At 50.7% G+C, this 57671-nt stretch carries 50 protein-coding genes and 1 pseudogene (2 of these 51 running past the window's edge); 30 read left to right on the top strand and 21 right to left on the bottom strand.

The features are described 5' to 3' along the window. From M1D61_RS00775 to M1D61_RS00740, 8 genes are all read left to right on the top strand, one after another. A protein-coding gene (locus M1D61_RS00775) for a hypothetical protein (RefSeq protein ID WP_458120736.1) crosses the window boundary here: on the top strand, positions 1–242 show its final stretch. The gene continues 658 nt to the left of window position 1, outside the view; the window shows 242 of its 900 coding nt (coding positions 659–900); its start codon lies beyond the left edge, outside the window; its stop codon occupies positions 240–242. Between the two features lie 3 nt (positions 243–245). Continuing rightward, positions 246–2096: a DUF2194 domain-containing protein gene (locus M1D61_RS00770; RefSeq protein ID WP_458120735.1), complete on the top strand. Its 1851-nt coding sequence runs from the start codon at positions 246–248 to the stop codon at positions 2094–2096. Further along, the gene (pelF, locus tag M1D61_RS00765) at positions 2096–3535 is read left to right on the top strand and encodes a GT4 family glycosyltransferase PelF (RefSeq protein WP_458120734.1); all 1440 of its coding nucleotides are present in this window, start codon (positions 2096–2098) and stop codon (positions 3533–3535) included. Before M1D61_RS00770 ends, pelF begins: the two co-directional genes overlap by 1 nt. Continuing rightward, positions 3511–4932 carry an exopolysaccharide Pel transporter PelG gene (gene pelG / locus M1D61_RS00760; protein ID WP_458120733.1) on the top strand — a complete coding sequence of 474 codons (1422 nt, stop codon included), beginning with the start codon at positions 3511–3513 and terminating at the stop codon, positions 4930–4932. The genes pelF and pelG overlap by 25 nt, the downstream gene beginning before the upstream one ends. Before the next feature lie 116 nt (positions 4933–5048). After that, complete coding sequence (locus tag M1D61_RS00755) at positions 5049–6752, top strand: CotH kinase family protein (protein ID WP_458120732.1); 1704 nt, start codon at positions 5049–5051, stop codon at positions 6750–6752. Further along, a complete protein-coding gene (locus M1D61_RS00750) occupies positions 6742–8523 on the top strand; it encodes a CotH kinase family protein (protein WP_458120731.1) in 1782 nt (593 codons plus the stop codon). Before M1D61_RS00755 ends, M1D61_RS00750 begins: the two co-directional genes overlap by 11 nt. Positions 8524–8551: 28 nt before the next feature. Continuing rightward, positions 8552–9259, top strand: coding sequence for a polyphosphate polymerase domain-containing protein (locus M1D61_RS00745; protein ID WP_458120730.1), 708 nt, complete (start codon positions 8552–8554; stop codon positions 9257–9259). Between the two features lie 26 nt (positions 9260–9285). After that, on the top strand, positions 9286–9969 hold the full coding sequence (locus M1D61_RS00740) for a DUF4956 domain-containing protein (RefSeq protein WP_458120729.1): 684 nt from the start codon (positions 9286–9288) through the stop codon (positions 9967–9969). A gap of 257 nt (positions 9970–10226) precedes the next feature. Here M1D61_RS00740 and M1D61_RS00735 read toward each other — a convergent pair whose 3' ends face one another. From M1D61_RS00735 to M1D61_RS00720, 4 genes are all read right to left on the bottom strand, one after another. Further along, positions 10227–11348, bottom strand: coding sequence for a DUF4179 domain-containing protein (locus M1D61_RS00735; RefSeq protein ID WP_458120728.1), 1122 nt, complete (start codon positions 11346–11348; stop codon positions 10227–10229). After that, positions 11332–11886 carry an RNA polymerase sigma factor gene (locus tag M1D61_RS00730; protein ID WP_458120727.1) on the bottom strand — a complete coding sequence of 185 codons (555 nt, stop codon included), beginning with the start codon at positions 11884–11886 and terminating at the stop codon, positions 11332–11334. Before M1D61_RS00730 ends, M1D61_RS00735 begins: the two co-directional genes overlap by 17 nt. A 360-nt stretch (positions 11887–12246) precedes the next feature. Beyond that, positions 12247–13800 (bottom strand): histidine kinase N-terminal 7TM domain-containing diguanylate cyclase, encoded by a 1554-nt coding sequence (locus tag M1D61_RS00725; protein WP_458120726.1) that lies wholly within the window; start codon positions 13798–13800, stop codon positions 12247–12249. A gap of 130 nt (positions 13801–13930) precedes the next feature. Beyond that, positions 13931–14521: an NAD(P)H-dependent oxidoreductase gene (locus M1D61_RS00720; RefSeq protein ID WP_458120725.1), complete on the bottom strand. Its 591-nt coding sequence runs from the start codon at positions 14519–14521 to the stop codon at positions 13931–13933. A 121-nt stretch (positions 14522–14642) separates the two neighbouring features. On the opposite strand from M1D61_RS00720, the gene M1D61_RS00715 reads away from it, so the two are divergent. Then, positions 14643–15071 carry a MarR family winged helix-turn-helix transcriptional regulator gene (locus M1D61_RS00715; RefSeq protein ID WP_458120724.1) on the top strand — a complete coding sequence of 143 codons (429 nt, stop codon included), beginning with the start codon at positions 14643–14645 and terminating at the stop codon, positions 15069–15071. An 81-nt stretch (positions 15072–15152) separates the two neighbouring features. Beyond that, the gene (locus M1D61_RS00710; protein WP_458120723.1) at positions 15153–16082 is read left to right on the top strand and encodes a phosphotransferase enzyme family protein; all 930 of its coding nucleotides are present in this window, start codon (positions 15153–15155) and stop codon (positions 16080–16082) included. A gap of 81 nt (positions 16083–16163) precedes the next feature. Here M1D61_RS00710 and M1D61_RS00705 read toward each other — a convergent pair whose 3' ends face one another. Then, positions 16164–17186: an SDR family oxidoreductase gene (locus tag M1D61_RS00705; protein ID WP_458120722.1), complete on the bottom strand. Its 1023-nt coding sequence runs from the start codon at positions 17184–17186 to the stop codon at positions 16164–16166. 207 nt (positions 17187–17393) lie between these two features. On the opposite strand from M1D61_RS00705, the gene M1D61_RS00700 reads away from it, so the two are divergent. Both M1D61_RS00700 and M1D61_RS00695 read left to right on the top strand, forming a co-directional pair. Continuing rightward, a complete protein-coding gene (locus tag M1D61_RS00700) occupies positions 17394–18227 on the top strand; it encodes an undecaprenyl-diphosphate phosphatase (protein WP_458120721.1) in 834 nt (277 codons plus the stop codon). Between the two features lie 242 nt (positions 18228–18469). After that, positions 18470–19657, top strand: coding sequence for a hypothetical protein (locus tag M1D61_RS00695; protein ID WP_458120720.1), 1188 nt, complete (start codon positions 18470–18472; stop codon positions 19655–19657). Positions 19658–19920: 263 nt separating this feature from the next. On the opposite strand, the gene M1D61_RS00690 is transcribed toward M1D61_RS00695, so the two are convergent. Both M1D61_RS00690 and M1D61_RS00685 read right to left on the bottom strand, forming a co-directional pair. Continuing rightward, positions 19921–20982 (bottom strand): LLM class flavin-dependent oxidoreductase, encoded by a 1062-nt coding sequence (locus M1D61_RS00690; protein ID WP_458120719.1) that lies wholly within the window; start codon positions 20980–20982, stop codon positions 19921–19923. A gap of 358 nt (positions 20983–21340) precedes the next feature. Next, the gene (locus M1D61_RS00685) at positions 21341–21682 is read right to left on the bottom strand and encodes a zinc ribbon domain-containing protein YjdM (protein WP_458120718.1); all 342 of its coding nucleotides are present in this window, start codon (positions 21680–21682) and stop codon (positions 21341–21343) included. Between the two features lie 217 nt (positions 21683–21899). Here M1D61_RS00685 and M1D61_RS00680 point away from each other — a divergent pair, with 217 nt between their 5' ends. Continuing rightward, positions 21900–22835, top strand: a complete 936-nt coding sequence (locus M1D61_RS00680) for a prenyltransferase (RefSeq protein ID WP_458120717.1) — start codon at positions 21900–21902, stop codon at positions 22833–22835. 398 nt (positions 22836–23233) lie between these two features. Here the strand turns inward: M1D61_RS00680 and M1D61_RS00675 are convergent, their stop codons facing one another. From M1D61_RS00675 to M1D61_RS00655, 5 genes are all read right to left on the bottom strand, one after another. After that, entirely contained in the window at positions 23234–24439 is a 1206-nt protein-coding gene (locus M1D61_RS00675; protein WP_458120716.1) for an amidohydrolase, read from the bottom strand. Next, positions 24432–25673 (bottom strand): allantoate amidohydrolase, encoded by a 1242-nt coding sequence (locus tag M1D61_RS00670; protein WP_458120715.1) that lies wholly within the window; start codon positions 25671–25673, stop codon positions 24432–24434. The genes M1D61_RS00675 and M1D61_RS00670 overlap by 8 nt, the downstream gene beginning before the upstream one ends. Positions 25674–25719: 46 nt before the next feature. Beyond that, complete coding sequence (locus tag M1D61_RS00665) at positions 25720–26958, bottom strand: hypothetical protein (RefSeq protein ID WP_458120714.1); 1239 nt, start codon at positions 26956–26958, stop codon at positions 25720–25722. Positions 26959–27251: 293 nt separating this feature from the next. Further along, a complete protein-coding gene (locus tag M1D61_RS00660) occupies positions 27252–27587 on the bottom strand; it encodes a darcynin family protein (protein WP_458120713.1) in 336 nt (111 codons plus the stop codon). A gap of 170 nt (positions 27588–27757) precedes the next feature. After that, the gene (locus tag M1D61_RS00655; protein ID WP_458120712.1) at positions 27758–28363 is read right to left on the bottom strand and encodes a Crp/Fnr family transcriptional regulator; all 606 of its coding nucleotides are present in this window, start codon (positions 28361–28363) and stop codon (positions 27758–27760) included. 267 nt (positions 28364–28630) lie between these two features. Here M1D61_RS00655 and M1D61_RS00650 point away from each other — a divergent pair, with 267 nt between their 5' ends. From M1D61_RS00650 to M1D61_RS00640, 3 genes are all read left to right on the top strand, one after another. Continuing rightward, complete coding sequence (locus M1D61_RS00650; protein ID WP_458120711.1) at positions 28631–30286, top strand: glycoside hydrolase; 1656 nt, start codon at positions 28631–28633, stop codon at positions 30284–30286. Between the two features lie 418 nt (positions 30287–30704). After that, positions 30705–31631 carry a copper amine oxidase N-terminal domain-containing protein gene (locus tag M1D61_RS00645; protein ID WP_458120710.1) on the top strand — a complete coding sequence of 309 codons (927 nt, stop codon included), beginning with the start codon at positions 30705–30707 and terminating at the stop codon, positions 31629–31631. A gap of 62 nt (positions 31632–31693) precedes the next feature. Then, positions 31694–31816: a DUF6199 family natural product biosynthesis protein gene (locus M1D61_RS00640; protein ID WP_458120709.1), complete on the top strand. Its 123-nt coding sequence runs from the start codon at positions 31694–31696 to the stop codon at positions 31814–31816. Between the two features lie 330 nt (positions 31817–32146). On the opposite strand, the gene M1D61_RS00635 is transcribed toward M1D61_RS00640, so the two are convergent. The 3 genes from M1D61_RS00635 to M1D61_RS00625 form a co-directional block, all read right to left on the bottom strand. Continuing rightward, positions 32147–34594, bottom strand: coding sequence for a carbohydrate-binding domain-containing protein (locus tag M1D61_RS00635; RefSeq protein ID WP_458120708.1), 2448 nt, complete (start codon positions 34592–34594; stop codon positions 32147–32149). Positions 34595–34946: 352 nt separating this feature from the next. Continuing rightward, a complete protein-coding gene (locus M1D61_RS00630) occupies positions 34947–35639 on the bottom strand; it encodes a DUF4956 domain-containing protein (RefSeq protein WP_458120707.1) in 693 nt (230 codons plus the stop codon). Next, on the bottom strand, positions 35632–36441 hold the full coding sequence (locus M1D61_RS00625; RefSeq protein ID WP_458120706.1) for a VTC domain-containing protein: 810 nt from the start codon (positions 36439–36441) through the stop codon (positions 35632–35634). The genes M1D61_RS00630 and M1D61_RS00625 overlap by 8 nt, the downstream gene beginning before the upstream one ends. Positions 36442–36677: 236 nt before the next feature. Between M1D61_RS00625 and M1D61_RS00620 the strand changes: the two genes are divergently transcribed. From M1D61_RS00620 to M1D61_RS00600, 5 genes are all read left to right on the top strand, one after another. Beyond that, positions 36678–36950 carry a hypothetical protein gene (locus M1D61_RS00620; RefSeq protein WP_458120705.1) on the top strand — a complete coding sequence of 91 codons (273 nt, stop codon included), beginning with the start codon at positions 36678–36680 and terminating at the stop codon, positions 36948–36950. Positions 36951–37081: 131 nt separating this feature from the next. Beyond that, positions 37082–37759, top strand: coding sequence for a response regulator transcription factor (locus M1D61_RS00615; protein WP_458120704.1), 678 nt, complete (start codon positions 37082–37084; stop codon positions 37757–37759). Next, complete coding sequence (locus M1D61_RS00610; RefSeq protein WP_458120703.1) at positions 37759–39036, top strand: sensor histidine kinase; 1278 nt, start codon at positions 37759–37761, stop codon at positions 39034–39036. Before M1D61_RS00615 ends, M1D61_RS00610 begins: the two co-directional genes overlap by 1 nt. Positions 39037–39176: 140 nt before the next feature. Continuing rightward, the gene (locus tag M1D61_RS00605; RefSeq protein WP_458120702.1) at positions 39177–39581 is read left to right on the top strand and encodes a hypothetical protein; all 405 of its coding nucleotides are present in this window, start codon (positions 39177–39179) and stop codon (positions 39579–39581) included. A 347-nt stretch (positions 39582–39928) separates the two neighbouring features. Then, positions 39929–40822: a diacylglycerol/lipid kinase family protein gene (locus M1D61_RS00600; RefSeq protein ID WP_046212461.1), complete on the top strand. Its 894-nt coding sequence runs from the start codon at positions 39929–39931 to the stop codon at positions 40820–40822. 180 nt (positions 40823–41002) lie between these two features. Here M1D61_RS00600 and M1D61_RS00595 read toward each other — a convergent pair whose 3' ends face one another. The 3 genes from M1D61_RS00595 to M1D61_RS00585 form a co-directional block, all read right to left on the bottom strand. After that, positions 41003–41749, bottom strand: coding sequence for a class I SAM-dependent methyltransferase (locus M1D61_RS00595; protein ID WP_458120701.1), 747 nt, complete (start codon positions 41747–41749; stop codon positions 41003–41005). 163 nt (positions 41750–41912) lie between these two features. After that, on the bottom strand, positions 41913–42413 hold the full coding sequence (locus tag M1D61_RS00590) for a hypothetical protein (protein ID WP_458120700.1): 501 nt from the start codon (positions 42411–42413) through the stop codon (positions 41913–41915). Positions 42414–42621: 208 nt separating this feature from the next. Then, positions 42622–43173 carry a hypothetical protein gene (locus tag M1D61_RS00585; RefSeq protein WP_458120699.1) on the bottom strand — a complete coding sequence of 184 codons (552 nt, stop codon included), beginning with the start codon at positions 43171–43173 and terminating at the stop codon, positions 42622–42624. Positions 43174–43270: 97 nt separating this feature from the next. Between M1D61_RS00585 and M1D61_RS00580 the strand changes: the two genes are divergently transcribed. The 4 genes from M1D61_RS00580 (at position 43271) to M1D61_RS00565 (ending at position 46852) form a co-directional block, all read left to right on the top strand. Beyond that, on the top strand, positions 43271–44185 hold the full coding sequence (locus tag M1D61_RS00580) for a phosphatidate cytidylyltransferase (RefSeq protein WP_458120698.1): 915 nt from the start codon (positions 43271–43273) through the stop codon (positions 44183–44185). 251 nt (positions 44186–44436) lie between these two features. Continuing rightward, complete coding sequence (locus M1D61_RS00575; protein WP_458120697.1) at positions 44437–45267, top strand: class I SAM-dependent methyltransferase; 831 nt, start codon at positions 44437–44439, stop codon at positions 45265–45267. Between the two features lie 323 nt (positions 45268–45590). After that, complete coding sequence (locus tag M1D61_RS00570) at positions 45591–46010, top strand: LysM peptidoglycan-binding domain-containing protein (protein WP_458120696.1); 420 nt, start codon at positions 45591–45593, stop codon at positions 46008–46010. A gap of 212 nt (positions 46011–46222) precedes the next feature. Continuing rightward, positions 46223–46852 (top strand): LysE family translocator, encoded by a 630-nt coding sequence (locus tag M1D61_RS00565; RefSeq protein ID WP_458120695.1) that lies wholly within the window; start codon positions 46223–46225, stop codon positions 46850–46852. Here M1D61_RS00565 and M1D61_RS00560 read toward each other — a convergent pair. Beyond that, positions 46852–47091, bottom strand: a pseudogene (locus M1D61_RS00560) (glycerate kinase); the annotation flags it as partial. The gene M1D61_RS00565 and the pseudogene M1D61_RS00560 overlap by 1 nt on opposite strands. 444 nt (positions 47092–47535) lie before the next feature. On the opposite strand from M1D61_RS00560, the gene M1D61_RS00555 reads away from it, so the two are divergent. Continuing rightward, positions 47536–48423 (top strand): alpha/beta hydrolase, encoded by an 888-nt coding sequence (locus M1D61_RS00555; protein WP_458120694.1) that lies wholly within the window; start codon positions 47536–47538, stop codon positions 48421–48423. A 197-nt stretch (positions 48424–48620) separates the two neighbouring features. Here M1D61_RS00555 and M1D61_RS00550 read toward each other — a convergent pair whose 3' ends face one another. Further along, complete coding sequence (locus M1D61_RS00550) at positions 48621–48977, bottom strand: hypothetical protein (RefSeq protein WP_458120693.1); 357 nt, start codon at positions 48975–48977, stop codon at positions 48621–48623. Between the two features lie 347 nt (positions 48978–49324). On the opposite strand from M1D61_RS00550, the gene M1D61_RS00545 reads away from it, so the two are divergent. From M1D61_RS00545 to mtnK, 4 genes are all read left to right on the top strand, one after another. After that, entirely contained in the window at positions 49325–50425 is a 1101-nt protein-coding gene (locus tag M1D61_RS00545) for a sugar ABC transporter substrate-binding protein (protein WP_458120692.1), read from the top strand. A gap of 167 nt (positions 50426–50592) precedes the next feature. After that, positions 50593–52122 carry a sugar ABC transporter ATP-binding protein gene (locus tag M1D61_RS00540; protein ID WP_458120691.1) on the top strand — a complete coding sequence of 510 codons (1530 nt, stop codon included), beginning with the start codon at positions 50593–50595 and terminating at the stop codon, positions 52120–52122. Further along, complete coding sequence (locus tag M1D61_RS00535) at positions 52119–53105, top strand: ABC transporter permease (RefSeq protein WP_458120690.1); 987 nt, start codon at positions 52119–52121, stop codon at positions 53103–53105. The genes M1D61_RS00540 and M1D61_RS00535 overlap by 4 nt, the downstream gene beginning before the upstream one ends. A gap of 128 nt (positions 53106–53233) precedes the next feature. Further along, the gene (gene mtnK / locus M1D61_RS00530; protein ID WP_458120689.1) at positions 53234–54445 is read left to right on the top strand and encodes an S-methyl-5-thioribose kinase; all 1212 of its coding nucleotides are present in this window, start codon (positions 53234–53236) and stop codon (positions 54443–54445) included. A 119-nt stretch (positions 54446–54564) separates the two neighbouring features. On the opposite strand, the gene M1D61_RS00525 is transcribed toward mtnK, so the two are convergent. Next, a protein-coding gene (locus M1D61_RS00525) for an S-layer homology domain-containing protein (RefSeq protein WP_458120688.1) crosses the window boundary here: on the bottom strand, positions 54565–57671 show its 3' portion. The gene runs 328 nt beyond the window's last position; only the last 3107 of its 3435 coding nucleotides appear in the window; its start codon lies off the right edge, out of view — the gene reads right to left on this strand; it ends in the stop codon at positions 54565–54567.

Raw genomic sequence — 57671 nt, 5'->3', positions numbered from 1 at the left:
AGGCCAAGATCAACAGCGAGATGCAGCTGGATCGCCCCGATACGGCGCTTCAGTATGAACAGAAGTTCCGCGAGGCGTATCCGGACAGTGAACAGCCGTATCTGGCTGCACTGCAGCTGTATTATACCCTGCAGATGAAGGAAGCCTTTTTCCGGACGCTGCATTCCCTCAAGCAATCCAATATCAAAGTATCCAATACGGGCCTGAATGTCATTCGGTACTGGTCGGAAAAAGGTGCGTAACCCATGAAATTTTCATTTAAATTAACTACCCAGGTCTATGCCATGCTGGCGTTTATGCTGGTCATGGCGTTGATCATTCAGGCTTCACGTTCCGATGCCATTCTTCATATGAAAGGCAATCAGAACAATATTCAGGATATGTCCGGCATCAAACAGACGAATGCCCTGACACCGGAACAGACCGCAGCCCTGCAGGGAGAGCGGCAATTGCTGCTGCTCTTTAACCCCAAGGACAGCGCCAGTGTCAAAATCAAAAACAATGCACAGCATATGCTGAACTATATGAAAGTTCGCTACGATGCGATCGATGCCAGCACCATGCCAGCGGATATCAGCGCCTATGATGGTGTCATCCTGACACTGTCCAGCCTGTCCCAGCTGCCTGACACCGGCTGGATCGAAGGTTATGTGCAAAATGGCGGTAGCCTGCTGTTCACCTCCATGCCGCAGATCGATCAGGCCCTGTACCAGAATTACCGCAAAATGGGCATTATCGAGCTGGGCGGTTATCTAACCTCTACCGGTCTGGAGCTGAAAAGCAATGTGCTGCTGAACGACCAGGATGCCAAGTATTCGCCGGAGCTGATCCAGAACGGCTCGATTCGTGTGCGTCTGGGCAGTGACAGCATCGTGCATGCCATTAGCGACGAGAAAGTGCCGCTGCTGTGGGAGACTACCTATGGCAAAGGCAAATTCGTCGTATTCAACGGCTCGATGTTCCAGGAGAAGACGAGCCGGGGCGTACTGTCCAGCGCCATCAGCCTGATGCTGCCGGATACGATCTACCCGGTGCTCAATATCGAACTGATGTACATCGACGACTTCCCGGCGCCGATTCCGGCGGGGACCAATGACAAGATATACGAGGAATATCACCGGAATACCGCACGCTTTTACAAGGATATCTGGTGGCCGGACATGCTGAAAATCGCTGCCGAGCATAACCTCAAATACACCGGCGTCGTAATCCAGACGTACAACAATCAGGTCAAGCCGCCCTTTGGCGCGCCAACTGATGCGGACGGTCTCAACCTGACGCTGTTCGGACGCGAACTGATCAAGCAGGGCGGCGAGATTGGCGTGCACGGCTACAATCACCAATCGCTGACGACGAATGAACGGATTGCCGACAGCTTTGGCTATACCGCCTGGCCGGACCGCAAAAGCATGTCGGAATCGATCAGCAGTGTGCTCAAATTTATTCATCAGTCTTTTGTGAACTATAAAGTCATGACCTATGTGCCACCATCCAATGCACTTGATCAGGATGGCCGGGCAGCGCTCAAAAGCAGCTGGCCGGATCTGAAAAGCATCTCTTCCGTCTACAGTGAAGATCCGGAGAACCGCTCCTATGTACAGGAATTCGAGATTGCCGATGATGGCATCGCCGAGCTGCCGCGGATTTCGTCGGGCTTTATGACGGACGAGTTCAACGACTGGGCCACCGCCAATGCGGTAACTTCGCTCGGTGTCTTCTCCCACTTCGTGCATCCGGATGATATTCTCGATCCGGATCGCAGCCAGTCCTACAACTGGGAGCAGATGCGCCATATGTTCGAGAAATATATCAGCAAATCGGTGCAGCAGTACAGCTGGCTGCGTCCAATGACCGCTTCCCAGGCAGCGGTAGAGTTGCAGAAATACCAGATCAGCGAGCCGCACTTTGTGCATAAGAATAGCGAGATCGACGGCTATATCAATCATTTCCCGGAAGGTTCACTCTTCTACGTACTGCGTACAGACCGGCCGATCACGGCCCAGGAGAACTGCAAAGTGACCCGGATTGACAGCGGGTCGTATCTGGTGGAAGTGACCCGGGATCAATTCAAGATTGGTTTGGGGGACAAGACATAATGAGAATCTGTATTGTAGCGGAAGGATCGTATCCGTATGTGACCGGCGGGGTATCAAGCTGGATTCATTCCCTGGCCCGCAATATGCCGGAGCATGAGTTTGTGATCTATGCGATCGCCGCGGAGCGCAAGCAAAAAGGGCAGTTCAAATACACACTGCCCTCCAATATTGTCGAAGTACAGGAGATTTTTCTGGATGAATATATGCAGCTGGAAGGCGAATGGGGGCATCACTTACGCCTCACGCCCGATCAGCGTCAATCGATCAAGGCACTGATTTCCGGCGAAGGGGATCTGGACTGGAGCCGTATTTTCAGCGTGCTGTGCGACCCCAAGCTGAGCAATGCCGCCAACTTCCTCATGAGCCGCGATTTCTTTGATATTATGAGCCAGCTGTGTGAGGAAAAGTACGAACAGCTTCCTTTTACCGAGATGTTCTGGACGGTACGCTCGATGGTGCTGCCGCTGCTGCTGACGGTGCAAAAGCCGCTGCCGCAGGCAGATCTGTATCATGCGGTATCAACCGGTTATGCAGGCGTACTCGCCAGCCTCGCCAAGTATCTGTACGGCAAGCCGGTGATGCTGACCGAGCACGGCATCTACTCGCGCGAACGGGAAGAAGAGATTATCAAGGCCGACTGGGTCGACGGGTATTTCAAGGATATCTGGATTCGCTATTTCTATACCCTCTCCACCTGTGCTTACCAGTATGCGGATGAAGTCATCACCCTGTTCAACCGCAACCGGGAAATCCAGATCGAACTGGGCTGCGAGCCGGACAAAATCCGCATTATTCCAAACGGTGTGACGGCGTCGGATTATGAGAATCTGCCGGCCAAGGCTCCCGGCGAGCCGATCTATATCGGCGGTGTCGTACGGGTCGTGCCGATCAAGGATATCAAGACGATGATCCAGAGCTTCAACATTATCAAACGCCAGGTTCCTGAAGCCAAATTCTTCATTATGGGACCGTATGAGGAAGATCCGGAATACTACGAGGAATGCCGCCTGATGGTCGAGCTTCTGCAGGTGGAAGATGTAGTCTTCACCGGCAGCATTAACGTCAAGGAATACATCGGACAGATGGATATCCTGCTGCTGACCAGTATCAGTGAAGGACAGCCGCTTGCCGTACTCGAAGGGCTGGCCGCAGGCAAACCGATGGTCACTACCGATGTCGGCAGCTGCAAGGAGCTGATCTACGGCAATAACGACGAGTTCGGTCCGGCTGGCAGCGTCGTGCCGGTCATGAGCTATGAACGGATCGGTGAAGCGGTCATCCAGCTGTGCCGGAGCGCAGAGCTGCGTCAGCGGATGGGTGAGAATGGCCGGAATCGTGTACGTACGCTGTACACGAACCATAACTTTATTACCGGTTATCAGAATTTGTATCAAACATGTGGAGGGCTTAACGGATGGCCGGTATCGGTTTCGAACTAAAAAAATTATTTGATAAGAGCGGACTGGTCAACAAGGCCAAAGCCTACACCTATTCATCCCTGATTACGATTGGCCCGATGCTGCTCTGTATCGTGATGGTTGGCGTGTTCAACCGGATGCTGCGCGGAGCAGGTACGGATTACCTGAATGTGGAGCTGTTTCAGAGCTGCGTTATTTATGCGTTTATCTTCTCCTATATTGTGAGCAGTCTGATGACGATGTATCTGACACGGGTCAGCTCGGACTTTCTCAACGAAGGCTATCATAATGCCCTGCTGCCGTCTCTGTATGGCAGCATCCAGATCAGTCTGGTGTTCGGCGGCATCCCGGCTCTGGTCTTCCTGGTGTTCGCGGAGCTGCCGCTGTCCATCAAAGTGGGACTGTTCCTGCTGTACATGCTGCTGATCGTGATCTGGAACCAGGTCGTCTATGTATCGGCGATGAAAAACTACAAGCGCATCGTACTGGCCTTTTCCAGCGGTGCGGCGGTATCGATCATTATGCTGGCTGTCATTCTCTATCTGACACCGCTGCGGACCGCTTCATCGGCGCTGTTCGCTTTTGATGGCGGATTTCTGGTGACCTGTATCATGCTGATGATCCAGATCGAACGTTATTTCAAACCCGGCAAGACGGTATCCAACTTTTCCTTTCTCGCCTTTTTGCGTCGTTATCCTTCGCTGCTCGCGATTGGACTGCTGAACTCGGTCGGGCTGTTCGCCCATCAGTTTGTACAGTGGGCCGGTCCGGCTGGTGTGAAGGTGAGCGGAGCGTTCCTGATGGCGCCGCAGTACGATGTGGCGGTATTTTGCGCGTTTCTGTCGGCAGTACCGACACTGATCGTATTCGTCGTATCGCTGGAGACCAGCTTTTATCCCAAGTTCCGCAGTTATTATGACTTTATTCTGTCCAAAGGCTCGATTCTGGACATTAACCGCGCCCGCAACGAGATGTATCAGGTGCTGGGACAGCAGTTTACGCTGATTATGGGTATTCAGATGATTTTCTCGATCATCTCGATCGCGATTGGTATCCGATTCCTGCCCCTGATCGGCTTCACTTCGACCCAAGTGGATCTGTTCAACATTCTCGTCATCGGTTATTTTGCCTACATTATCTATAATGTGCTCGCGCTTGTACTGCTTTATTTTGATGATCGTAAAGGGGTGCTGTGGCTGGCGGTTGCTTTTCTGGCGATGAACACGCTCTTTACCGTGGTGTCCATCTGGACCAATGATCAGGGATTCTCGTTCTTTGCGGCTTCCTTTGTTACGCTGATCGCTGCACTCGGACGCATTGTGTATGTGCTTAACCATATTAATTATTATACGTTCAGTGCGCAGCCGCTGGTGGCGCGCAAGACGGATAACCGCTTCGGCCCGCTGCTGAAGCGCTGATAACCGTTCCACCAACCTCGTCCCCAAGTGAAAGAAATACCATGATGCCGGACAGCGTCAGATCTGCTGAAGATCCTGTACGGTCCGGCCCTGCAATGAAAAGATCGGAGGCAGTTATGAATATGTACCAGAAGGCCGCAGCTATGCTGGCCGTAATACTGGGTGTGCTGATTATGGCCGGATGTGAGGATCGGAAGGATACCTCCACCGCTGTTGCCAGCAGTCCGGCAGCCGGAGCCGTGGCAAATTACCATCCCCGGCTGGAAGATAACCGCAGCGTCTACAAGACCGACAGTCAGGACAGCGTCATCCATATGTACCTGACGATTACCAAGGACAATCTGACCGCTGTTCATCCGGAAAGCTGGAAACAGCTCAACGAGATCAAGCTGCCGGATGACAATACGCCCGACAAAAGCGTCAATGCCATCCTGCAGCAGGGCGATGCCACAGGACCGGTAGCCGGCAAATTTGGTTATGATACCAAAACGCCGAATGCCATGGTCAAGCTGCGCGGTAAATCGACCCTCAGCTCCAACCAGAAGTCCTACAAGATCAGCCTGTATAAAGATGCCGGTCAGTGGCGCAGCCAGACAACGATCAACCTCGTCAAAAGCGCCTATGACTTTACCCGCATGCGTAATATGCTCAGCTACAATATGATGCAGCGCATACCGGATATGGTCAGCCTGCGTACTCAGTACGTACAGCTGCATGTGCGTGATCTGACGGCCGGCAGCGATGCCGGGTATCAGGATTATGGACTGTATACCCAGGTGGAGCAGCCGAACCGGACGTTCCTGCGTTCCCATGGACTCGACCCGAACGGTCAGCTGTACAAGGCGTCCAACTTTGAATTTTACCGTTATGAAAATGAGCTCAAGCTGGAGAGCGATCCTGCCTTTGACCGGACCGCCTTCGAATCAGTATTGGAGATCAAAGGCAATCACGATCATGCCAAGCTGCTTCAAATGTTGGACGATGTGAATGATTCGACCAAGGATTTTGATGAGGTGTTCACCGAGCATTTTGACCAGGATAACTTCCTGACCTGGATGGCGGTCAATATTCTGACCGATAACATCGACACCCAGACCCAGAACTTTATGCTCTACTCTCCGCTCAACTCCAATACGTGGTATTTCCTCCCGTGGGATTATGACGGCGCTTGGGGCTTCTACGACGATGACGAGTCCCGCCGTGCACCATGGAAAGCCGGCATCGCCAACTACTGGGGCAGCCAGCTGCAGAACCGCTTTTTCAAAAATCCGGCCAATGTGACGGCTCTGCAGACCAAGATTCAGGAAATCCAGAGCATCATCAACCGCGAAGAGACGCAAAAGCTGGTCGACAAGTACCGTCCGATTACGGAAAAGTATGTCTACCAGCTGCCGGACCTGGGCAATCTGCCCGAGCCGATCGAAGAATACAGCGGCGAGGTCAACCATCTGATGGATATTCCGGAAGAGTCGATAGCCCGCTTTGATAAAATGCTTCAGTATCCGATGCCGTTCTTCATGGGCGATGTACAGCAGCAGGGCAGCAATCTATCCTTCCGCTGGGATAATTCCTATGATATGCAGGCTGACGATATTACGTACCACTTTACCCTGGCCCGCACGCCGGATATGACGAATCCGCTGCGTGATGAATCCGGGCTGACTGTCAATGAATTGAAGCTGGATGGACTGACTCAGGGACGTTATTACTGGCGTGTACTCGCGGAAGACAGCCAGGGGCATTCGATGACTGCCTTTGATACCTACGAAGATCTGAACAACCAGAACCATTATGGAGTACGTGAATTCTATGTTAAATAAGCACTTCTCCCGTCTGCGCCCCTTCCGTGAGGATCGTGCAGACCACCGCCGAGCCGGTCGCTGCCGGTCAGTATTCCTGCTGCTGGCTGCTGTACTGCCCGTGACGCTGTCCGGCTGCAGTGTCCCGCAGGGTCTGCTGCCATGGGATGTGAATCCAGCAACCAGCGTACAGCAGGAGGCCTATGCCAGCGATACGCTCAGCGATAACAAGTCCTTGTATCAGGAGGAGACCTCTTCCGGCATTACCGACATTTACATTACGATCATGCATCAGAATCTGGACCGCAATCATCCGCTCAGCTGGGACCAGCTCAGTGAGGTATCCAGTGCCGAGGATGAGAATAACCGCTCCATGGATGCCATTTTCCAGGAAGGCAATGCGGAAGGTCCGGTGCACGGCATGTTCGGCTACTCGGACTATCAGGCCAACAGCTCCATCTCCCTGCGAGGCAATGATTCCCTGCGCTCTGCGCAAAAGTCATACAAAATCAAGCTGAACGGTCAGGCCGGAGCCTGGCGGGATCAGTCGACTGTGAATCTGGTCAAGTCGGTGAATGATCTGACCCGGTTTCGCAATCGGCTCAGCTTTGACTATATGACCCGGCTGCCGGATACGGTCAGCATGCAGACTTCCTTTGTCCGGCTGCATATCAAGGATCTGACCCGGGAAGATGCACAGAGTGATGAATTTGCCGATTACGGATTATATACGCAGATCGAACAGCCCAACAAGAAGTTTCTGCGGGCACATGGACTCGACTCCAGCGGCGGATTGTACAAAGCGAACAATTTCAAATTCGACCGCAATGCCGATGCACTCAAGCTGGAGGACGATCCCACATTCGACAAGGACCGATTTCAGGATACTCTGCAGGTCAAAGGCAGCAAGGATCACCAGAAACTGCTGCAGATGCTGGATGATGTGAATGCCAGTACTACAGCGCAGTTTGACGATGTATTTGATCGATACTTTGACCGGGATAATGTCCTCAGCTGGCTGGCCGTGAACATCCTGATGGATAACTATTCGACCTCGTCGGAGAACTACCTGTTGTACTCCCCGACCGAATCCCGCAAATGGTTTTTCATTCCATGGGATTACGACAGTGCCTGGGGCAAAGGACAGCTGCACAGCGCCGTGCTCAGCCAGCGGGCACCGTGGCAGCATGGCATCGCCAACTACTGGGATAACCAGCTGATCCGCCGTTATTTCCAAAACCCGGAGCATGTCCGGCTGCTGACAGCGAAAATCGAGGAATTCCGCAAAATCATCACCCCGGCACAGACCGCGCAGATGATCGCGGACTACCGCCGGATCGCCGATGCCGCTGTACTGCAGTCCAGTGATCCCGGCTATCTGCCCGGCAGCATCAGCGACCGTGAACAGGAGCTGAAGCAGCTGCCGGCATGGAGCGAACAGAGCTATACGCGGTATCTGGAGAGCCTGCAGCGTCCGATGCCGTTCCGGCTGCTGGAGCCGCAGACCGTGCAGGGTCAGCTGCAGTTCAGCTGGGAACCTTCGTACGATCTGCAGGGCGAAACGCTGAATTACCATATCATCGTCTCGCGGACGCCGGATATGACCGCTCCACTGCTGGACGAGCAGGTCGGAATTAACACAACTGCCGCCATGAAAGCTCTGTCCTCCGGTCAGTATTACTGGACCGTGACCGCAGAAGATCCAAGCGGCCACCATATGACCGCCTATGATGAATACACCGATATCGACGGCCTGACCCATTTTGGCGTCAAAGCCCTGTATATTCCCTGAACACCAGTGAACAGAAAAGAGGTCAACCATGAAGTTCGCCAATAAACGGCTGCGGCATGAACTGAAATACTATATTGCTCCCAACGAATACGAGAGCCTCCGGCGGCGCGTCGCTACCGTGATGCGGCTGGATCGCAACTCGATTGGTAATGACGGCTATCATATCCGCAGTCTGTACTTTGACAATATGAATGAGACAGCCTTGTTTGATAAAAATAACGGGACTTTCCAGCGCAAAAAATACCGTATCCGCATCTACAACCGCAGCGATGCCGTGATCAAGCTGGAGCGCAAAAGCAAATTCAACGAATTCACCGCCAAGGAATCCGCGCCGCTCACCCGGGCGCAGTTCGACTCGCTGATGGCCGGGGAATCGCAGTTCCTGCTGGAATCCGGTGATCTGCTGATGCGTGAATTCTACTACGATATGCTGCACGGGCAGCTCAAGCCATCCGTCGTCGTCGACTATATCCGGGAAGCGTATATTTACCCGGTCAGCGATGTACGGATCACGTTCGACAAGCAGCTGCAGGCGGGCGTGCAGTCTTTTGACATCTTCGATCCGAATCTGGTGACACTGGAGTCGATCGAAGGACCGCGCCAGATTCTTGAGGTGAAATACAATCAGTTTTTGCCGGACTTTATCAAGCATCTGATCCAGCTGTCTTCACATAACCGCTCGACCATTTCCAAATATGTACTGTGTAAAGAAAAACAAAAAGTGTTTACGGGCTGACCGCCTGGAAGGGGACAAATAGCAACATGAACGAAACGACCAATTTTAGTGATGTGATCAAAAAGAGCTTCCTGCAGCTGGATTCATTCAACCAGGTCTCTTTTATCGAAATGTTCTGGAGCCTGCTGATCGCGTTTGCGATCGGGATGCTCATCTACTGGGTATACCGCAAATGCTATCGCGGTGTGGTCTACAGTCATAACTACAATGTATCTTTTGTACTGATGACGATTATTACCTCGCTGATCATTATGACGATCAGCAGCAATATCGTGCTGTCCCTGGGGATGGTCGGCGCGCTGAGTATCGTCCGTTTCCGGACCGCGGTTAAGGACCCGATGGACATCATGTTCATGTTCTGGGCGATTTCCGCCGGTATCGCGACCGGTGCGACGCTGTATGCTTTTGCCATCGTCGGTTCGATTGTCATTACGCTCGTCATCTTCTTCATGTCCCGCCGCCAGAACGGCGAGGCACCGTATCTGCTCGTGATTCACTACGACGAATCCGCAGCCGAGCCGGTCAAGATCGCTCTGCGCAAGCTGAAGTATGTACTGAAATCCAAAACGGTTCGCAAAAGTATTACCGAGATGACCGTCGAGATTCGTTTGGCGGACCCGGATAATACGCAGTTTATTAATGAACTGTCCAATGTGAGCGGTGTGTCGGATGTGGTGCTGGTGAGTTATAACGGTGATTACGCGCAGTAAAGCACTAGAATATTGGGTAATACTCCTGTCAAACAAATAATTAAAATGTTTTTATTCAAACTCCGGCCTTTCCCAGATTACTTTTGGGAAAGGCCATTTATTTGTTTTAAAAAGATTAGGAAGTAAGTATGTTATGAAACAAGAAAGCGGACAATTGTTAGGTGCTTACTACATTAGTGTTATTCGATAAGACTAACTAAAGCTTAATAATAAAGTGAAATAAAGGAGGGGAATCTTAGATTCCCCTCCTTTTGCTTTTATTTATCTTGTTCTATAGGCAATTTGATTTCTAATTCAGGAATATAGTTAACTTCTATATTTCCTTTTTTATCCAATTTGTATTTATTTGAATTCTCTTCGAATACATACGTAAAAGGCTTTATTATAATGAATTTTGGTAATGATATGAAAGGTTCAAATTGGGTATCTGTAGTTAAAATATTTCCGTCGTCAGCATTCCACCCATGAGCATAAATCATTTCTATCTTATTCCCTTTATCATCTTGTAATTCATAACCATACTTCTTATCAGAGTCGTTTATCTTAGATAGGGTGGAGAATTCTGTTGTTAAAGTTGTAGTGATCGGTGTAAGCTGCAACTTATTAACTTTAAAGCTAACATCTTTAGCACTTTTTTGAATAGCAGGGGTCATAACCAAAACATTATCTGTATTTAATTGGACTGGTACATCCAGTTTAAAAGGCTCCTCAACGCCTTCGATATTAAGGCTAAGACTTGCGTTAAAATGATCTGGAAAAGAAATACCACCTTGATTTTTTAAATCACCAAATTCCAGAATCATGGAGTCTTTATTTGCAGTAGGGAAGAAGAATATACCTGCATTATTATCTTCAGCGATCGAGTAAGCTTTGATGTCTTTGTCGTTGATTGCTATATCTATGTTTTGAACTTTAGTCGTCCAATCTTTATAAGCTCCTGATTCTGTACCTTCTATAGCTACAGAAACTCGTGTTCCGTCATACGACACGGCAGATGCTTTTACAGTTAATTCTTTATCGGTATCACTAGTATTAACTACTGTATAAAACCCTTCTTGACTAGCCACTTTTAATCCCATGTCTCCAGCTAAATGAAATAGATTACTTACTAAAGGAATCTGGCTAAGTGTAGAAGCAAGCGCAGGTGAAGCCATGCTTGTTCCAATTAACAGGGAAACTGCTGCTGCAGAGGAAGCTAGAGCTACTAAAGTTTTAGATTTCCAGCTTTTTTTCGCTTTTATGGGGTTAACATACAACTCCTTCTGATTATTATCTAAGTTCATCATAATTTTGTCCTTCATATCAACTTCAATTGGAGTATTTAAAATGGCATTTTTTAGTTTCTTTAAATTTTGATCTGCATTAAAATGAGTGCTCATAAGTATTCACTCCTCGTTTTTTTTCTTTAATAAGCTTCTTACGCAGCCTTTCATGCTTCTTGCGAATTGTAGCCGGTTTTAAATTCATAATAAATGCAATCTCTTCATAGCTGTATTCTTCGAGTGATCTTAAAAGTACAATCTGTTTTTCCTCTTTTGTCAGTTTATCTAAATAATCATGAACTAGATCAATATCTGAAAGTTTTGTTTCCTCTATATGCTTATCCCGATAGGCAGATAGCATTTTTGAATCTTTTTTTCTCTTCTTCAACGCGTCAATACAAGCATTTTGTGCAATTTTATACAACCAGGCTGAGAACGAATAAGTTGGGGTAAATGTACTAATATGTTTATATGCTTTTAGAAAAGTTTCTTGTGCTGTATCTTCTGCCTCTTGCTGATTATGAAGTGTATAATAACAATATAAAAATATAGGTTTTTGAAAGCGTTCAATAATAGAAGCATACGCTTGCTTATCGCCTTGTTGAACTTTATTTACAACTTGGTTTATATCTTCATCTATTTTATTTTGTTCCATGTCGTGAACCTCCTTTGCTATATATAACTTTCGAAAATATAAAGTTGTGACACGTGTAACAAATTATATTATTAGAACTATGTAGGCAAATAATCGAAAACCAAAAAATCAAGCTCGCTTGTATAACTAACAATATTTCTTTCTTTATTAGATATAGATAGCCATTAACCATTTAAAATGAACTGTCCAATGTGAGTGGTGTGTCGGATGTCGTGCTGGTGAGTTATAACGGTGATTATGCGCAGTAAGATCCATATCAAAAAAGACTCTTCCCCTGCCGGAGAGTCTTTTTTTGATATATTGATATCCTATTCGATGATGCGCATCGATCCGATTCGGTCCATCCTCCTGAAATACTCGTCAGCCGTACACCTGCACACAATTGCGCCCCATCCGCTTGGCTGCGTACAACGCTTGATCCGCCTGCCGGATCAGCTGCTGTACCGAAGTCTCCCGGTCGCCGGGCGTTACCTGTACACTCGCCACGCCAAAGCTGGAGCTGATGCGCATCGTCTCGCCATCCACCAGCAGTTCACTGCCGGCAATTCGGCTGCGGATCAGCTCGGCCAGCTCGTACGCTTCCGTCACCGTGGCGCCGGGCATACAGATAATAAACTCATCCCCGCCGTACCTGCCCGCAATGTCCTGCTCATCCAGAATCTCGCGCGCCGTGGCTGCCAGATGCATAAGAGCGATATCCCCGGCTTCATGTCCGTACGTATCGTTGACCTGCTTGAACTGGTCGATATCGAACATAATCACGGCCACCGGCCCGCCGTCCTGGCGGGACAGTCCCTCGATCACCTGCTCCGAGCGCTGCATCAGGGCGGTCTTGTTGAGCAGCTGGGTGAGCCCGTCGGTATTGGCAAGGTGCTTGAGCTGTTCCTCCAGCTGGGCCTGCTCGGTAATATTCGCAAAAATAATAATTCGGCCGACCGGTGTTCCTTTTCGGTCCCGCACGGGTGCAAAGCGGATTCGGAAGTATGTCTTCACCGCTCTGCGCTCACACTCATAATCGCATTCCTGCCCGCGCACCAGCACTTCACGCAGCACTGGATAACTGTCCAGCAGACTCATCAGGGGCATCCCGATCGCCCGGGAATCCAGCCCCTCGAGCAGGTCGGTCATCGCATTGTTGTAGTCGACCAGCACGCCATTCTCATTGAGCACCACAACGCCGTCCTCCATGCTCTCGAAGACGATGTCACGCGCAATCGGTGCCACATCGAACATCTGGTACCGCAGCAGGGCAATACTGTGAAAAATAAACGACACGCTAATAAAGAAAGGTCCCAGATCAATTCCGTACGGACTCTTGCCGCCTACATAAAAAAAGCTCGCCACCACAGGAGCGATCAGCCCGGCTACCATCGTCAGAATCTGCATCCGGAAGCGCCATCTCACCCTGCGCATCTGCAGCAGCAGAATCAGAATACTGAGAGCAAGGCAGCCATACAAGTATACGGAGTGCACATAGAAATAAGGCCCATGCACCAGCCGGGTGACCGGAAATGGCGTATCTGTGCTAAGGCTCATCGCGCTGTAATACAGATGATGATATTCATTGGTATGCTGCATCACGATCGTCGCCAGCGGAATCAGGAACAATACATAATAGACCCACCGGTGCAGCTTCTGTCCGACATAATCACAGCACATCAGCAGGGTAAAGGCTGGAATAAACGGCAGCGGAATATATTCCATCCGCAACCAGAACCAGGTCTGTTCCAGCGTCGGACTGGTCAGTTCAAATAAATAAGCAAAATTAAATACCGAAGCCAAAAAGGTAGTGACGATATAATACCTGCCGCCGGGTGCCTGTCTGAACCTGAACAGAGCGTATATGCACAGACAGAGACTCAGCGCACCGCCGCCAATAATGATCAGGATATAGGTTAATAGCTCTTGTTCCATCTTCACCTGCTCCATCGAACTAAGCTCGTCGGCAGCCTGGGCTGCAGAGCTTGCTGGTTTATCCAGTTCATTATATAGCAGGCTATAACCGTAAAATAGAATTGACTTTTATGAATTGCAGCTAATCGGTTTAACGGGCTGTTTGGAAATAGCGGTAGACTTTGTCCAGCTTTTGCTCATGCTTGCCTCTGGGACTTTCCATACTGCCAAATTCAAAAAACTTCACCTGACGGATGCCTACATAGCTGAACAGCGCGCGGCGCATCAGCACTTTGTGCGAATTGTTCAGCCACAGCCGCAGGTAGCCGGTCGGTCCCTGCATGGTCGAGATGCACACGACCGATTTGCCTTTGAGCAGCCCTTCCGGGATCCAATCGCCGCTTTTGCGATATGCGTAGGCAAATCCCGATGCCATCATGCGATCGATAAATCCCAGCAGCATCGCCGGCGGACGTCCCCACCAGATCGGATAGACGAATACAATGCGATCTGCCCATTTGATCTGTTCCCGGTAGGTATGCAGTTCAGGATCAATATGCATATCCCGGCGCCGCTTGTGTTCGTTGAAGACGAGCGCCGGATTAAATCCGTCCGCATACAGATCGATCACCTGAATCTCTTCATCGGCCGCATGGTCCTGGATACCGCGCACTACCTGCTGCATCATGGCATAGTTCAGGCTCTGGTGATTGGGATGGGTGTAGATAATTAGTGTTTTCATGACATCGCCCCTCGATTAGTTGTCATTTGATAATCAAACAGTAACAGGATTCTATTTTACTTGTCAAATGATAATTGTAATATGATAAGTATTTTGCTATGTTGGAAGGCGAGGTGAAGATATGAAGACGAATGATCTGTTCCAGCAGTTTGTCGCTTTTACAGCGGCCGTGCATCAGGTGAGCAGCGAGATGACCCGAGACATCCCGACCGGCGAACTGACTCCGGCTCAATATAAAATCATGGAATACCTGATGGTCAGCCAGCCGGTGACCCTGAGCGAAATCAGCGAATGTATCCATATGTCCATGCCCAACACCAGCCGCGAACTGCGCAAGCTGACCGACAAAGGACTCTGCGAAAAGGTCACCGACCCGCAGGACCGCCGCAAGCAGCTCATCCGCCTGTCCGATCAGGGCAGCGTGATGATGGAAGATATTTTCCAGACCGTCAAAGAGCGCTTTGCCAAGCGGGCAGCAGCGTTGTCCGAGGAAGAGATGGTGCAGGTGGAGCAGGCGCTGACGCTACTGCAGGAGAAGATATTTAACTGATCCCACAACTGTACCAGCTCGCCTGACTGTAGGTATTCGGTTATCGGTATTATGAAAATTCTCTGATGCAAAGGAGAAACAATGGACTCAAACAAAACCACTCCCAACCTTGCCCATCATGATTTGCTGCATATTCTAGGCAGCTATGCGCTGGGTAATCTGCATGCTGTGACCGAACCGGTGCAGGGCAGCACCTCACAGGCACGGATTGTCCATTGCACCAAAGGTATATTTGTCGTACGGCGTCTGCAAAGCCGCAGCCAGGCTGAAATGGAAGCATCCATATCCAGCCTGATGGCTGGCCGGCAGGTATGTCCGCCGATGATACATACTGCACATGGTCATCCCTTTACCTTTTATCAAAATAATTACTATAATGTTCAATCTTATATTGAACCGCTGCCTGTATCGCCTGACCCTATTGATTATGAACAGCTTGGTGTGAAAACAGCATTATTTCATACCGCGACCCGCTCGTTAAATGTACCGGTTCAACCGGACCGCTTTTCATTAATCTGCGCGGTGAATCGGTTGGATCTGAACAATAATTACGATCAACTAGATGAAAGTGATCAGTCAATCGTTCGTATGCTGCAGTTCCGTATAGAACGATGCCTTACTTATGAAAATTCTTCTGTTCAGCACACCGGCTATATTCATGGCGATCTGGGGAAATGGAATCTGATCTTTGGCAGCGAGGGGATCTTTTTTATTGATTTTGGAGAGGTTCGGCGTGGTAATGCTCATTTTGATATTGCTGCTTTGTTTACCTCTATGCTTGATCTTAGTCAGGATGCAAGGGTGAATCAGGAGCATATCCGCTTATTCAGGCAAGGATATGAGCGATATGGATGTATGGATAATGCTGTTCTGTTCGAACAGATCCAATTATGGACTGTAAGAGGGATTGCAGCTTTATTAATACAGCACGGTCTGCAAAAACCTGTTCTACGTACAGCAGAGCGCTTATTATATGGATTAGACGATTACAGTAAGCTGTTGGATGAGTGAACTGTATACAACAAAAAACAGCAGCCCACCTTTCGGTGAACCGCTGTGTCTTCTTTCCCAGTATGCTGTATGATCCAATCCTTACTTGCCGTCCCTTACCCTGGCGGCTGCCTGATCCAGCGCCTCGATGACACGGTCGCACCAGGCGTCGAACTCGGGATCTTCCTGCTGCAGCTCAGGATGATCCCAAATATGCTGTACGGTGCGGCGAATGCCCTGATCCATGCGGATCGTAGCTACAAATTCCGGTACCAGCCGCTTGAGCTTGGTATTGTCAAACACAACCGTATTCGCTTTGTCCCCGAGCAGACTGCCCCGGTAATCTTCCGTACTGCACGCGTCGAGGAATTCAGACGATACATGCACCGCATTCAGCTTAACCCCAAGCGTATCGGCGATCACTTCATGAATCTGGTTCCAGGTGACCGACTCGTCGGACGTAATATGCACGGACTCGCCAAGTGCATGAATATTGCCCATCAGCCCGATGAATCCTTTGGCAAAATCTTCACTGTGGGTCAGTGTCCACAGCGAGGTACCGTCCCCATGTATAATCACCGGCTTGTTCTCCAGCATCCGGCGGGCGACCTGCCAGCTGCCCTTGCTGCCGTGTACACCAAGCGGAATGGAACGTTCGCTGTATGTATGGCTCGGACGCACGATGGTCACCGGGAACCCCTGCTCCCGGTACTGCTTCATCAGGTAATCTTCACAGTCAATTTTGTTCCGCGAGTATTCCCAGTACGGATTGGCGAGCGGTGTTCCTTCCGTAATCCGATAATCCGACGGCGGTGTCTGATACGCCGAAGCGGAACTGATAAAAATAAACTGCCTGGTCTTGCCCGCGAACAGCCGATAATCCCGCTCCAGCTGCGCCGGTACAAAGGCGATAAAGTCTGCGACCACATCAAATTCCAGATCGGCGATCAGCTCGGCAACTTTGGCTTCATCGTTAATATCCGCCTGCAGAATCCGGGTATTGTCCGGCAGATCGTCATTTCGATTCCCTCGGTTGAGCAGATACAACTCCCATCCCTGTGCCAGCAGCTGCTGCGTAATCGCCTGACTGATCGTACCTGTACCTCCGATAAATAGCGCTTTCATAAATACACCTCCGCAGATAAAATTTGGATACTGCATCACTCTGTCCTCTACGATAGCACGACAATATCCCGTTTACAAATCGGTCCGATCCCGTGAAATTTGATTTGTCCAAATCATGTCATGTACAGTATAGGGAGAAAAAGCATGCACCTGGATGGATTATTCCGTCTTCAGGCTGTTTGCCAGCGCAACAGGAGAGGAGTTATTATGGACTTTCTATTAACCGTTCTAAAGTATCTATTTCTGGGGGCCCTGCAGGGCTTTACCGAGCCGATTCCGATTTCTTCCAGTGGACATGTCGTACTGGTACAAAAGCTTCTGGGATTGGAAATCGAGGGGCTTAGCTTTGAGACATTCGTCAATACCGCCTCACTGCTTGCTGTACTTCTCGTTTTTCGCGAAGATATACGCCGCTTGTTCCAATCGACACTGGCTTATATCACCCGTCAGTCTGCTGCTGACAGTGAACAGGGCAAAGAGCAAAAAAACGACTTTCTGTTTGTGATCTATCTGGTGCTCGGGACAATCCCTGCCGGTGTAATTGGTGTACTGTTCAATGATTATATCGGTGAACATCTCAAGGGAGTACATATCGTAGGCTACAGTCTTGCCGTAACGGCTATTGCCCTTTTCGTCATACGCAATATGCGCGGCCGCAAAAATGATGCCCAGCTGTCCTGGAAAGATGCACTGATCGTAGGATTCGGGCAGGCTGTCGCTCTCATTCCCGGTATTAGCCGCTCGGGAGCCACCATCGTGACCGCGATGCTGATCGGAATGAAGCAGGAGACGGCTCTTCGCTTTTCTTTTCTGTTATACATACCGATTAGTCTGGGCGGAGCCATTCTGGAGCTGCCGGATCTGCTGGCCATGGAATGGACGCCGGTATTGATCGTTTCTTATGCGGTCGCTTTTATCGCTTCTTTTGTGGCTTCTTTCTATGCATTGAAATGGTTTATCAACATTATGAAAAATGGCAAGCTGGTCTATTTCTCTGCCTACTGTCTGCTGCTTGCTCTATGCATTCTGATTTTCCTGTAATCGGACACTAACAAGGCTTGCAGCATTTCCGTCTGCATGAAGAGTCATCAACCGCTTTGCAGTATCGCCACTCTCTGCACCCGGCTCACCGGGTAGAGAGTGGCTTTTTCATGTGCTTTCTATAGAGCCTTTCCTGCTGAATTCAGAAAATAATTCTTTAACTGTCATTATTTGTGGTTCAAAACATTTATTTTTCTTTATTAAATCTTGGAAAGCATACTATCTTCAAAGGGGCGAATAGAATGAAAATGAAGTCCAGATTAACGGTTCTTCTCCTGCTTTGCCTGTCACTGGCGGTATCACCTGCAATCGCTTTCAAGACAGCGGATGCGGCGCGGCCAACTACGACGACACCAGCAGCAGATCTGCGTGCAACGATGGCCAAAGTCTACGGTGAACACAGTTACATGATGGTTATCGCCATGCAAAAACAGTTCAACCAGTCCAAAGACCTCCCGCAGGCCATGGCTGCGCTGAATGCCAACACCAACAGTATCGCGTCACTGCTGTCCAGTACTTACACGGATGCCGCAGCATCCCAGATCAAGAATCAATGGAAAAGACATATTCAACACTTCATGGACTATGTGACTGCGACGCGCAACAACAATGCGGATGCCCGCAAAGCTGCCCAGGCTGGTATGACCAGCAGCACGACTGCCATGGTCAATGCGATGGAAAGCCAGAATCCGTATATCAATGAGACCAAGCTGCTCACGAATCTGCGTGCTCATGATACGTATCTGCTGCAATCCTTCACTTCCTATGCGGAAGGCAAGTACGGAACTGCCTACTCGGCTGCACACAGTGCCTATGCACGCGCTGCTCTGATCGGTGCTTCCATGGCAACAGCTACGGCAGAACGCTATCCTTCCAAATATAAACGTACTACCACTCAGACCGAAGCCGCCTATTTCCGTCAGCAGATGGGCGAAGCTCTTGGTGAGCACACAATCCTGTCGATACTGATGCTGCAAAAAGGTAACGACAATGCGCCGGATCTGCCAAATGTCAAAGCTGCACTCGACCGCAATACCCAGGCACTGACCAACACGCATCAGCGTCTGTTCGGCGCCAATGCCGCGGCTACATTCAACAGCCTGTGGAACCGTCATATCCGTGATTACCAGGCTTACATGACAGCTACACTGAATAATGACCAGGCCGGACGTGCGGCTGCGAAAAAAGACCTCGGCAAGTTTGTCGCTGACCTGACTGCTTTCCAGACCGGACGTCTGCCACTGAACAAAACAAAAACGTATCAGGCGAACGCAATGCATGGTGCTCATGTCATCACTGCGTTTGACTCCTACCACAGCGGCGGATATGCCAAGTCGTATGAAGCGCTGCGTACGGGTTACAATCACATGTGGATGACGGGCAATACGCTGTCTGAAGCGATTGTGAAGAAGTTCCCTTCCAAGTTCTAAATGTATGGATGAATGAAGTCTGGTCCTCTTTTGAGGATCAGGCTTTTTTTATTGGTGGACTTTGCTATGAACAGATGGATATGCCTCGGCATGAGTTCGAAGAAGCAGCATCATGTGGTGCTTGTATAAAGGTTCTACTGTTGCTCAGAGTGGAGATACTTGTGTAGTATGTACAGGTAATTTCCAATATAAAAAATGGAATGCACACAAAAAGGAACCCGGTGCTTGATCGGCACGGGGTTCCTTTGCATTTGCATATGACGTTACTGCTTGCCATTTTCCGCTTCCCAGCGGGCGACTTCTTCTCTTACTCTCGGCGCCACTTCGGTGCCCAGCAGTTCAACGGCGCGCAGTACGTCGTCGTGGTTCGACATGGTACCGACCGGGGTGTGCAGCATGAAGCGGGTGATGCCTACGTTTTTGCGCAGGTTGATAATCTTGGTAGCGACGGTCTCGGGGTCGCCGACATACAAGGCGCCTTCCAGGCTGCGGGCGGCGTCAAAGCTGGCGCGGGTGTATGGGCCCCAGCCGCGTTCGCGTCCGAGTACATTCATGCTCGCCTGGGTGGACGGGAAGAATTTGTCCGCGGCCATCTCGGTCGTATCGGCGATGAAGCCGTGGGAGTGAGAGGCGACGCTGAGCTTGGAAGCATCGTGTCCGGCATGTGCAGCGGCTTTGTAATACAACTCTACCAGCGGGGCGAACTGTACGGGGCGTCCGCCGATAATGGCCAGTACGAGCGGCAGTCCGAGCAATCCGGCGCGCACGACCGATTCGGTGTTACCGCCGCTGCCGATCCAGACAGGAAGCGGATTTTGTACGGGACGCGGGTAGATGCCGAGGTTATCGATCGCCGGTCGGTGGCCGCCTTCCCAGGTGACTTTTTCCGAATCGCGGATCTTCAGTAGCAGTTCCAGCTTCTCGTCGAACAGGGCATCGTAATCATTCAGATCGTAGCCGAACAGCGGGAATGACTCGATAAAGGACCCTCTTCCTGCCATAATCTCTGCCCGTCCGTTAGAAATGGCATCAAGTGTGGCAAATTCCTGAAATACACGTACCGGATCTGCCGAAGACAGTACGGTTACTGCACTCGTCAGGCGAATGCGCTCGGTCTGTGAAGCCGCTGCTGCGAGAATGACCGCCGGCGCAGACGCCGCATAATCGACCCGGTGATGCTCGCCTACGCCGAAGATGTCCAGCCCTACTTTATCCGCCAGCACGATCTCGTCCACCACCTGACGAATCCGTTCGGCGTGGCTGATCGTCTGACCTGTCTCGATATCCGGTGTAGTTTCCACAAAAGTACTGATTCCGATTTCCATTATAATATCCTCCTGTTGGGCTTTGCCTGTCTGGCGAGCCGTTGTTTTCTTCTATTATTATGGATGACGATAGGTGATTCCGCAGTGTTCCTATGCCTGATCAGGCGGTTATTTGTAGTGGGATGCATGGCTTTCATTATTGCTTTTCATTGATGAACCAAAATATCTTTAAATCGAAATATTATATTATCTTTATTTAAAACTATTTTACTGTATATTGCAAGTACTATCTAAGATGGCTGGCCCGTTTTACCTTTTAACAGATACCATCTTATCTCTGGCAGGTACCCTGGGTGTCTTTACACGATGTAAAAAAGACACAGGCTGCATAATCTCGCTGTGTCTTGTGGGGTGAAGATCAGTTCTTTTTCACAAATTCCGATTTGAGCTTCATAGCGCCGAAGCCGTCGATTTTGCAGTCGATGTTATGGTCGCCATCGACGAGACGGATACTTTTGACCCGGGTGCCGATTTTGAGTACGGAGGAGCTGCCTTTGACCTTGAGATCCTTGATCACGGTTACGGCATCACCGTCCTGCAAAATGTTGCCGTTGGCATCGCGCACGACCAGCGTGTCTTCCGTGCTGTCCACATCTTCACCTTGTGTCCATTCATGAGCACATTCCGGGCAGATCAGCAGGTTGCCATCCTCATAGGTATACGCGGAATTGCACTCCGGACAATTCGGTAAATCCGTCATACGTTCACTTCTCCATTCGTTGTCAGATTCATCTATTTTCCCATAGTCCGGTGCCGCTGACAATGTTTTCACTGTCCTTTTCCCTATTCATGGTTCCTCGCGGGTCTGGCTGTGTAGTATATAGTAGCCTGCCCTGTCAGTGTACGATTACAGCAGTTCAGGGATGACCCTGCTGTCTTTACATAACACTACCAATTTATCCAAAGGAGTGAACAGGTTGAGCGATTCGATTCTACGCGCATTTACATGGAAAAACAGCCTCAAGCTGATGCGGCCTGCGGCGGTACTCTGTTCCAGTGTGGCGATTATTTTCTCGGGAGTCTTCCCACTGGCTGCCTATTATGAGCTGTCTGCCTCTTCTCTCATAATGACTGCTGTGCTGCTGTTTGTCGGATGTATACTCATTCATGGAGTGCTGACCCATGCGCTGAATGATCATGTGGATTATGTATCCGGCACCGATCAGCTCAGTCCGGCCATGCTGTCCGGCGGCAGCCGGGTGATCCAGGAAGGACGCATCTCTCCGGCGGCGCTGTACCGATTTGGTATCGGGCTGACGATTGTGCTGGTATTGACTGCGGTGGTGATTGCCCTGTTCGGTCACTATGCACTCGCTGCCCTTCTGCTGATCGGCATCTGGGGAGCGGTGTCCTATTCGCTGCCTCCGCTGCGGTTCAGCTATTATCCGCTGGCTGGCGAATGGCTGAGTACGTTTCCGTCCACCTTTTTCCTGGGACTGGGCGGGGCATGGCTGATGCTCGGTACTTTCCCGGAGTGGGCAGTGCAGAATGCAATGATCAATGCGCTGTACTGCGTCGCCTGGGTGATGGTGCATCATATCCCTGATCTGGAAGCCGACCGCCAAGCGTCTCCGGTCAAGCGGACCAGTGTCGTCTGGGCAGCAGATCGCTGGGGCATCGGCTACAGCCGGCTGCCTGCGCTGCTGTATCTCGGTATGATCGCGCTCTGTGCCGTATGGCTGATCAGTTCGGGACGCTGGTGGGGTGCAGCGGGTATCGCTGTGATTGTAGCACTGTCGGTGTACTGGATTTTCCGAATGGATGTACAGAATCCGGAACAAGTTACGGCCTGTGAGAAAAAGCTGCTGCTGCTCGCTGTAGGCGGCGCGGTATGGCTGGGGATTTTTATTTGAGGATGGGTAGATAGATGCTATAGGGGCTTACCGCCTGATCAGGGCACATGGTAAGCCCTTATTTGCTGTATACGATTTAACCAGTTGAGATATGGAGCCATCAGCATCTACTCCATTCACAATCACCAATTAACTGCTACGGTGAGCGGTAATTTCCATATTGCTATGTTTGCCAGTGATGTGAAGATCACATACCGCTATGATCCTACGAGTCAACGGTTTCAGCCTGATCAATTAGAATTTGTAGCATATGAAAGTCAGTAATAGGACTTAACTATAAAGTTTGTATTAATATAAAAAAGAAAGCCGCTCGCTTCACTTGATACGAGTGGCTTTTCTTTGCCAATATAATCGTTGTTAAACATAATATGAAGAAATGGACCAATGCCATTCTATTACTACCGGTTCAAATACGCCCACGCATACTGCGCATACAGCTCCGCTCCGGTCGCCAGCGCATCCTCATCAATGTTGAATTTGCCGTGATGATGCGCCCACTGCGTATCCTTGTCCGCATTGCCGCTGCCTACGAGGGCAAAGCTGCCCGGCACCTCATCCAGATAAAAGCTGAAGTCCTCGCCGCCCATGGTCGGTTCCTCTTCATATAATACCTGCTCACCAAAAGCCGCCGCTGCGACCTGCTGAACCAGCCTTGCACTCTGTTCTTCATTGATCACAGCCTGTGTACCGCGCACATAATCGAGCTTGGCTGTCGCTCCATATAATGCCGCCACCTGATCGGCATAATGCTGCAGCTGCTGCTCAATATGATCGCGGGTCGCCGGATCAAAGCAGCGCACCGTTCCTTCGATCACCGCATGTTCGGCGATGATATTGAACCGGGTGCCAACGGTCATTTTCCCGACGGTCACTACCGCAGGCTGTCTCGGTGCCACCGTGCGGGAGACGATCGACTGCACATTCATGACAAAGGAAGACGCAACGATCGCCGTATCGATACAATCCTGCGGCATCGCGCCATGTCCGCCCCGTCCCTGGAAGGTCACCGTGAACAGATCGGCCGAGGCAAAGGATGGACCGGGACTGCAGGCTACCGCATGAGTCGGCATCTGTGACCAGATATGAATGCCGAATACATTATCCACGCCATCCACTGCGCCCTGCCGCACCATCTCCCGCGCCCCCTGGGCGACCTCTTCGGCCGGTTGGAAAATAAGCCGTACCGTTCCCTGCAGCTCTTCCTTGACTGTATTCAGCGCCCGCGCGGCGACGAGCAGCATGGACGTATGCGCATCATGGCCGCAGGCGTGCATTTTTCCTTCTTCCTGTGATGCATACGGCAGATGCTTGTCGATCTGCTCGACCGATAGTGCATCCATATCGGCGCGCAGCGCTACCGTCTTGCCCGGTCGTCCGCCGTGGATATCCGCGATAACCCCGGTCGGCGTCGTTCTGCGATAGTCGATACCCAGCTTATCCAGATAGTCGCATACCAGGGTGGTGGTATTTACCTCTTCCCAGGACAGCTCCGGATGGCTGTGCAGATAGCGGCGCAGCCGGATCAGTTCTTCGCCGGAACCGGTGATACTTTCCCGAATCCGGGCGTTAAGGATATCTCTCTGTGCCGTCTGTACCTCACTCATGATCGTCCACCTCCGTCGTCAGGGATCGAATCGTCTCATAGAAAATGTGAACGGCTTTCGCAATATCTGCCGCATCCGACCATTCTTCCGGACAATGGCTCAGTCCGCTGCGGCTCGGGATGAACAGCATCCCCACGTCGGTCACATCCGCGAATACCATCGCATCGTGTCCGGCGCCGCTGTTGATCGGACAGTGGGGAATGCCCAGCTGCTCGCTTTTCTCCCGGAGCAGGGCGCGGATAGGTTCATTCATCGCCTTGGGCTTCATGTACAGCTGCTGCTGCACGGATACACGGATGCCATTTTTCTCGCAGGAAGCGGCCAGCTCCTGTGTGCGCCTGATCAGGGTCTGTACATTCTCCTCGCGTCCGGAGCGCAGATCCACAGTGAAGACCACTTTGTCCGGGATCACATTGGCTCCGCCCGGCCACACATTCAGCCGTCCGGTCGTAATGACCGATCCGTCTCCGGTCTCCAGCGCGATATCCGGTAATGCGGCGATGATCCCTGCTGCCGCCACCAGCGCATCCGCACGCCGGTCCATCGGCGTCGTACCGGCATGTCCAGCCTGACCCTGTACCGTAATCTCCAGCTGGGCCAGCCCGACAATCGCTTCTACGATACCGATCGGGATGCCTTTTTCCTCCAAGACAGGCCCCTGTTCAATATGCAGTTCGAGAAAAGCGCGAATCGTCCGTGGATCTCTGATCCTTGGCAGGGAAGTGTCCAGACCGGCCTGCTCCATCGCCTGGATCGTCGTGATGCCATCCTTGTCACGCAGCTCGCTGAATTCCTGCTCACTCAGAATGCCGAGCATCGCCCGCGAGCCCATCAGACCGCCGGCGAACCGGGCACCCTCTTCCTCGACCATGGCAATCACTTCGAGCGGATAGGTTGGCTGGATCTGATTTTCCTGAAATAAAGCCGCCACTTCCAGACCGGCCACTACGCCAGCCGGGCCATCGTAGCTGCCGCCATTTGGCACCGAGTCAAAGTGCGATCCGACCAGCACCGCCGGCGCATCCGGCTGCGTCCCTTCCAGTCTGCCGAAAATATTGCCGATCCCATCTTCACGCACGCTTAGGCCGTACTTTGCCATCTGCTCCTTGATATACTGCCGGGCCTGCACATCCTGCGGACTGTAGGTGAGCCGCGTCGTTCCCTGTCCCGGTGTAGCCGTAAAGGCACTCAGTGCCTCAATATGATCTTCGATCCGCTGCTGAAGCTGCTTCATGGTGATTCCCTCCCTGATTGATCTGATTGAACAATTTCATCCTATTTTACAAAAGTTCCACGAAAATGCCTGCCAGCACGACCGATACGATCGTAACGGTGATAAATCCGCCCACCAGCATAGGCGGCAACATCCGGCTGGTCAGCATTTCGCGTTCCTGCTCGTCTTCTGTCAGAGATTTTATCACTTCCGACGTGATGATGTAATCCGCCGGGAATCCGTATAATGCGGTCAAGGAGACGGAAAAGGCCATTTCCTTGCTGACTTTGAGCAGCCTGCCCGCCAGCATGGAGAATACATACATGCCGATTACCCCGATAACAATTGTCCCGACAAGCTGCGGCAGAATCTGAAGCATCATCTGCGGCGTCGCCTGCTTGAGTCCGTCAAAAATAAACAGCATCAGGCCGAGAATGGCAAAGCCAAATCCATTCGCCTTTTGCAAGGCCTGCTTCTCCAGAAACCCCGTACTCGCCCCGATAATCCCGAACAGCAGACAGAGCACGAACGGGCTGATACTTATCCATGGGCTGAACAAGGTAGAGACCAGATAGGCCAGATACGCGACCAATGCCAGGCGGAAAAACTTAAAAAACTCGGTATTGTACTGGGCCGGCAGCCAGCGGAACATTCGCAGTTCCGGCTGTGCTGCTGGAGATATCTTTGGCGCATTAGCAGGTAGGGACTTGCCTGTGAGCTGTGCAGCCGCCTTGGCGCTTGCCGGATTTTGCTCAGGCAGCTGTCCGCTGCGGTACTGCTGCAGGAGACGTTTGCCTTCTTTTTTCAGCATAACTGAGGTGAGCGGATATCCGGCAAAGCCCTGCATTACATAGATGACGATAGCAAATACCGACAGCGTTGCAAGCCCGGCCGCCTTGGCGCCATCCGACATAATGACCGCTGATACCACACCGCCAACGAGCGGCGGAATCGCTACCAGCATCGTTTGATAGTCAAAAATAAAAATACCGATGGCGAACAGGAAAATGACAATACCGAGTACGCCCGACAGCGCGATAATAATCGTTTTCCATTGCTGCTTGAGCTCACGGATGGATAACAGCGTACCCATATTCGTGATCAGCAGGTACATCAGCATCGTCGCTACCGTAGACGGTATGCCGGCAATCGCCACGATTTCTTTTGGGAAAAAGGTCCAATAACCGATCAGGAACAGAATGGCGCTAATAAACACCGAAGGAATCCATGCTTTCGTACGCACCGACACCGCATCACCGACAAACAAAATGAAAACCACCAGTACCAGAGCCAATAACTGTGACATTCCATTCCCTCCCTGTTCTCTTGTTGTAGGTATGGCTTATGTAATCCGCCCGCTTCTTGTATCTATTGATCCGCTTGACTGCCTCCCTTACTGTGTTTTGGGCAATATTAATTGTTGAATATAGTACAGTTCACTGGATCAGTCAACCGAATTAATGCTTTAAAAGGATAAAACAAAAACAGACCGAGACGGAAGCTGTTCACTCCGTTGCATCGGTCTGTTGTTAGCGGCGGGCAGATGGATACTATACCTGCATTCATTCATTTTTTATAAAAAAGAAAGGTTAAAACAGGTTAATCCATCTTCAATACATGCGTCTCGTAGCTTTGAAAAGCATTCTCCAGCCCCATAATGACATCCTTGATCTTCATATAGCCTTTGGTATAAGGCTCCGAATCCCGGATCGCTTCCCACATATAATGATACTGCTCCATATTCCCGGTCTCGCAAATCACAAAGTCGGTATAATCCTTGCCCGGCAGCGCCTCGGCATCAAAAAATCGTACCTGTACCTCATCATGCCTGCAGATAATTTCCTGCAGTCCGGCTGCATGCATACGCCGCTCTTCCCGCGGAAGTGCCAGCCAGGACGGGTAGAACTCCAGCAGTACCACCATCATATAACGCATTGTTCATCTCTCCTTTATTCATACCAGCGCAGCTTGCTGTAAATGATATATCCAGTGTACGCCAGACGGCATCAGCTGCACATTAACAAAGGTTAATGACAAGCAGCCAAGGATTCCACCACTGTCTTATTCCCTGCTTCAACCTGCCGACCCAAACACCGCCTTGGTGCTTAAGGCGAATCATTATGCGAATGATCCTGCGAATCACGACGGAGCAGCCTGCTGAGCGATACCGGTGAGACGCCGATATACGAAGCAATATGATACTGCGGCACCCTTTTCTCCAGTCCCGGATATTTGCGCAGACAGGCATCGTATCGTTCACGCGCCGAGGCATACAGCAGCTCACGCTCCCTTTCTTCCTTGCGGATATACAGCCGCTCCACACTCACACGTACGAATCGTTCCCAGCCGTGACTGTTATGCATCAGCTGCTCCAGCAGTTGATACGGAATCTCGATCACCACTGCCGCCTCCAGCGCTTCAATCGTATAGGCGGATGGCTGCCCGGTAATCATCGCTGCATAGGACGTCGCATAATCCTGCTCCATGGTAAATCCCGCCGTATATTCCCGGCCGTCTTCGAGAATATAATACAGCCGAAATAATCCCTGCACACAGAAATGGGCAAAATCCACCGGCTGTCCCGCTTCAATCAGCCGCTGACCGGAGCGAATATGGCGCAGCGAAGTCTTTTGCCAGAAAGTCTCCCATTCTTCTGCTGTTACACCGGCCTGTATTGCCATCTGGCGCAGCACATTGTACTCCGGTTGCATCCCTCTTCCTCCTCCCGCAAAGTCTTGAGATTTATTTATTCGCTGCCCGCAGGTTATTTCTCACCCTACCAGTATACCGGCCAGAGACAATCCACCGCCAACATCCTCTACCCATCCATTCCCGTTTCTTTATTTGCCATCCAATTCCCAAAAAGTCACCAATTGGGTATACTTACCATATTGTAAGCGTATACAATAAAAAGGGAATCTTCTCTACTTCCTGCTACATAGCTCTACCTTGTTCACCCATTCAAAGGAGGAGTCGTAATGAGAAATGTTCACGGTAACAAAGCACGCTTTTTGCCAAGGCTGGGCGCGTTGTCCCTGTCTGTTATGCTGTTCTCCGGCATAGCATCCGGCGCAGGAGCTGCCGCAGACGACAGCAGCGACACGCTTGCCGCCAAAGGAAACCCACAGACCGGCGTACAGCAGATTACGATCAACGGTCAGCAGCGGTATCAGGAGATTGACGGCTTCGGTGCATCCGGCGCCTGGAGTATTGATCATATTGGCTCGGAATGGTCGGAAAAGAACAAAAACAGGGTCGCCGATCTGCTCTTCTCCCAGGATAAAGGGATCGGGCTGTCCATCTGGCGCTTCAATATTGGGGCAGGCAGCGTAGACACCGATCAGGACATTATCAGCGATCCATGGCGCCGCGCCGAGAGCTTCAAGTCCGGTGAAGACCAGCCGTATGATTGGTCCAGACAGGCCGGTCAGCAGTGGTTCCTGCAAGCTGCCAAGAAGCGCGGTGTCGAGGAAACGGTCGCTTTTGTCAACAGTCCGCCGGTATGGATGACCAAGAACGGCCACGGCCAGCCGGACCCGTCGGTAGGCAGCACCAATCTCAAGGAAGACTATATTGACGATTACGCTGTGTTCCTCGCGGACGTGCTGGAGCATTTTCACAAGCAAAAGCTGGGCTTTGACTACATCAGCCCGATCAACGAACCGACCTGGGACTGGAACCGTGCCGGTCAGGAAGGCAACCGCTACAATATCGAAGATATCAAAAAAGTACTGATCGCACTGGATGGAGAGCTGCATAAACGCGGCATCGACACCGAAGTGGATGCGATCGAAGCCGTCGAATACCTGTCCCTGCTGGATAACGACATGTACGCTACATATACCGGCAAAGCAGGCAGTACGTATACGAGCGGCAACGCCGGCGGTGCCTTTGAAGGAAAATACAGTGAATATATCAAGGAAATGCTCGGAGATCCGCAGATTGCCGGCATCATCGGCAATAAAATGAGCGCCCACTCCTACTGGTCCGATGAAGCCAAACCGGGGGACGATCGTCTGGTTCGCCTGCGCGAACTGGTGCGGGATAATCTGGATCGCTACGTGCAGGACGCCAAGTTTTGGATGTCCGAATACTGCATCCTCGGCGACCGTGGACCGGGACGTGACCTGACGATGAATACCGCGCTGGATGTCGCCAAAGTCATTCACTATGATATGGTAACGACCCAGGCGTCCGCATGGCAGTGGTGGCTGGCAGTATCCAAAGAAGATTACAAGGATGGTCTGGTCTACACCGATTACAAAAATCCGGGCGACACCCAGTCCATCATTGAATCCAAAACGCTGTGGGCGCTCGGCAATTACAGCAAATTCGTCCGTCCCGGCGCACAGCGAATCGACCTGCAAGGTGCCAATGATCCGAACGGTCTGATGGGCTCGGCGTATTATCATAACGAGGACAAGCAGCTGTCCGTCGTATTTGTGAACAGCAGCAATGAAGACAAAATCATCCACCTCGACGTAACGAATCTGCCCGGCGGCAAGGAAGTGAAGCAGTTCAAACCGTATCTGACCTCTGAGCATGCCGACCTGGAAAAGCAATCCACCGTCTCGGTGAAAAAGGATATTACCATCCCTGCACGTTCCCTCATGACGCTGGTGGGGAAAAATTAAAAATAGGATTGACTGTTTATTGCCAGAATCATCCGAATGACAATCGAAAGTCCCACGTACAATATACAGTATAGTTAGTCTCGACAGACAGCTCAAAAGCGAAGTCATCTAATGTACAGGTGACTTCGCCTTTTTATTTTAGAGACATATAGTGTAAATTATTAGATAAAATGCATACTTTTTGCTGGAATACACGTCGATAGCTTAGAAAGGATGTATTTATTCCTACATAAAATCAAATTTGTTCTTACGGCTTTCACAATGAGTACTTGCTACTTTTCAGCTGCAAGTTCCGGGGGAGTCAAGAAGTGAACGAACTCAGCCACACATTCTATTTTGGAAAAGATTCACATGGAAAATGGAAGATGGTATCAATCGATTCAGCAGTTCCTGATCAAAAAGAAAAAGGAGAATCCAAATGATGAAGAAAAAGCACATTCCAACTGTAGTACTGGGGGCTGTTCTAGCTGGCAGCCTGATAACCGCTTCGCCTGAAAATCTCATCTACGCAGCCAATACGCCTATCCGGATTATAGGTGAGCATGGCGTAATTCCATCAGATACAGCTCCATATGTGCTTCATGGAGTGACTCTGGTACCGATCCACGTCGTCAGTAAACTGGGAAATAACAACACCCATATCTCATGGAACAATGCCAGCAAAACGGTAACCGTCACTGCTCCGAGTAAAAAAACCACGCTGCAAAATGGTGTTCGGATCGAATTAGCACAGCCCGCAACTTTAAAAAATGGCCGAGTGATGGTTCCCCTGCGCTTTATCGGAAAGTCCATGGATGAGAAGGTAAATTGGGATGTAACGAATCGAATTGTATACATTGGTAATGTAAGTCCTTCAAATAATCCATCGGAGACTGCCAGCACTTCAGCCAGTCAATTACTTTCCAAACAAAGAAAACAAGTGGTTTATGATCTGGCAAGAACAACATTAGCGACTGAATTGCCTACGGTAGGAATGCAAACGGTGACACACTATTTCCCGGCAGGAAAGTCAGATGCATTCTTTGAAGCCATGTCTGATCGCATAAGCTATTATGAGGTGAAAAATAACAAGGCACAGGAAATTTGGTCGGCCAATCATAATGGTGAACCCTCCACCGAGCATACAGGCTTACCATTTCTTCCATACCATATCACGAAAGAAATAGGGAAAAGACCGACCATTACGAGTACAGTCGCCTATTATCGATATAGTGCATCAATATCCGATTTGCATTATGGTCTGATGGATACCCAGGGAACGGAAACGGAACTCGGTCACACCGATCCTGCTCAAACCAAGGAGCATTTCCCTGTCGATGAAAAAGAACTGGCACTAATGAAGTAATTCATTTTACCAAGGGAAAGGAGGCCTGGGATGCTTCTGTTATCGATCATATTGGTATTCTAATGCTAATCAAGCCTTCAGTCATTTGGATGGCACCTGAACAATGGAAGCTCAACCATGCTCCTGAACTTTCTTCATTTTACAATTGGACGATACGAGAGAAGAAACTTATATCTCTACCATGAAAGGAACAAGCTTATGATTGTGATCTACATACTTGCCGCAGTCGTTATTTTCTACGCTCTAAATGCTTTTCTTTCCTTATTCAGTATCTATCTGGTTAATGGCGATTTCGAAACGGTGTATCTGCTCCTGACGATCATCATCGGCGTTCTTCTATATATTGCTTCACTTTTAAAAAATGCGAATAAGCGACGTTAGATTGGAAATTCAACTTTGCAGCATAGCAAAAAAGACGACTGGATATTACCCAGTCGTCTTTTTTTATTTACTGCTCTTTGATTACCATAATACCTTTGGTTCTTTATTCTATTTCTCTCCACTCAAAATCCCTATTAGTTCGTATCTGTCGCACTTTCCGCACTCTCTACCGAAGTACCTGGAGCTGCACCGCGCTGCGGTCTGCCACCTCCTCCGCCAAAGCCACCGCCATTAGGATTGCTGGCGGATACGCCGGATTCGGACAGCCAGGTGACACTGTTGGAGATATCAAAGTCGACGACTTGGGTGCCACCGCTGTACGTGCCGTCACTGTACAATCCATCTGTCGCTGTGCCGGTGGGTGTACCGCCAGTGTACAGGGCGTAGCTGCTGCCCTTGGCCAGATTCGGGGAGCTCACGACGACGTACTGATAGTCTTTATCCGGGGCAAAGGTGAGGATGTTGGTACCGTCACTGTCCTGCAGGTGAACGAGCGTACCTGCTTTCTGCACAGTGGAGTAGCTCATCGCTACCGAGTACTGGGTAGACACATCCGATGGAGCCTGTGCCATACCGGAGCTGCCCGCTGCTACCAGATAGCCGCCTGTCATTTCAAAAGTTCCATCGTAATCGAGTGTTCCGTTTCCACTGCTGGTCGGACCGTTCACGATGACGGTACCGCCGGACATGGTGATCGAACCGTTGGCATCCAGACCGTCGCCACCTGCTTCAACGTATAATGTACCGCCGCTGATATTCAGCAGCGCATTGCCTGCCGACTCCGGTCCACCGCCGCCGAAACCACCGCGTCCGCCTGCATCTGGAGCTGTCTCTGTGCCCGTCGCTGCTGCAGTATCTACAGCTGTTGCTGCTGTCGTAGATGCCGCTATAGAGGCATCTGTACTACCGGACAATGCGAATGAGGATGCTGTCTTGGTCGAAGTTGAAGTCACTTCTACGGCAGCTGTTTGGCTGCTGGCTGCCGACGTATCCGCTGCGGATGCTGTAGTATCTGCAGCCGTGGTTGTCTCACCTTCCGAAGCATTCACACCGTCGTCGCTGGATACGATATGAGTATCGCCGCCTGCCACGTTGATTACTGCAGCTTCCAACCCCTCATAGCTCTCGGTAACATTAACTTTGCCGCCAGTGATGTGCAGATTGGTCTCTGCGTGGATACCGTCATCGCCGGTTGCGAGATTCAGTGTGCCACCGGTAATGGTCACGCTGGCATTGCTGTGTACGCTGTCGTCTTTGGCATTTACGTTGAATGTACCGCCGTTAATGACAAGGTCGCCACCGGATTTCAGTGCTTTAGCGCTGTCGGATGTATCTTCTGTTGCTTCTTTGGCATCCGTTACAGCCGCTGCTGTAGTTGAAATTTTTGTGGATGTTCCTGTAGTCGCGGAAACTGCTGTGCTCGTCGATGCAGCGGCTGTAGATACAGATGCTTCACCGTCTGCCCCCTGAGAAGCTGAAGTCGTTGTATTGGTTGTACTGGTTCCAGTCGGTACCGCTCCCTGCTCGCCATTCATCTGTGGAGGCGTACCGCCACCTCCTCCGAATCCGCCCGGAGGCATGTCTTCGGTATGGGCTTCCGCATTGGCGCTTCCGCCGCCGGTGGTAATCGTATAGGTTCCGCTATCCGTTACCAGCTTGCTCTCTGCCTGAATGCCGTCGTTTTCGGATTGAATGGTAAATGTACCGTCTGTAATCGCGATGAATCCTTTTTCTGTATCTTCGTCATTGGTCGCCTTGATGCCATCCCCACCTGCAGTCACGGTAAAGGTACCCTGCTCGATCGCCACCATATCTTTGCCGACAATGCCGTCATCCTTGGCTTGAATATTAAATATACCGGAAATGATCTTCAGATCGTCCTTGCTCGTAATGCCGTCCTTGTAATTAGCATTTACATTCAGCGTGCCGGTGCCATTGACCGTCAGATCCGCTTTGCTGAACAGGGCTGCGCTTGGCTCGTCGGTGGAGCTGTCGGCGAATACATATTGTGCGCCATCGGTGATTGTATTCTCGGTGCCTTCCTGCAGCGTCAGGATTACATTATCTGCTTCCTGGATGTAGATGGGTGCGCTGTCTTTGCTTGTGATGCTCACGCCGTTCAGTACGATATGCACATCACCTTCATCGGTACTGTTGACCACAATCTGTCCGTCGGTCAGCTTGCCGCTGATGACGTACGTGCCAGCCGCCGAGATTGTCACCGTACTGCCGGAAGTTTTGGCTCCAGAGCCGATGACAGCTGCGCTACTCCCGTTCAGCTTGATCATGGTGGAACTGTCTGCGCTCCAGTCTGTGCTGCGCTCGGCGTCCTTGTACGTGACCAGGTCTGCGCTGGTCAGCTTGACCGGTGTGGTGACTGTGGCGGTAGAGATCGACTGGGTCGTGGCTGCTGTTGAACTGGTCGTTGCTGCGCCGGTCGATGGGCTGCAGGCTGCCAGCAATGAGGCGGACAGGAGCAGTGCGCTCAGGGTGGTGGCTGCTTTTTGGGCAAGGCTTTTTCTCGCCGGGTTGCTCCATATACCGGACGTGCTGTCCGTTTGTTTTTGGTTTACTTTTCTCATAGTTCATCGTTCCCTTCCATAAATGGACTGTAGTGGTGAAGTGACTTCGGTAGTCTATATTTATTTATGCATTGGCTTAATATTCGTTAGCTGGAGTGGGGCTCATCGTCAGCGACAAATCCAGATTGCCGTTTCGGCATTCAGTCATACATATTTGTTCTTGCATACTTAATATTCGTTAGCTGGAGTGGGGCTCATCGTCAGTGACAGATCCAGATTGCCGTTTCGGCATTCAGTCATACATATTTGTTCTTGCATACTTAATATTCGTTAGCTGGAGTGGGGCTCATCGTCAGTGACAGATCCAGATTGCCGTTTCGGCATTCAGTCATACATATTTGTTCTTGCATACTTAATATTCGTTAGCTGGAGTGGGGCTCATCGTCAGTGACAGATCCAGATTGCCGTTCCTACAACGGATTTCGTCGAGGAATTCTTTTTGGTTGGTTTCCTGCTTCATGGTGACAAGGTAGATCAGCTCGTACAGGCTGCCCAGCTCGGTGGTTCTGATTTTTTTCAATTCATGCTGTACATTAAATTTATGGAATACTTCGTTGAAGGCTTCTTCGTAGCCCAGGTTTTCGGGAATGGTCACTTTCAGGGTGCGCTGCATCGTTTTGCGTGTGCCAAAGTTAAAGCGATTCAGCAGGAACATCAGCAGGCAGAGGATCAGGGTGAACAGTACTGCGTAGCCGAAGTAACCAGTACCGACGGCCAGACCGGCTGCCATGGTGAACAGGACGTAGGCGATGTCTTTCGGGTCGCCGGGTGCACTGCGGAAACGGATGATCGAGAATGCACCGGCCAGACTGAAGGCGCGGGCGATATTGCTGCCAATGAGCAGGATGATAATGGCTACGATCATCGGCAGCAGTACCATCGTCAGGGTGAAGCTCTGGGAAAAGCCGTTTTGGTTCGTTTTCATATAAGTCAGGCTGATAATGCCGCCCAGAATAATGGATACCAGTATGGTTAGCAGCGCGCCGCTCAGAGTAAGTTCGGTCGTGCTGGCGCTTACTGTACTGTTAAATAAGGTTTCAAGCATAGCGGATAGTCTCCTTCTCGGTAGGGATTTGAATCATGGCGGGAGCCGGCATCTCAATTGTCGGCAGCTGCGGTTGGATCGTTGGAACCGTCTGGTTTTTCAGCATTTTCTTGTACTCGTTGCCGTATTTGGAAAAGCTCGTCCGGTACAGTTGGTGCTTCGACAGCAGTCTGGACAGCCACAGCGGAACGGTGTTCTCCGCCTTGACCTCCATCAGCCACTGATCCGGCTCCAGCAGCTGTTCCCCGTAGTCGCCCTGCTCCAGCTTCAGATCGTAGCGCCGGCAGCGGATATTGGTGTCAAAGGTAATGCGCAAATCGCGGCTCTCCTTGCTAAAAAGTGCTTTGCGGTCATAGGACAGATACAGCTTAGGCGCCAGATCGTACAGGCGAAGGAAGTAGCTGATCTCGTTCAGCACCTGCTTGTTCATGTACTCCTGGTATTCCGGCGCCTGTCCGGTGCGGACGAATTCGTAAGCTTCATCCAACTTGAGAGCAGTTCGGCGTTTGTTGACGAGACCGGTGAATTTCTTTTTGATCTCCATATATACTTTGGCATCGGCCCGGGGTACACCGTATGCGCGAAGGCGCAGCTTTTCTTTGTACTTGGGCTTGGCCAGACTTGCCCGGATCAGCGAGTCATGCGGTGTGTCGTAGTAGATGTTGCTGATGGAGTAAAAGTCGTGCTGCTTGTTGTAGGCGTCCAGCTCCATGTATTCCAGCAGATCGCTGTACAGTGCAGTGAACTGGGCTGTGTTCATCAGGTACTTGCTTTCATAGCGGTTAAAAACCTCGATAGCCATGGGGATCATTCCTTTGCATTATGGTGTGCATGGCATGTGCGGCCGTGCGGATAAGCTGTATGGGCGGGTCAGTTTGTCGTTGGTTGGTGCGGCGTCGCTTGCTTATGTTTGTATATTAGAATGCCAACCTTTAGTGAATCTTAAATGTTTTACATGGAGTTGATAAATTTACAAACTTCTTGAATTTGTGTGAGTCTGCTGTGTTATGGAGCACGTTATCGAAGGGAATTGTGTTTATGGCTGCTCGATCTGGGCGTTTTTTGGCAGGCCGCTGCGGAAAGGGAGGTCGTGGGGCGCTGTTTGGAAATGCAAAAAAACCTTTTGTGATGGCATGGATAGCAGCATTACAAAAGGGGCTGTATTGGAAGACTCGCTTTTTATTAAAAAGAGGCAATCTAATGAAGCAAACGTTATGTATTGAATCTTTTTTGCCGAATGTAAATATAATATACGGTTCAGCCGAATTTAAATTCATCCTCTTCATACCGGCCGCTGATACATTCAGTTAAGCTTAATTAAAGGTACAGCTCTTACAATATTGATATGAACAATACATGCCCATGCCAAAACGATACCTGCTGCCTACCTACAGTGATCGGCAGACAGCGAACTAATTCATTTATAAAGGGTGACACCAACGATGCGAATATTAATAGTAGAAGATGAACTGCATCTGGCGGAAGCACTGATGCAGATTCTCAAAAAGCATAACTACTCCGTCGATGCCGTGCATGACGGGCGGACCGGGCTCGATTATGCGCAGAGCGGGATCTATGATCTGCTGCTGCTGGATATTATGATGCCGGAGATGGACGGGATCAGCATGCTGAAGACGCTGCGCAGCCAGGGGGATGCGACACCGGTCATTCTGCTCACCGCCAAGGGAGAGATCTCGGATAAAGTGACCGGGCTGGATTACGGCGCGGACGATTATATCGCCAAGCCATTCTCCTCCGAGGAGCTGATGGCTCGTATCCGTGCGGCCCTGCGGCGCAAAGGGGAAGTGGTACCGGAGGACGGACTCAAGTACGGCGAGCTGGAGCTGAATACGTCCACGCTCAAGCTAACCGTCCGCGGCAAGGAAATGAAGCTCAATCTCAAGGAGAGCGAGCTGCTGGAGCTGCTGATGATCCGCAAGCAGGGCGTGACGTCCAAGGAGCAGATTATCGAGAAGCTGTGGGGGTTCGATTCGGAAGTGGAACATAACAATGTGGAAGTCTATATTTCTTTTCTGCGGAAAAAGCTGAACTTCCTGAACTCCACGGTGCGCATCACCACGATCCGCAATGTCGGTTATGTGCTTGAGGTGACGAACTGATGTTCAAGCAGCTCCGCAATCGTTTTCTGATCCTCAATCTGGCGACGATCTCGATCCTCATGCTGGTCGCTTTTGCTTCGATTTATACGATTACGTACCGGAATGTACAGACCGATGTCCGCATGGACCTGATGCGGATATCCGACTCTTACCTCAAACCGTTTAACGGGGGCGGGGGCAGCCAACCGCCGCGCAGTGGTCAGGGAACGACAGCGAATAGCGGCGGATTTACCGGCGGTCAGAACCAGAATACGCCGCCGGAACGGGCAGTTGCTTTTATGATTGAGACCGACAGTTCCGGCAAGCAGACCAACAGCAAGTCCCAGGTGGCGATTGAGAGTCCCGTTTATGCCAGCGCCCTGCAGGAAGCGACCACCATGAATACGGAACAGGGGCAATTCTCGCTGGATGGCAGTGAATGGGCTTTTAGCCGGCAGCCGCTGAATGGCGGGTACCTGTATACATTTCTGGATATAACCGCCCAGCAGGCCATTCTGACCAATCTGATCTATACCTTTACCGCGGTTGGTATCGTGATGTTGGTGATGCTGTTTTTCACCAGCCGCTACTTTGCCAATCGTTCGATTAGGCCGGTACAGGACGCCTTTGACAAGCAAAAGCAGTTTATCGCGGACGCTTCTCATGAGCTGAAGACACCGCTCGCGGTGATTAACACCAATGCGGATGTGCTGCTCGCGAATCCAGATGATACGATCCGCAGTCAGTCCAAATGGCTGCATTATATCAAAGGCGAGACCGAGCGCATGTCCCGGCTGACTGGCGATCTGCTCTATCTGACCGAGATGGAAGATGCACGTACCACGATGATGCACAATACATTTGATCTGAGCGAGACAGCGGAGAATCTGATCCTGACGATGGAAGCTGTCATTTTCGAAAAGGAACTGTCGCTGGACTACGATATTACGCCAGGACTGCCCATCGAGGGCAGCAGCCAGCAGATCCAGCAGGTGATTATGATCCTGCTCGACAATGCGATCAAGTACTGCAATCCTCGTGGCAGCATTACACTGACTCTGCACCGATATAATCAGCAGACCATCCTATCGGTCAGCAACACCGGCGAAGGTATCGCGCCCCAGCATCTGGACCGGATCTTTGACAGGTTCTACCGGACGGATGCTTCCCGGACGCGTTCGCAAGGGGGCCATGGGCTGGGCCTGGCGATTGCCAAGTCGATTGTGGAACAGCATGGGGGCCGGATCGAATCAAAGAGTACGGTCGGTGAATTCACGACGTTCTCGGTGTATCTGTAACGAATATCTGCTGTCAAAGATGAAGCGGCGCGTCACCACATCTTATTCCATTATATTTAATTTAAATACATTATTTGTAATTAAGAGCATTTAGTGGTAAGATGACTTTGGTTGTAAATTTAATAGAAGGAGTTGTTCAAATGAAAAACCGTAATATCGCTTTTGTTTCTGCTCTGACACTCACTGCCGCTCTTGTCGTTGCACCATTAGGTTCTGCTTCGGCAGCACCTGTAGAGAACAGCCAGACTGTCAATTCGACCCTGGTAACCAGCGCTTATTCGGATCACACAGGTTCTATCCCAGTAGGTGGAAACTCCAGTTTGCTTTTCCTTCATGGAGACTTTGAAGTGGTGATCAATCCGACTCGCTATGCTAACTTTACTATCACTGTATTTGATAACAATAATAACCCTGTTTCCAATATGTCCTATAGTGGCAGCAGCCCATACACCCTGTACAAATCCGACTATAACTTAAGAGGTTACCATTATATTAAAGTCACTGCTAATGTTTCTAACGCAGGAACATTCTCTGTGAACTACTGACCTCATGTAATCTACACATAAAAAAGCGCCTACTCTCCCGAAAATCGGGAGGGTAGGCGCTTTTTCTACTGATCAGAAAAAGGAATACGGATGCGTTGTAACCATCCAAATATGTAAAACCAGTTCTTTCCGTTATAATCTTTCTGTACTCTGCTTTCTTTTTATTTTCAATTCCTTGTTATACGAATAAATAAGCCTACCTTTAAATAATCTTGCACCTCATATATATAATTCTACAGCAAATATGAATTTTTGGGGTAAATAGTAATGATTCACACTTCTGCTCCATGCACTCCGCTGCTCTGCAGCGTAAACATACTACTGAACGATCAGAAAGGAACATGTCCGTGAAGCGAGCCATGATTATTATCAACCCTTCTTCCGGCAAGGAACTGGCGCTGGAATATTTGCAAAAAGTCGAACAGCTGCTGCGCGACGAAGCCGGATATGATGTTGTCGTCAACGAAACTGCCAAAGAGCTGGATGCGACGAATTTCTGCATTTCCGCCTGTGAAGACTACTTTGATTTGGTCGTCTCCATTGGAGGAGACGGTACCCTGCATGAGACGATCAATGGTCTGCTCGATCAGAAGCATCGTCCGCTGCTCGGTATTGTGCCTTTGGGAACGGTCAATGACTTCGCCCGGGCGCTGCAGATTCCGCTGAATCCGGATGAAGCAATCCGTACACTGACCTCTTCACAGGTCAAAGATGTCGATATGGGACGGCTCAATGAGCAGCTGTTCGCCAATGTGGTGGCAGCCGGCTCACTCGCGGAATCGCTGTCTTCGGTATCTTCCGAGGATAAATCCAAGCTGGGAGCGTTTGCTTATTTCCGGGAAGGATTACGCGAACTCGTCAACAACTCGGCGGCCCCGCTGCGCATTGAATACGATGGTGAAGTCTGGGAGGGCGATTCCCCGCTCTTTATTGCTACATTGACCAACTCGGTCGGCGGCTTTGAGAAAATTGCGCCGGATGCTTCTGTCGATGATGGTCTGCTGCACGGCTTTATTTTTAAGGATCTGAATCTGTTCAATACGCTGGCTGTCGGCGCTTCCCTGCTGTTCGGTCATCTCAAGGACCATCAGGATGTGATCTACTTTACAGCTCACCATATCAATGTCAGCTCCAATCAGCCGGTCCGTACCAATGTGGACGGCGAGGAAGGTCCGGCGCTGCCGGTGGATCTTCATATTCTGCCCGGTCATATTAAGGTCATTGTGCCCGAGCCGGTCTGATCTACAGCTCCAAAGCAATGGCTGCCTCATCGATAAGAGGAATGTGAACTTGCCAAATAAAAAAGGATACCGCTTTTGCGACGGTATCCTTTTTGTCATGCTCGGTATTCTTATATCAATTACAGCTGTAAAACAGCTTCCAGACAACTTCCAAAGCACGCGGCTCGAGAGACTGCTCCATCATTTGTCCGCCATGATCATAAAGCGCTTGGAATTGGTGACAATGCCCCGATCGGTCCGGTACTCCTGCACAAACTGGTCCAGAATAACAAAGTCTTCGGCATCCCGGCCAAAATCGGGAATGATCGGCGCATGCTTGAGCAAAAATACCAGATCTTCAGCGGTGGCATAATATTCATCCGCATCATACTGCTCACACCGTACATTCCGAAATCCTGCCTGCTCCAACCCATCCAGATATCGGTTCATCAGCGTGCCATCCGGCTGCCGCTCCTGCTCTCGGCCAAACGCCTGGACCAGATTCCGTTTATCCCCTTCGCTGACCTGCTGGGTGAGAAATACGCCGCCATCCGCCAGCACCCGGAACGTCTCATACTCATCAAATGGCGCATGACGACAGGATACAATATTGAATAATCCATCCGGAAACTGCAGCTCACGGGCGTCCATCTGCAATATTCGCACATTATGCTTGCCCGAGGCAGCCAGATTGGCCGCTGCTGTCTGCATCATGCCGGTAGACTGCTCCACCCCGACCAGCAGCCTCGCGGCATCTGCCAGCTCCAGCAGTGCTTCACCGCCGCCGGTCCCGATATCCAGCAGCAGATCATCCGGTCTGCATCGCCGGGATATCTCCATGTAGAAGTCCCATGCGGCGCCTTCGGTCTCGCACTTCATCCTGCTGAAATCCCAGCCATTGTCCAATCCAACCCGGTCATAAAATGCTTTATATTGTGATTCTCTCATTATCTGATATCATCCTTCTCTTGATTAATGGGTGCCCGCGCTACCTTCGATTCGTCAATACCAAAAATGCCAACCGCTGACTGCACGGTTGGCATTCCCAGGATGATCCTCCATTCTGCTCACAGCAGGTGATAAGTATATGGACGCCATCCTTTATATTCAATTAACGATTGACACGGGTTCCGTTCACGTCGCGATGATCTTTGCGACGCAGCAGTCCGAGCAGACCCAGCAGACCGAATAATCCGATCCAGCCCCAGTCGTTGTCATCGTCATCTTCCATATCCGTGGTAGTGGTACCGGTTGTAGTTCCTGTCGTACCGGTAGTTCCTGTGGTGTCCGTCGTTCCGGTCATATCTGTGCCTGTAGTACCGGTAGTTCCATCCGTACCTGTAGTGCCCGTTGTACCACCGGTTGTGCCGGCAGGATCAGTCGCTCCGGTTGTGCCTGTAGCATCCGTTCCAGTAGTACCGGTTGTATCTGTCGTTCCACCGGTACTAGTGCTGTCTGTACCTGTCGTCCCGCCTGCATCAGTACCGGTGCCCGTAGTATCGGTCGTTCCGGTGGTATCCGTTGTACCGCCAGTCGTAGCAAAGGTAGGGGTAACCGCTGTCGTAGATATGACCAGTGAAGCGAGAAGTACCAGTTGGATTTTTTTGAACATGTTGTTATCTCTCCTCTTTTAATGTTGTAATGTTCCTGCTAGGTTAGTATTAACCCCTGACAGCCGATTTAAACGGATTATTCCGTATTATTTTGTAATTACTGGATATTCACGCAGCTCAAATGAAAAGAGCCAGCTTTCCCACGGGAAAATTCGGCTCTCTGCTTTTATTATATATCTGATGCTAACACAGTATAGACAACATTATCTATACACTTTCCATCTCTGGACGGTATTCACTCAGCTTGCCTTCATATACCAGCTGCAGACGCTCGCTTCGCCGCAAATCATCCGGCGTTACGAGTGCAGGCAGTTTGTTCCACAGGCGGATTCCCGACCGCTGCAAAATCTCGGCGACAAACTGGGAACAGAAATAGGAGTTGCTGAATTCCACCGGTTCCTTGATCGCTACCCCGATCACGCCGAGCAGATTGTACAGGAACTTCTGCTGGCTGCGAACAAAGATATGCAGCACCCGCTTCATCTTCTCCACCTCACGGCTGGAGACGCGCAGTTCATAAATAACGCAGGTCGTATTGGGATATTTGCTGTAGGTGCCGGTCTGGATATCTTCCCGCACGAATCCACCGTTCAGCGGATTGTTCGGATGCTTGCGGCCAAAACTGTACAGCTCATGCAGATTCCGGTCAAAGGAAATGGATGCATGATTATACGGTGCCTTGGTATACGTCTGAATCACCCGGGTGAACAGTGTGCCGGTATTGGTCAGCAGGATAAAGACGGACTGTTCGTCGGTCATGGTCAAAATGTCCCCTTATCAAGTTGGAATTATTCCTTCATAATAACATAGGATTCCTGTATTAGGATTCGAATTTAAAACAGGTTGGTGATCGGTTGTGAGCGGTTCGTTATTTACGTTAATTCTGATTTTTGCAGCTCTATTCATTCTACAGATCGTCTATTTGATCGTCAGCAAGCTCCAGCCGGAGAGGGATTACAAGGTAATTGGTACCCGAATCAAAACCTGGTGGGGCATGTTCTTTATTTTTTGCCTGGCGACATTGTTCAATCCGATCGTCTCGCTGCTATCCCTGATGGTACTGGCCTTTTTTGCCCTTAAGGAATACTTCTCCATGATTCGTACACGCAAAGCGGATCGCCGGCTGTTTCTGTGGGCATACCTGGCGATTCCGCTGCAATTTTACTGGATCTATATCGGCTGGTACGGGATGTTTATCGTCTTCATCCCCATTTATGTGTTCCTGCTGCTGCCGCTGCCGAGGCTGATCAACAAAGGGACGGGCGGCTTCCTGCGCAGTGTCAGTTCGACCCAGTGGGGGCTGATGCTGATGGTGTTTGGGCTTAGTCATCTGGCGTATTTCCCGTTTGCCACACCGGAGTATGGCGGCGGACTGGTCCTGTTCCTCGTCGTGCTGACCCAGCTGAATGATGTGATTCACTACCTTGCTTCCATGTATATCGGCAAAAGGAAAATTGTACCGACTTCCAACCCGCATATTACCTGGGAAGGATTCATCTGCGCCTTTATCGTGACGACAGCGGTCTCCTATCTGACTCATCCGTACCTGACGCCATTTGATCCGAAGTTCGCCCTGATCATCGGGATGCTTGTCAGTCTGGCCGGATTCTTTGGCAGTCTGACGATATCCGTATTGAAAAGAGACCTGCTGATCGGTGACAGCGACCGGGCGGAAGCGCTCAAGGAAAGCTATCTCAGCCGGGTCGACAGTCTGACCTATACGGCACCGGTATTTTTCCATGTGATTCGTTATGTATATGATTTTATGTAAACCAGATATGGCATTAAAATAGTAGTGCGCCCTTATTCCATGAATAAGGGCTATTTTGTTTATATTTTTTTACATAAAGTACTTTTTATTGAATAAATTCCCTAATAAAACGTACATACTATAGTTAATCTTCCAAATACGCTGTTACATGAAATTAATTCAAATTTTAAGGAAAGGAATAACCGACATTAGTTATATTCCATATCTTGGAGCAGAACAGCATCAACCAATCCAGCATAGGGGGAATAAAGATGAAATTCAGCCACAAACCGGATACTGCCAAACGCCTGCATACTTCGATGTTTGAGTGGGCCAAGCAGAGGCATCATAAACATCTGTCTTCCGGCAATCCATTGGTAAAGCTCGGCGCAGCAGGACTATACATAAGCTGGAATACCGTAAAAAAAGCAAGACGCATATGCCTTGACAGAAAAGCCAGAGGAGTCTTTATGGCCAAAATACTCCATCCCCGTCAGATTCACCAGTTCTCCTCGCTCACGGCGATGGATCGATATCCGCATCTTTTTGCAGCATGCCAGGATTATTTTAAGGGCAAACCGGATATTCGTATTCTGTCCTATGGCTGCTCTACCGGCGAAGAAGTATTGACCCTACGGCAATATTTTCCCGAAGCCCATATTGTGGGTGCCGAGATTAATAAGCATAGTCTGAACCTGTGCCGCAAGCTGCCCGTGGATGACAAAATCAAATTTGTGTATTCCAGCTCGCGGAAAATCCGGAATCATGGCAAATATGATGCCATTTTTTGTATGGCTGTCCTGCAGCGAAGTCCGAATGCCGTAGCCTCCAAAGGCATGACCGATCTTAAAAAGTTTTATCCTTTTGAACGGTTCGAGCAGCAAATTATGGAGCTGGATCAGGTGCTTAAGCCTCAAGGAATGATGGTTCTGCACTTTACCCCCTATGCCCTGACCGATACTATGGTTGCTGCCCGTTATAAGCCTTTCGGCAACCACAATCAGAACGACTATATCTCTCCCTTGTTTGACCGGTACAGCAAAGTGAGAAGCAATCCGTCACCTCAGCCGGTTCTGTTTGCCAAGCAAGCTTCTAAATACTGACGCTTCGATTCTGCAATAAGTACGCTGCAGGGCCACTCCGTACGCTGGAGCGGCCCTTTTGGCATGCCCGGGATACTGCTGTAATATGGCTGCTTCCTGAATAAATGATTGAAGCGCCATATCATGAAATGATCTGCTTCTGGCTGTCTCCCATGAGCAGAATCAAGATCGCCAGAGCGTCTACTTAGCCGTATTGATAAAAAGATTTGAAAAAACTTTTTAAATAGACTTGTAATTATCTTAATTTAGTAATATTATAAATGTATAAACTAACTAAATATCAATTAGTTACAAAAAATAATTAAAAAGAGGAGATTGTTATCATGAAAAACACTATTCAAAAAGTAATGTTGTCCACTGCTTTAGCCGCCAGTCTGGGAGCTGTTGCTGTCGTTGCTCCAATCGGAGGCAGTCATGCCTTTGCAGCATCCGACAATCAATCCAGCCATGAGAAAAATAAAAAACGTGCGGAAGATCGTGCCAACAACGCTGCTTTCCTCGCTGCACAGGCAGAACAGTTCAACGCTCTGTTCGGTACTCCCGAAGAAGTTACTGCTAACCAGCCGGAAAATAATGCCGTTCCTTCAACAGACACTGCTGCCAAACAGGATATTCTCGTTGTTGTTCCACAGGGTGCCAGCCTGACTGAAATCGCTGCTCAATACGGTGTAACCGTAGACGAGCTGGTTGCTGCCAACAACCTGCTGCCTGCCGGTTACCAGCTGACTGTTCCACAGAAATAATAAATAAGCTCCTGCCAGAGCCAATTGTATATTACGCTTTTGTATAGAAGCAGTCTGAACCGTTTATTGCGGAGCAGGCTGCTTTTTGCGTATACCGAATCAATATGATGAAATGTATTCCGGTCGCCGGTAAATTTTTGCTAGAATACACTAAATACATTTTCCATGTCGGCTCGATCCTGACAGGCATGGAATCAAAGGAGCTGATTCACATGGATATGCTGTCTGTTGTTTCTTTTCTCGGTGCAGCCATTCTGCTGACGCTAATGCCGGGACCGGATAACATGTTTGTGCTGGCCCAGAGTATTGCCCAGGGAAAAAGGGCAGGTATTGCCACCACATTCGGTCTGTGCACCGGTCTGCTCGTACATATTACTGCCGCTACACTGGGCGTATCGGCAATCATTTACCAATCCACGCTGGCGTTTAACATCGTCAAATATGCCGGGGCTGCCTATTTGCTTTATCTCGCCTGGAAATCGTTCCGGGCGCGGGATGAAGAATTGCTGGTCGACAATGGACAGACACCAGCTCTTCAGTTTGGAACCCTGTACCGGCGCGGAATTGTGATGAGTTCGCTGAATCCCAAAGTATCACTGTTCTTTCTTGCTCTACTGCCGCCGTTTGTTAATCAGGAAGCAGGCTATATCACCCTGCAGATGCTGGTACTGGGCTTTATTTTCCTGATCCAGGCATTGATTCTGTTCAGCATTGTTAGCGTATGTGCCGATCGGTTACGCGGCTGGCTGATGCGCCATCCGCGAATTTCGCGCAGGATCAATGTGATTCAAGGCAGTATATTTGCACTGATCGGGCTCAAGGTCGCATTTAGCAGCCGCTAGTAGACTGCAATCACCGGCGGACCGAGCGGACCGGTCACTTCCAGCTGGTGAATGTGTCCGCCGGAAGCATCGACCAGCGACTGCACCGTGCCTTCTCCGCCATCCGCCATCGGTACATGAATATACCGGGCCGACGGGTAGACGCTGCGCAGCCCTTTTTCTATCGCTATGCAAACTTCCTTGGCAGTCATGCTTTCTTTGAATGAATCCGGTGCCAGTACAAATGTCTTCTCTCTCATCTCTCCACCCCGTTTGGAAATAATAGATTACAGCAAGAAACCATGCACAACTGTCGCCGGAACCACACCGATCGATCTAAAAGCGGCAGCCGCTGCCATCAGAATACCAAAGATTGGAGCAAGAGAGGAAGAGGTCCCAGATGCCGAATTCCTCATTTTGAGCAGGACGAAATGGAGTGTGCAGATGAACAACGATTAGATGCCCTATTTGAATTACAGTCTGAACAGGCCTATATTTAAATGTACAGGCCAATATCCAATTGACCTGCAGCAAACAGGCTGTACGAACGTGAAGCGACAATATAATGCAATAAATGTGAATATGTGGAGGATGCCTTCAGGTTCGAATGTTTTGCTATATACGATAGATCAGCATGCGCTATACCGGACTTTTCGAAGGTAACCAATTATTAATGTCATCTAACCTGAAATGGAGTGATACCGATGAAAGAGCAGCAATTGGAAATGATCCGTCAGATTCGTGAGCAGCAGTCTACCCAGGTCGATGGTGGTACATTGACACCGCCCGGTATACCGGCTGCCCAGCGCAAGGATATCCGTATTCCCACATCCTACGGGGAAGCGCGTACTCATATGTATATTCCACTAAATGCAGACGAAGCTGCGCCGGTGTTTATTAATTTACACGGCGGCGGATTTGTACTCGGCGCGCCGGAGATGGATGATCCATGGTGCGCCTATGTCGCTGACCGTTCCGGCTGCATTGTGCTCAATGTCGAGTATGTACTGGCGCCGGAGCACAAATTCCCGTCTGCCGTCTACCAGTGTTACGAAGTGGTCCAGTGGGTTCATCAGCATGCGTCCGAGTGGGGCGGAGACGGCTCCAGACTGGCAATCGGCGGACACAGCGCTGGAGGCAATCTGTCTGCCGCCGTATGCCTGCTCAATGTGCAAAAAGGCAGCGAACTGCCTATCGCCTATCAGATTCTCGACTATCCGCCGCTTGACCTGGATACCGATCCGGCGGCCAAGCCGGCTTTTGAAGAAGCGATTCCGGTAGATATGGCCCGGATGTTCAATGAGATGTATTTGGAGAATATGGAGGATGCCCGTAATCCGCTGGCTTCGCCTGTATTCGCCTCTTTCTCCGAGCTCGCCGCTCTGCCGTCTGCCCTTGTCATTACGGCAGGCCAGGATTCGCTGGCAGCCGAAGCCGTGAAATACGCTTCCATGCTCCAGGAAGCAGGCGTGCCGGTCACTCATCGCGATTATCCCGGCGAAGCCCACGGATTCACTCATAACGGCACCTATGCCAACGCCGAAGAGGCATGGCAGCTGATGGCTGACGAGTTAAAGCAAATTTTGGCGTAGCTTTTAAATTCACGTCCTATTTATGAAGATTATTGAGATCAGGATGCAGACCTTTTCCTTATGAGGAAGACCGGGCTGCATCCTTTTTTGGTATAAACTGCTGCATGTTAGCATACCTGTATCCACTTGCACCATCCAGGCTCCTTTTTAGATAAAGTATGAATTAATGCGGATTTACAAACAAAAACCCGCCCCTATTATACGGGCAGGCGCTGCTGCAGAATCTCCATAATATGCGAAGTCTGTCCCTGGTCGAACTCTTCCGGCGTCATAATGTAGAATCTGTCCTTCGGGATGCCATTGAAATTGATAAATGTACTCACATAAGGGGAAATCAGTATAAAATCCGTCCCCTGCTCCAGCAGTTCCTCCAGAAACAGGTAATCCTGATCGATCTCCACCACATAGTCCAGCTGATGGGCACGAATCTCTTTGCTAAGATTCTCCTCCAGAGTTCGCGATAGCGATTTTCGGAAAATTCCTCCTTTGTCATACTGATAAGACCGGGGTGTAGAACCCATGACTACTGCTTTTACAATCGTAATTTTCTTCATATGTACCTTCTCCTTGCCCGGTAGTTTACGTTCTGAGTGCATATCATGCTACTTTAGTGCTCTTTCTATCCTTTTGTATATCGCGTCGTTATACTATTCTGGATTGTACGTTATGAGGATTCATAATCTCCCTACATTGTATATAAACCTGCCGCCAGCATCCAACTCATCCATACATTTATTCCATTAATATACATATAATGAGGTCTTTAAAGTATAATTTGTCGATTCCTTTGCTTTATTTTAACAAAACCAATTGACATACTTGGTTTTAGCTTCTATATTAAATTTTAATATTATAAAGCCGTTTAAAGCATTAAAGCAATCATGTACAGGGGGAAAAGAAAATGAAAAGACGTGTATGGTCCGTAGGCTTACTCTCCATTCTGCTTGTGTTCACGCTGGTACTAAGCGCATGTGGTAACAATTCAGCAGATAACAACGCATCCGGAAGCGCCGGTGCCGCATCTGACCAGCCATTGGCCGGTAAAAATATCGCTCTGATTATGCGTCTGAACAATGGAACTTTCTCCGCCCAGTACATCGACGGGGTCAAAAGCCAGGTCGCCAAATACGGCGGCAATGTCACTGTCATCTCTGCCGACAATGATCTCAGCAAAATGGCTTCCTCACTTGAGGCAGCCGTGAACCAGGGACAATTCGATGGTATCCTGATCGACCACGGCGATGCCGGAGCACTGACAGCCGGTGTACAAAAGGCCGTGCAGGCGAACATCCCGGTGGTCGCTTTTGACTCGGCACTGGATGGCATTCGGGGCGTGACCAGTCTCGTACAAAATGACCAGCAGATGGCTGAACTGACACTTGAGCAGCTCGCCAAGGACGCTGGTGGCAAAGGCAATATCGTCAAAATCTGGGTCGCCGGCTTCCCGCCGATGGAATCCCGTCAGATCTCCTACAAGGCCTTCCAGGGCAAATATCCGGATATCAAGGAAATTGCCGCTTTTGGTACAGCGGATAATGCCCAGCTGGATGCACAGACCCAGATGGAAGCGATCCTCAAGCAGTACCCGAACAAAGGCGATATCGCGGCTGTCTGGGCGTCCTGGGATGAATTTGCCAAAGGGGCTTCCAATGCGATTAAGCAGGCCGGACGCGATGATATCAAAGTATACGGCATCGATCTCAGCGATGAAGATCTCAGCATGATTCAGGACCCGACCAGCCCATGGGTAGCCTCCGCAGCTGTGGACCCGACGACCATCGGCCGCGTGCAGGTACGGTATCTGTATCAGAAATTTGCAGGTAACCCATCCGACGAGCGGGTAGAACTGGAGCCGGTCTATGTTCACCGCGATGATCTGCCAAAAGACAAAAAAGTAACGACCGCCGATCTCGGTGAGTACGTTAAAGGCTGGGGAGACAGCGACCAGGGCAATACCGACGAACTCAAAGCCCTGGAAAAAGCGATCGCCGCAGGCAAATAAAATTGCTCTATCCCGTCTGACCTGCTGAATGTTCACGATTGTTCAGGCGTAACCCAGTATCCACCAGTGTGCTTCTGCATACTGGTGGATACTGCTATACCCTCCTGGGCAATTCGATTACACTGCTGCCGGTTATTCTGATCGCAGCCACAGAAAGGAGCATCCATATGACGACTCCCACAGCTTCCGCTGGCGGCCATCTGCATATGAAGGAAATCTACAAATCATTCGCCGGTGTCCCGGCCCTGCAGGAAGTAGACTTCAGCCTGCACAGCGGCGAGATCCACGCACTGCTCGGTGCCAACGGCGCCGGCAAAAGCACATTGATGAAAATATTGTCCGGCGCCTACACCGCCGACCGGGGCAGCATCACCATTGACGGTCAGCCGGTACAGCTGAACTCTCCGGCAGCCGCCAAGCAGGCCGGTATCCAGTGCGTCTACCAGGAAGTCGATACGTCTCTGATTCCCCAGCTGTCTGTCGCCGAGAATATACTGCTGCACCAGCTGATCACTTCCAAGGGCAGCCCGATTCTGAACTGGAAATCCCTGTACCGGGAAGCGGAAGACATACTGAACACGCTCGGCTTTGCCATTTCTGTCCGCCGTCAGGTCAGTGAGCTGTCACTCGCGGAAAAGCAGCTCGTGCTGATTGCCCGCGTGATGGCGGAGAAAGCGCGCTTCGTCATCCTCGACGAACCGACCGCCCCGCTCAGCATGGAAGAAGCAGAGCGGCTGTTTGGAATTATGCAGGGACTCAAATCCCAGGGCATCGGTGTTATTTTCATCTCGCATCGGCTGCCGGAGATTTTCCGGGTATGCGACCGCATTACCGTCATGCGTGACGGACGCCGGGTCAGCACGGTATCGGTAGAGGACACCAACCCGGGGGAAGTTGTACATAACATGCTGGGACGTGCCTTTGAAGAGGAATATCCCAAAGTATTCACCGAGATTGGCGAACCGCTGCTGACCGTACGCCAGCTGGCCGCCGGACGGCATGTGCAGGATGTAAGCCTGGACGTATGCCGCGGCGAAATTGTGGCTGTTGTCGGTCTGGTCGGCGCCGGCAAGACCGAGCTGTCCAAGCTGCTGTTCGGTGCAGAGCAGCCGGAGCGCGGCACGGTTGAACTGAATGGACGTCCGGTACGTGCGCGCAATCCGCATCAGGCGATCCGTTCCGGTATCGTGCTCGTCCCGGAAGAACGCCGCAAGGAAGGCATTCTGGTCAAGGAATCCGTGCTGCACAACCTGAGTCTGCCGCTGCTGCAATCAATTACGTCGCTGGGCATCATTTCCGGAAGAGCTGAACGCAGACATGGTGAAGGATTGATCTCTTCACTTGGCATCAAGACGTCATCCGGGCAGCAGCTGACCGGATATCTGAGCGGCGGCAACCAGCAGAAAGTCGCTATCGGCAAGTGGATGGAGACCGACGCCGATCTGTTCATTCTCGACGAACCGACCAAAGGCGTCGATATCGGCGCCAAACGCGACATTTTTAAAGTGATCGGCAATCTGGCCCAGCAGGGCAAAGGAATATTGTATCTGACCTGCGAATTTGATGAAGCGCTCGGTCTGGCGGATCGCATCCTCGTGATGTGTGACGGCCGGATCACCCGCTCTTTCGCCTATGGCGAAGCTTCACAGCAGGATCTGTTATATCACGCCAGCGCAGGCCGGGAGGAACTTGTATGAAACATCGGATCGCCCAATTCTCATATCGTTATGGAGCCCTGATCTTTATCGGTCTGGTGCTGCTCTTCTTCTCCGTATACAACCAGCACTTTTTTACCTATAACAATATTACCGATATTTTGCGTTCAATCTCGATTGTTACCTTTGTTGCGATCGGCATTACGATCTCGCTGACGGTGGACGGATTTGATCTGTCTGCCGGCTCGACCGTCTCGCTCACGACCGTTGTCGTCGCGGCGATGATGGTCTGGTATGAGATGCCGCTCATTCTCGTGCTGATCGTGCCGATTATGATCGGGGCACTCGTCGGATTGCTCAACTCGCTGCTGATCGTCAAGATTCGTATTCCCGATCTGCTGGCGACGCTGGCAGTCATGTACATTGTCAGCGGGATTCACCGCACCTATACCAAGGGCTACTCCATTTACAACAACATGCAGTTCCAGGACGGCACCAAGGCGCCCGGCGTGATGCTGGATTCCTTTCTCTGGATCGGTCAGGGGCGGCTGCTCGGCATTCCGTTTCCGGTGATTCTGATGCTGGTGGCCATTGTCGCTATGCATTTATTTTTCAAATATACGCGCGGCGGACGCCAGATGATCATGACCGGCAGCAATGAAGAAGCGGCACGCCTGTCCGGACTGCGGGTCAATCGCATCCGCACGCTCGCCTATGTCGCTTCCGGTATCTTCGCCGCGATCGGCGGCATCCTGTTCGCTGCCCGCGTCGGCTCCGGCCAGATTGATGCGGGGTCGTCCATGCAGATGGATGCGCTCGCTGCTGTGTTTGTCGGTTACTCCGTCTTCGGAGCGGGACGTCCGAACATTATCGGGACCTTTTTCGGGGCTGTATTGATGGGGGTGCTGGTGAACGGCATGACCATGCTGCATGTGGAATATTATACGACGGATATTATCAAGGGCGCTGTGCTGGTACTGGCTCTGGCCGTTACCTTTATCCATCGCAAGCGGCAAAAGGTATAACGCGCAGAATCAACAGTGCAGGTGCTCTACCTATCCCTTGTATGCCGATTCATGCGCGCATCCCTGATACAGTCCGCAGCCAAAATATATATCTCCATCCATTCTGATCTGCAAGGAGGCAAATGACCATGACTGCAACTGCTGATTCCATCTATGAACCATTGACCGAAGAGACGGCGATCCAGCTCGCCCGGCGGCTGAAGCTGTTCGATACGGAAGCCGATCTGGTCTGCCGCGAAATCGGTGACGGCAATCTGAATCTGGTGTTCCATGTGACCGAACCTGCGGCAGGCAAAGGCATTATTATCAAGCAGGCGCTGCCCTATGTGCGTATTATCGGCGAAGGCTGGCCGCTGACGCTGGAGCGCGCCCGCATGGAGAGCGAAGCGCTGCGGGTCTTTGCCCGCTATGCACCGGAATACGTGCCGGAAGTGTATTACACGGATAATGATTATGCGATTACGATTATGGAAGATCTGTCCCATCTGACCATTGTGCGCACCGGTCTGGCCGAGGGCGCGGTCTATCCGCTGCTGTCGACTCATATCGGCCAGTATATGGCCCGCACGCTGTACGGCACTTCAGATTATGGTCTCGGTGCGGATGCGCGGCGGGAGCTGGCACTGCAATTTCACAATCCCGAGCTGTGCAAAATTACCGAGAACTTCGTCTTCACCTATCCACTGCAGGATCATGAGAGCAATGCAGTCGAAGACAGCCTACGGCACCTGGCCGAGCAGCTGTGGCAGGATGAACAGCTGCTGCGCGAAGGCGCCCGGCTCAAGCGCCATTTTATGACAGCGGCTGAAGCACTGCTGCATGGCGATCTGCATACCGGCAGTATCTTTGCCAGTGAGCAGGAGACCCGGGTAATCGATCCGGAATTCGCCTTTTACGGACCGATGGGCTATGATGTCGGATTGTTCATCGCCAATACGCTGCTGTCGGCACTGGCCCGCAGCGAAGACGGTCGGGAGACGCTGCTGCATCATGTCACTGCGGTATGGGAGGTATTCGCAGCCGAATTCACTGCACTCTGGCAGGCAGATAATCAGGAGCCGCTGGCCGGGGCAGCCGGTTATCTGGAAGATCAGCTGCTGCACATTTTCCGGGATGCGGTCGGCTATGCAGGCAGCGAGATGATGCGCCGGGTGATCGGACTCGCTCATGCCCGGGATATCGAGAATATTAGCGACGATATGCAGCGTCTGCATATCAAGTCCAGCGCTGCCCTGCTGGCACGCGACCTGATCGTGAACCGCAGCCGGTATGAACGGGCGGAACAAATCGTACAGGCACTGAGGCAGGCAGACAGAAATGAACCAATTACGCACAAATAGAATGCTCTCTTTTATACAGGAATGACCAGAGAAATGCCCGGGTCCATAACGGAACTCGGGCATTTTCGATTGAACTCATTTACACTGTTTTTTACTTTGCTTATTCCAATTCATATTACTCAGATTAATTTGGCAAATGTCAAAATGCGATCTACCAGTGCGGCAGTCTCTGCACGATTCACCGGCGAATCCGTATTCAGCATACCTGCATTGCCCTGTACGATGCCCTGTTGAGCGGCGAACCGGACTGCATCTGCTGCCCAGGCGGATACCTGGTTGGCATCACGGTATGTCGATTGGAGTGAAGTGCTGCTTGCTGTGCTCGTATCAATATTGGCCAGCTTGACCGCACGTACCAGAATGGCAATCGCTTCTTCACGGCTGATATTGCGGTCAGGCTTAAATGTGCCGTCCGCATAACCGTTGAGCAGTCCATATTGCGCAGCGGCACCTACATACGACTGATACCAGCTGCCTCCAGCCACATCGCTGAAGGAGCGGCCTGTACCCTGCTGATCGACAAGTCCAAAGGCGCGTACAGCGACAGCTGCGAATTCCGCACGGGTAATATTGCGGTTAGGTTCAAATGCCGTCTGATTGACACCCTCGACAACCATCCGGGAAGCCATATCTTCGATCGCTGTCCGTCCCCAGTGATTGGCTACATCGGCAAAGCTCTTCTCGTTTTCCACCAATGCGTACGTTCCGGTGCTGACGAGACTGTTGATCTGCGCGTAGTACTGATCTCCAATCTGGGTCACGCGGGTCGGTACATGCATAAAGGAAGACTGGTCTTCGTTATAGATGATTCCGGTGGTAATCCGGGACAGGTCATATCCTTCCGGCAGCGGAATCAGGCGCTGTCCGTATTGTTCGAAATTCGGTACCGTTATTTGCTCTCCACCATAACTTGCTGCCACGCCAAAATTGGTAGCCGTGGAGCTGACCAATGTCACATTGCGTGTGGTCGCTGCATTTTGCAGTCCCTCGGACTGTGCCGTTCCTGTCGGTGCAATCGTGATGATATACTGCAGATTCTGCAAATCGGAAGCTGCATTGTTCCGGGAGGCAATGGTAGTCACACCAAGCTGTCTGGCCGGTAGAATATACCGACCTCGTGCAGACTGCAGTTCAATCGCACCGTTGCGATCATCCAGCCACTTGGCGATCGTTCCATCCAGCTCTGTACGTATAGTGCTTCCATCTGCCGGAGCCGGAATTACCAGGCGGTTGCGATCCGAATTGTCCAGCGACTGAATCGCCTGGCTGCTGTTTACCCGGATACGGGTAACCTGTGTTCCGTTCTCCTGCTCGCGAATCACGGTAGCGATCGTTGCATTTGTTACCGGGTCAGCCAGCGTGGTTCCTGTATCGGTGCCCGATCCAGGCGTAGTCGGTGTGGTTCCTCCATTCGTGCCCGGAGTGGTACCTGATCCACCGCCTCCACCTCCGCCGGAGTTGTTGTTATCATCGTCGTCATCGTCATCATCACGGGAAGTGACGGTAACGTTAATACGAACGGACAGACCTTGATATTCGGCTGTAATCACTGCAGTACCTGCATTAACCGCGGTAATCAGACCGTTAGCATCTACAGTAGCCACACCCGGGTTGGACGAAGTATAAGTCAGCCCCTCGGTAATGGTCTTGACAGTGCCATCATCATAGACCGCCTGAATAACGGTCTGCTGGGTATTTCTCTCGGTAATCGCGTATTCTGTACGCTCTGCAGTCAGTTCCGTCACTACCGGATCGGTGGTGACCGTCACACTGATATCAATCGTCTTGCCCCCATACTCTACAGTAATAGTCGCTGTTCCTGCTTTTACTGCGGTAATGACGCCATTATTGTTGGCGGAAGCTACAGTCGGGTCAGACGATGTATAAGTCGCATCTTCCGTAACCGTCTTGACGGTTCCGTCATCATATACAGCCTGGATTACTGTCTGCTGTGTGCTTCCCTGCTTTAATGTATACTCTGTACGGTCGGTGGACAGATTCGTAATGACCGGCGCCGTATACGTCACGTTGACCGCAGCCTGGGCACTCGATCCCTTGTATACGGCTGTAATAACCGTATTTCCCTCGGCCACACCGGTTACCAGACCTGTTGCATTGACCGAAGCGATACTCGGATTGGCCGAACTGAATGTTACACCGCTCGTGACGGTATACAGCTCACCGGTCTCCTCATAGACAGCCTGCACTACCGTCTGATGGGTAGTACCCAGTTTCAAATTATATGCATTACTGTCCAGAACCAGAGGCGGAGTCTCCTTGGTCGTGAAGCTCTCTGTTCCGGATGCATAGGTTGTGCCATACGCATCTACTGCATAAGCCCGGTAGGTGTAATTGGTAGACGGCGTCAGAGTGCCTGCCAGTACAGTAAATGCTCCTATACCCGTCTCCGTGCTGGCATATCGTGTCACCGTATTGGTAGCCGTATTCGTAACGGCAATCCCTTTCTCGACTACAGAAGTTTTGCCCTCTGCCTGTACTTCACCCGACAACTGTGCGGAATTGGAAGTAACCAGGGCAGATGCGCCAGTGACTACGAGCGGCGCTGCCTGCAGGGTCCATGTCTGATTGATAATTGTACCTGTCGACCCAAATCCGCCAAAGGACAATACCTGATCATGTGCAGGGTCATAGAGCATGCCGATATGCCCGCGCGCTGTAGTTGTCAGATTGCGCTGGGTCCAGCCGCTGCCGGTCCAGAACCAGGTATCTCCGATCATCTGACCGGAACCCGGAATTTCACCGCCAAACAGAATAACATTGGCTCCATCATAGGCAAGTCCGTAAGCCATCCGTACAGGCGGGCTTGTGGCTGCATTTTGCTGTGTCCATGTTGTGCCATCCCATGTCCACGTATCATTAAGGAAACCTTCTTCGGAATTCCCGCCGAACATCAGCAGATTACCGCTGACCGGATCATAGGTCATCTGCCCAAAGTTACGGGCGGTAGGACTTGTCGCTGGTGACTGAAGTGCCCAATCGCTGCCGGTCCAGATCCATGTCTCGCTGGATTGTCCATCAGGGGTATAACCACCAAACAGAACGATATTATTGCGGGTCTGATCAGTCGCCATATAAGGCGTTCCCCGCGGAGTCGGCGTATGCGCTGGATTTAACTGCTGCCAGTTGCTGCCGGTCCATGCCCAGGTATCTCCGATGACTCCGGTCGGGCTGTCTCCTCCGAACATAATGATGCGCTGGGAGATCG

This window comes from Paenibacillus sp. Z6-24 (assembly GCF_054161335.1).
Note: the sequence above shows the minus strand (reverse complement) of the source record. Positions and strands in the feature narration are given on the sequence as shown.

Coding starts and splice junctions, on each gene's coding strand:
- M1D61_RS00770 (WP_458120735.1), top strand. CDS start 246: ATGAAATTTTCATTTAAATTAACTACCCAGGTCTATGCCATGCTGGCG.
- pelF (WP_458120734.1), top strand. CDS start 2,096: ATGAGAATCTGTATTGTAGCGGAAGGATCGTATCCGTATGTGACCGGC.
- pelG (WP_458120733.1), top strand. CDS start 3,511: ATGGCCGGTATCGGTTTCGAACTAAAAAAATTATTTGATAAGAGCGGA.
- M1D61_RS00755 (WP_458120732.1), top strand. CDS start 5,049: ATGAATATGTACCAGAAGGCCGCAGCTATGCTGGCCGTAATACTGGGT.
- M1D61_RS00750 (WP_458120731.1), top strand. CDS start 6,742: ATGTTAAATAAGCACTTCTCCCGTCTGCGCCCCTTCCGTGAGGATCGT.
- M1D61_RS00745 (WP_458120730.1), top strand. CDS start 8,552: ATGAAGTTCGCCAATAAACGGCTGCGGCATGAACTGAAATACTATATT.
- M1D61_RS00740 (WP_458120729.1), top strand. CDS start 9,286: ATGAACGAAACGACCAATTTTAGTGATGTGATCAAAAAGAGCTTCCTG.
- M1D61_RS00735 (WP_458120728.1), bottom strand. CDS start 11,348: ATGAGCACTCATTTTAATGCAGATCAAAATTTAAAGAAACTAAAAAAT.
- M1D61_RS00730 (WP_458120727.1), bottom strand. CDS start 11,886: ATGGAACAAAATAAAATAGATGAAGATATAAACCAAGTTGTAAATAAA.
- M1D61_RS00725 (WP_458120726.1), bottom strand. CDS start 13,800: ATGGAACAAGAGCTATTAACCTATATCCTGATCATTATTGGCGGCGGT.
- M1D61_RS00720 (WP_458120725.1), bottom strand. CDS start 14,521: ATGAAAACACTAATTATCTACACCCATCCCAATCACCAGAGCCTGAAC.
- M1D61_RS00715 (WP_458120724.1), top strand. CDS start 14,643: ATGAAGACGAATGATCTGTTCCAGCAGTTTGTCGCTTTTACAGCGGCC.
- M1D61_RS00710 (WP_458120723.1), top strand. CDS start 15,153: ATGGACTCAAACAAAACCACTCCCAACCTTGCCCATCATGATTTGCTG.
- M1D61_RS00705 (WP_458120722.1), bottom strand. CDS start 17,186: ATGAAAGCGCTATTTATCGGAGGTACAGGTACGATCAGTCAGGCGATT.
- M1D61_RS00700 (WP_458120721.1), top strand. CDS start 17,394: ATGGACTTTCTATTAACCGTTCTAAAGTATCTATTTCTGGGGGCCCTG.
- M1D61_RS00695 (WP_458120720.1), top strand. CDS start 18,470: ATGAAAATGAAGTCCAGATTAACGGTTCTTCTCCTGCTTTGCCTGTCA.
- M1D61_RS00690 (WP_458120719.1), bottom strand. CDS start 20,982: ATGGAAATCGGAATCAGTACTTTTGTGGAAACTACACCGGATATCGAG.
- M1D61_RS00685 (WP_458120718.1), bottom strand. CDS start 21,682: ATGACGGATTTACCGAATTGTCCGGAGTGCAATTCCGCGTATACCTAT.
- M1D61_RS00675 (WP_458120716.1), bottom strand. CDS start 24,439: ATGAGTGAGGTACAGACGGCACAGAGAGATATCCTTAACGCCCGGATT.
- M1D61_RS00670 (WP_458120715.1), bottom strand. CDS start 25,673: ATGAAGCAGCTTCAGCAGCGGATCGAAGATCATATTGAGGCACTGAGT.
- M1D61_RS00665 (WP_458120714.1), bottom strand. CDS start 26,958: ATGTCACAGTTATTGGCTCTGGTACTGGTGGTTTTCATTTTGTTTGTC.
- M1D61_RS00660 (WP_458120713.1), bottom strand. CDS start 27,587: ATGCGTTATATGATGGTGGTACTGCTGGAGTTCTACCCGTCCTGGCTG.
- M1D61_RS00655 (WP_458120712.1), bottom strand. CDS start 28,363: ATGCAACCGGAGTACAATGTGCTGCGCCAGATGGCAATACAGGCCGGT.
- M1D61_RS00650 (WP_458120711.1), top strand. CDS start 28,631: ATGAGAAATGTTCACGGTAACAAAGCACGCTTTTTGCCAAGGCTGGGC.
- M1D61_RS00645 (WP_458120710.1), top strand. CDS start 30,705: ATGATGAAGAAAAAGCACATTCCAACTGTAGTACTGGGGGCTGTTCTA.
- M1D61_RS00640 (WP_458120709.1), top strand. CDS start 31,694: ATGCTAATCAAGCCTTCAGTCATTTGGATGGCACCTGAACAATGGAAG.
- M1D61_RS00635 (WP_458120708.1), bottom strand. CDS start 34,594: ATGAGAAAAGTAAACCAAAAACAAACGGACAGCACGTCCGGTATATGG.
- M1D61_RS00630 (WP_458120707.1), bottom strand. CDS start 35,639: ATGCTTGAAACCTTATTTAACAGTACAGTAAGCGCCAGCACGACCGAA.
- M1D61_RS00625 (WP_458120706.1), bottom strand. CDS start 36,441: ATGGCTATCGAGGTTTTTAACCGCTATGAAAGCAAGTACCTGATGAAC.
- M1D61_RS00620 (WP_458120705.1), top strand. CDS start 36,678: ATGGCTGCTCGATCTGGGCGTTTTTTGGCAGGCCGCTGCGGAAAGGGA.
- M1D61_RS00615 (WP_458120704.1), top strand. CDS start 37,082: ATGCGAATATTAATAGTAGAAGATGAACTGCATCTGGCGGAAGCACTG.
- M1D61_RS00610 (WP_458120703.1), top strand. CDS start 37,759: ATGTTCAAGCAGCTCCGCAATCGTTTTCTGATCCTCAATCTGGCGACG.
- M1D61_RS00605 (WP_458120702.1), top strand. CDS start 39,177: ATGAAAAACCGTAATATCGCTTTTGTTTCTGCTCTGACACTCACTGCC.
- M1D61_RS00595 (WP_458120701.1), bottom strand. CDS start 41,749: ATGAGAGAATCACAATATAAAGCATTTTATGACCGGGTTGGATTGGAC.
- M1D61_RS00590 (WP_458120700.1), bottom strand. CDS start 42,413: ATGTTCAAAAAAATCCAACTGGTACTTCTCGCTTCACTGGTCATATCT.
- M1D61_RS00585 (WP_458120699.1), bottom strand. CDS start 43,173: ATGACCGACGAACAGTCCGTCTTTATCCTGCTGACCAATACCGGCACA.
- M1D61_RS00575 (WP_458120697.1), top strand. CDS start 44,437: ATGAAATTCAGCCACAAACCGGATACTGCCAAACGCCTGCATACTTCG.
- M1D61_RS00570 (WP_458120696.1), top strand. CDS start 45,591: ATGAAAAACACTATTCAAAAAGTAATGTTGTCCACTGCTTTAGCCGCC.
- M1D61_RS00565 (WP_458120695.1), top strand. CDS start 46,223: ATGGATATGCTGTCTGTTGTTTCTTTTCTCGGTGCAGCCATTCTGCTG.
- M1D61_RS00555 (WP_458120694.1), top strand. CDS start 47,536: ATGAAAGAGCAGCAATTGGAAATGATCCGTCAGATTCGTGAGCAGCAG.
- M1D61_RS00550 (WP_458120693.1), bottom strand. CDS start 48,977: ATGAAGAAAATTACGATTGTAAAAGCAGTAGTCATGGGTTCTACACCC.
- M1D61_RS00545 (WP_458120692.1), top strand. CDS start 49,325: ATGAAAAGACGTGTATGGTCCGTAGGCTTACTCTCCATTCTGCTTGTG.
- M1D61_RS00540 (WP_458120691.1), top strand. CDS start 50,593: ATGACGACTCCCACAGCTTCCGCTGGCGGCCATCTGCATATGAAGGAA.
- M1D61_RS00535 (WP_458120690.1), top strand. CDS start 52,119: ATGAAACATCGGATCGCCCAATTCTCATATCGTTATGGAGCCCTGATC.
- mtnK (WP_458120689.1), top strand. CDS start 53,234: ATGACTGCAACTGCTGATTCCATCTATGAACCATTGACCGAAGAGACG.